We start from the raw sequence: 49,650 nt of genomic DNA on the forward strand, positions 1-49,650 counted from the left end.
ACAACCGCTATCGCAACTGGCTCAACGTGGCCGGGAAGTGGCTGTCCGACCCCTACATAAAAGTCACCCGCGTTAATCTGGGTATCCGTGACAACCAGGGCCAGCTGCGCCACCTGGATATTCCCCAGCTTGATTTGATGTACCAACAGGGATTATTCCGGGCATCAGGTCGCGCTATGCAATCCGCGACAACCCAGCAACTCGCCAGTTTCAGCCTTGTGGGAAAACAATTCTTCCGAGGGAATTTCAGTGGCCAGCTATACCTCAACGTGGATTCCGGGCGCCTGTTTGACGGGCTGATTGATGAGTACCAGTGGCGGGACCTCCGCGTTGAAGGGTTCGATCTGGGGGGCGAAGCCTGGCTAACCTTCCGCGAGGGTGTCTTGCAACAGGTGAGTGGTACCGTGAGAACACCCTATCTGCAACTGGGGGCGGGCTTTGAGTCGCTGGCTCCACTGGAAGATATCAGTGCCCGCTTCGGCTGGCGTCGCCACAGTGCGGTGATGGAGGCGCCAGAGCAGGGCGGGAGCCGGCCAGAGACAGTGGGTGAGTGGCATCTTGAGCAACTGGCCTGGACCTGGAATGGAGACCAGGTGTCGCCATTCAGCCTGAAGCTGCTGCCAGAACCACAGGGAATCACCGTTACTGCAGATGCCATGCCGCTGCGTCCGTTGAGGCGCTTGGCAGGTGCATTGCCCCTGCTGCCATCAGTGGCTATTGATGCATTGGACAATTATCGCCCCGTGGGATTTCTCGATGGCGTAACAATCCGTATTCCAGGAAGCGATAACAGCAGCTTTGAGTTCTCGGGCCGGCTTCGGGATGTGGGGGCCGCTGCACACGGAGGGGCACCTGCAGTGAGCGGAGTGCACGGCTTCATATATCTGGATCAGAATGCCGGTTACGTGCGGGCCCATGCAGGTGCTCAGCCGGTTGTACTTTCGTTTCCGGAGTTGTTCAGCAGCGAGTGGTCCTTGCCCGAGTTGTCTGCCACCGTAGCCTGGAAGCTGGATGGCTCTGTGACCCGTGTTTACGCTGACGACATACGCATGAGCTACGGCGCCAACACTCGCCTGGATGGAGCCTTCGATCTGAGGCTGGATACGCAGGGCGATGACAATCTTGGCCTTCGCGTCGGGCTCAAGAATGGTGAGGCCTCAATGCTGGCGGCGTTTGTTCCACAGAAAATTGTCGATGCCGGGCTGTACGATTGGCTGACTGCCTCAATTACAAAGGCGGACATAAGGTCCGGGACATACTTCGGGCACGGCCAGATTGGTGCCGGTGCACCTCCAGGGTCGTTTGTTTCGTCCATGTGGTACGAGTTTGATAACGCCACCGTTCGCTACGATAGCCAGTGGCCCGCGGTGACTGGCGCGCGCGGGCGTGTTGCCATCCAGAACGGTGACACACTGGTATCGCTGGAAGCGGGAACGACAGGGGGGCTGACGCTTGATCCGGGCACGGTCGCTGTCATTCCCGAAGAAGAGGGGGCGCTGGTGCGCGTGGACGTTTCCGCGCCTGTTCCCGCTGATACCATTACGTACTGGATGAAAAACAGTCCCTTTGGCGAGATGGCCGGTCCCGAGGCGGCCAAACTCGGTTATGGCGGAGACTACGAGCTTGATCTGTCGATTGACCTGCCTCTCAGGGATAATGCCTCCCCCGTGGTTGAGGCCAAGGTACGCACCGCCAATGGCTCGATAGCACATCCGGCCTCAGGCCTGCAGTGGAGCGGGATTTCCGGTGCGCTGACTTACCATTCGGTGAGTGGTTTTTCCGGAGCGCCTCTCAAAGCGAGTTTTCTGGGTGAGCCGGTCAGTGTTGCATTCAGTCAGCCACAAACGGCAAACGGACTCAGGATAGAGCAAACCGGCACGTCGTCGGTACCCGGCGTATTGCGCCAGATGGGAATGATGGAGTCTTTGGAAGAGGTAGGTGGCGACGCGAATAGCAGCCATTATGGCCTGAAGGGCGCGTTTGACTATGTTGGGCAGTTGGATGTTTTTGAGGGCGAGGCGCCGCAGGTAAGGGTAATTTCCAGCCTGGAAGGTTTGGCTATCGACTGGCTCGCGCCTTTTTCCAAAGAGGCCAAAGATCCGGCACCGTTGATTGTCGAAATAGACACCGAAGCGGAAAGAGGTTTGGGCTTTTCAGGTACCTGGGACAATCGCGCAACGTTTGATCTTTTGTGGAAAGATTCCGGGGTAGAGATGACCTTCGGGGAGCTGCATCTGGGGGATCAAACCCTGACAAACATTCAACTGGAGGCGTTTGATCTGGGCGATCGCTGGGTATTAAGCACCCAGTCGGAGCGGGCAGTAGGCCGGATTGTTATTCCGAATGATCGCAGCCTTGTAAAAGCTGATTTTGCAGAGGTGCACCTGATCCGCAATGAAAGCGCAGAGGCGGAAATACCGGAGCTGTTGACCATAGAGCAGCAGCTTGAGGCCTTCCGGGCGATGGACATGGCGAACTGGCCGGATATAGATGTTGCTATAGCTAATCTTCGCCTCAATGAAGATAGCCTCGGGCGCTGGTCTTTTCAGCTGAGGCCAGAACACCAGAAACTGAACATAACCGGCATTGAAGGTCGCCTCAAGTCGATTATTTTGCAGGGTGATATGGCCTGGAGTGTTATTGATAATCGGGAAGCCAGCCAGTTTTCAGGCTCGATAACCGGGGGCGCTCTGGCGGATCTCGAAGAGCTTTTTGATGCTGAAATTCCGCTCTCCAATAAGCAGAGCAGTATCGAGTTAAAGCTGGATTGGCCGGGCCGCCCCGATGAATTCGAGCTTTCAGGACTAAGCGGGAACATCAGCTTTCGCCTGGATGACGGTATGATTCTGGAGAGCAACAACAGTGCGCAGGTGTTCAGGCTCTTTAACCTGCTTAATGCCGATACGCTTTGGCGCAGGCTCAAGCTGGATTTTTCGGACCTGTATAAGCGCGGAGTCGCCTTTGACGCAATCTCGGGCAAGGCACGTCTTGAGAATGGCCTGCTGACAATGGATCCAGAGCTTCAGGTGGTTGGGCCTTCAGGAGCCTTCAAACTCAGCGGCAGTACAAACCTGGTGGATGAAGTGTTTGATATGCGCCTAGTCGTGGTCCTGCCCCTCACCCAGAACCTGCCACTGGCGGCGTTATTGATGGGTGCCAGTGCACCCATCGGAGGTGCACTGTTTGTGCTGGACAAGGTACTGGGCGATCCGCTTAGCAGGCTCACCAGTGCCACCTACAACGTGACCGGCACCTGGGACGAACCCATAGTCGATTTGCGCAGTGTGTTCGACACAGGTAAATAACAAACACGGTTACCTGAATCAGGCTTCGGCTTCGTCAACACACTCTCGCAGATAGCGAAACAGCTTGCGGGCCTGCCCGGTGTTTTTCTGTTTTTCCAGATCTTTACGGGCATTGCGAACCAGATTGCGCAAATGCTGTATGTCGGCGCCTGGGCAGTAATTAAAGAACTCGCCGGCAACCGAATCGCCTTCAGCAAGCATTCGGTCACGCCAGCGTTCAGCCAGATGGTGACGGCGGGTATGCTCCACGCTTCCCGAATCAAAAGCGTCAATGGCGCGCTTCACCGCCTCCGGGTCGTCTTCATGCCGGATAATCTTGCCAATGTACTGCAGGTGACGACGCTTGGCTTCGTTCTGCCTGATTCTGCGAGATTCCTCAATCGCGCTTCTCAGGGTATCGCTAATACTGAGAGTATCGAGCTGTTCGTTGCTCAACTCCATCATCCGTTTGCCCAGGTCCTGAAGTGCGTGCATCTCCCGCTTGAGCTGAGACTTGCTTGGGCCTGAGTATTGCGGAGCCTCATCTTCGTGATTGTCGATCATGATTTTATCCAGATTTATGCGTTCAAGCGTAGAAAATGGTGGCAAGGCCAAGGAATGACATAAAACCGGTCACATCCGTGACCGTTGTAAGTATAACGCTGCCTGCCAGTGCCGGGTCGATGTTACGGGATTTCAAAAACAGCGGCAGTACTGTGCCCACCAAGGCTGCAGCAACCAGGTTGATGATGAGCGCGGCCGCGATAATGGCACCTATCAGCAAATCCTGAAACCAGACGGTTGCCGCAGCGGCGACAACCGTGGCCCAAAGCACGCCGTTGAGAATACCGGAAAGAAACTCCCGGTTCAGCAGCCAGCCCACATTGGTGCCGCTGATTTGCCCAACTGCCATACCCCGGATTACGAGAGTGAGGGTCTGGCTGCCGGCAATTCCCCCCATACTGGCTACAATGGGCATGAGTACCGCCAAGGCAACCACTTTTTCGATGGTGTCTTCAAACAGGCCGATAACACCTGAGGCAATGAAAGCAGTAAGCAGGTTAACACCCAGCCAGATTGCGCGGCGCCTTGTGGTTTTCCAGACCGGGGCAAAAGTATCTTCGTCATCATCCAGGCCCGCCATACTCATCAGCGAATGGTCAGCATCTTCCCGAATAACATCCACCACATCATCGATGGTGATGCGGCCAAGCAAATGCCCTTCCTGATCCACAACCGGGGCGGAAATAAGGTCGTAACGCTCAAACAGGGTGGCTACCTTGGTGTCTGAAAGGCCGACCGGAATGGGTTCAATATCTGTGTCCATCACCTCCCGCACAGTGGCAGCCTGATTCGATACAAGCATTTTCGTGATGGGCAGCATGCCGATAAATTCATCGCGCCGGCTCACCACAATCAGGCTGTCTGTCATTGGGGGCAGTGCCCGGTGGCGGCGCAGATAACGCAATACTACATCGATGCTGATGTCAGGGCGGACGGTGATAGTGTCCGTGTTCATCAGGCCGCCGGCGGTGTCTTCCGGGTAGGAGAGAACTTCTTCAACCCGCTGCCGGTCCTGTTCGTCCATGGCGTCCAGAACTTCCTGGATCACCTTATCCGGCAACTGCTGCAAAAGGTCGGCGAGATCGTCTGACTCGTAGTCTTCTACAATATCTGCCAGTTCCTGAGCGTTCAGGCGGCTCAGGTATTCAGCACGAATATCTTCATTAAGGTACTGAAGAACATCGCCTTCCAGCTGTTTGTCAACCAGGTTCCAGAGCAGGGCGCGCTGGCGTGGTGGCGATGATTCAAGCAGGTGAGCGATATCACTAGGGCTGAGGCCGCCGTTGAGAATACGGGCAACCTGCTTTAGCGCACCGCTATCCAAGGCCTCGCTTAGTGAGCGTAAACGCTGGCGAGCCTGGCTTTTTTCCAGAATATCGGACATGAATCACCTGCAGTCAGAAAACGGCTGCATTATAACGGAGTTAGCCTTTACGCGTGAGAAAGAGTTGCAGGGAGGCGCTGGAAAAACCTGGCAGAATGCTGTGAAAGCGAGAGGTCTACTCGCCCTCACCAAAATAGTCATTAATCAATTCGGCAAGCGCTGTTATGGCTTGTTCTTCGTCCGGGCCGTCGGCCACCAGCTCCACTTCTGTGCCTTTGCTGGCGGCGAGCATCATCACCTGCATAATGTTCTTTGCATCCACCTCGCGGCCCTTGCCGCAAAGTTTAATGGAGCTATCAAACTGCGAAGCCGTGGCTACCAGCTTCGCAGTGGCCCGGGCGTGCAGGCCAAGTTTGTTAATGATAACAACGGGATGGCGAATCACGGCAGATCAGATCTCTTTCCGGGCCTGCAGGTGGGGTAGTTCAGCATGGCGTACCTGTACGTTGCTGCTTTGTTCGCCGAAGTGTTGTCCCAGCTGCTCGCAAATATACACAGACCGGTGTTGGCCACCCGTGCAGCCAATGGAAATAGTCATATAGCTACGGTTACTGTCGGCAAAAGACGGAATCCAGTTTTCCAGAAACCCGATCAAATCGTTTACCATTTTAGCGCTGGCGGGCTCACTCTCAAGAAATTCGATCACCGGCTGGTCCAGGCCGGTAAACTTGCGCAAGCTGTTGTCCCAGTAGGGGTTAGGCAGGCAGCGCACATCAAACACATAATCAGAATCCAGCGGCACGCCGTGTTTGAACCCGAAAGACTGGAACAGCAGTGCAAGCTCCTGGTCTTTTCGGCCGGCAACCCGTTGCTTCACCATATCCCGCAGTTCATACATCGACAGCCCTTTGGTGTTGATGTGCAAGTCTGCAAGCTTGGATAGCGGTTCAAGCAGGGCTTTTTCATTGCTGATGGCCTCCCTCAGGGAGGTTTTGTCATCGCTGAGAGGGTGCTTGCGCCGGGTGGCATGAAACCGCTGCAGGAGCGACTGTTCATCTGCGTCCAGATAGATCACTTCCACCTGAATCTCATCTCTGCGGAGCTTGCGATGAATCTCCTCAAAATTAGCTAACTCGCCAGAGAGATTGCGGGCATCAATGCTGACGGCCATTTTGTCGAGCCGCCCCGGTGCCGTCTGGTTTGCGGCTTCCCGGGTTAGCGGGAACAACAAGCCAATGGGCAGGTTGTCGATGCAGTAGAATCCCAGATCTTCCAGAACGTGAAGAGCCGTACTCTTGCCGGAACCTGACCGGCCACTGACGATGATCAGCTTCATAGTGATACAGCCTGTTGCCAGAGTGGATGTTAAGCGCTTGCGACGGTCATGCGTTGATAGAGCGTTTGCGCATCTTCGCATTGCCTCAGGCTGTCGCAAAAAGAGCGGTCATTGAATTTCTCGGCGAGCTGGCTCAGTAGCTCAAGATGCTCGCTGGTAGCTTCTTTGGGCACTATAAGTGCAAACAAAAGGTCCACCGGCTGGTTGTCGATGGCGTCAAAATCAACGGCTTCTTCCAGAGTAACCAGTACGCCAATAACCTGCCCAAGCCCTTCCAGGCGGCAGTGGGGGATGGCGATGCCCTGGCCGATTCCCGTACTGCCCAGCCGTTCACGGGCAATCAGATTGTTAAAAATCTGGGCCTCGTTTACAGCATGGTTGTGCTCGCGAATTTGCTCGGAAATGAACTCCAGAACCCGCTTTTTGCTCGAAGCGGGCACATTGCACAGAGTCAGCTCCGGCGTAAGGATGGTGTCTATTGTCAGGGATGTGTCGCTCATGAATCGACCGCGCTTCTGTGAAAAAAGCTGCGACACGTTGTACGCGCCGCAGCCTGATTAGATAACCTGCCTGGAAACAGTCGCTTAGCGGGCGGTGTTTCCCTGCATCCTGTCTAAAGTCTTCTCTTTATGCTTGAGGATCTGCCGATCCAGCTTGTCGACGAGGCCGTCGATTGCTGCGTACATGTCCTCGTTTTCCGCCTTTGCGTGAATCTCACCACCCACCACGTGGAGCGTCGCATCTGCAATCTGCCGAACCTTGTCCACTTCCAGTGTTACCTGGCAGTTGCTGATGTGGTCGAAATGCCGCTCAAGTCGCTCAAACTTTTCAGTTACATAGCCTTTAAGAGCGGGAGTCAGTTCTACGTGATGGCCTGAAATGTTGATTTGCATAGACGTCTCCTGTTTTCATTCTTTCCGGCTCTGGGAGCCGGCCTGAGTGCTGGTGCATGGCTGCCCCAGCGAATTTTATGTGTCTCTGTCTTCATGCGGTAGTGCAGGGTCTAAACCAGGCGCTTGCGTTCGTTCGAGGGTGGAATCTGCATTGCCTCGCGGTACTTTGCAACCGTGCGCCGTGCCACCTTGATACCCTGTTCTCCCAGCATGGTCGCAATCTTGTTATCACTCAATGGCTTTTTCGGTGTTTCTGCTGCAATCAGCTTTCTGATCATCGCACGGATAGCGGTTGATGAGCATTCTCCGCCTTCGTCGGTACTCACATGGCTGGAGAAAAAGTATTTCAGCTCAAAAACGCCCCGCGGAGTGTGCATGTATTTCTGCGTCGTCACCCGGGAAATGGTGGATTCGTGCATTTCCACAAGCTCGGCGATATCCGAGAGAATCAGGGGCTTCATAGCCTCCTCGCCGTGATCCAGAAAACCCTGTTGGTATTCAACAATTCGGGTTGCAACCTTCAGCAGTGTTTCGTTGCGGCTTTGCAGGCTTTTGATAAACCACTTTGCTTCCTGAAGCTGGTCCCGCAGATACGTATTATCGGCGCTGTTGTCGGCACGCTTTATTAGTGAAGCATAGCTTGCATTCACGCGTATGCGCGGGGCTATTTCCGGGTTCAGCTCCACGCGCCAGCGGTCATTGTGCTTTCGCACGATAACATCAGGAATTACGTAGTCTGGCTCGGTGCGGTCTATGATGTCACCCGGGCGCGGATTGAGGCTGGTGATCAGCGCAAGTACGTCGCGCAATTCATCTTCCTTCAGCCGGCTGCGGCGAAGCAGCTGGGCGTAATCACGGTTGCCTAACAGGTTTATGTAATGGGTGATGACCAGTCGTGCCTGTACTAACCAAGGGGTTTCCGGCGGCAGTTGATTCAGTTGAATCAGCAGGCAGTCTTGAAGGTCCCGGGCAAAAACCCCGGGAGGATCGAAGAATTGCAGCCGGCGCAACACGGCTTCTACTTCATCCAGTTCCAGAGGGTCTTCATCGGAATCGCTCGTCAGGCCGCTGTATATCTCCTCCACAGGGCTTGTGAGGTAGCCTTGCTCGTCTACTGCGTCCATGAGCGCGTGGGCAATAGCCTGATCCCGCTCGGTCATAGTCGTCAGGTTCAGCTGCCATTCAAGATGATCCCGCAGGGTTTCGCTGGGGGAGTTCCGGGTCTCGAAATCGTGATCGCTTTCGTCTTCGTTGCGCGCCGCAGGGGCAGGAGCGGACTGGTAAATATCGTCCCAGGCGGTATCAACGGGAAGGTCGTCAGGAATAGTATCCGGAATTTCATTTTCAGTTTGCCAGTCCGGGCCGCTCTCGCTTTCATCCCAATCGGAGCTTGCGGCCTCCTGCGGGGGCTCTGGGGCGGTGTCGTCTGCAGTGTTGTTCTGGCTTTGCTCGCCATCCACTGTGGCTGTGTCAACCTGGTCGTCGTCTTCCTGGGATTCCAGCAGAGGGTTGGACTCCAGTGCCTGCTGGATTTCCTGCTGGAGGTCGAGGGTTGATAGCTGTAGAAGCCTGATCGCCTGCTGCAGCTGGGGCGTCATGGTCAGGCTCTGACCCAGCTTTAATTGTAATGAGGCTTTCATAACCATCGCTCAGGATCCGTCACTTATACCCGTTCTGAATTTCTTGCTACGGCCAGAAAGTCTTTGTGTGTCGGCCACTTGCCGCTACTCAAGCATAACCTAGCAAGTTCTTTGCCGAGTTTACTTGCTCCGGGCCGGCAAAACAATCGAGCAGGCCTGCCGCCGCTCCATAAAACAGAGCTTACAGGCGGAATTCCTTGCCGAGATACACTTCTTTGACCTGCTCGTTGGCAAGGATGGTTTCAGAGTTTCCGGAGGCGATAATGTGGCCACCAGATACGATGTAAGCAGTGTCGCAGATATCCAGAGTATCGCGCACGTTATGGTCGGTGATCAGCACGCCTATGCCCTTGTCCCGGAGGTGGCGGATAATCTGTTTGATATCGCTCACCGAGATGGGGTCTACCCCGGCAAAGGGCTCATCCAGCAGAATGAAAGCAGGTTCCATGGCCAGGGCGCGGGCAATTTCCACCCGGCGCCGCTCACCACCAGAGAGCGCCATGCCCTGGCTGTCGCGGATATGGGTAATGTGGAACTCTTCAAGCAGTTGTTCAACCTTGCTCAGGCGTTCAGCGCGGCTGAGGTTTTTGCGGGTTTCCAGAATCGCCATAATATTGTCCCGCACCGAAAGCTTGCGGAATACCGAAGCCTCCTGGGGTAAATAGCCAATACCCTTGCGCGCCCTGCCGTGCATGGGTAGGGGAGTGATGTCCTGGCTATCAATGGTTATACGGCCATTATCTGCGTTGACCAGCCCCACAATCATGTAGAAACAGGTGGTTTTGCCGGCTCCATTGGGCCCGAGCAGGCCAACAATTTCACCGCTGCGGATTTCAAGCGACACATCGATGACGACTTTTTTCTGTTTGTAGCTTTTCGCCAGGTTACTCGCTCTGAGAACTGCCATCGGATTCCTGTTTACTGTAATCAGCTGTTATTGGGTGGAGTCGGCGCTGCTGCCGCGGGGCTGGATAACCATCTCGACCCGCCCAGGGCCGGCACCTGTATCTTCGGCACCTTCAGCGGTTACCACACGCTGTTCCGTATCGTAGTGAATAATGTCGCCGCGGAATACGTTGCCATTTTGCTCAATCACAGCTTCCCGTTCAAAGGTAAGCTGTTTGTCTGTGGCAGACCACGTGATGTTCAGGGCCTTGGCATCGGTTTCGCCTTCGCCGCTGGTCACCGGCTGCTGATACCGGGCGGGCGCGCCGCTGGCTTCGATGCGGTTAAGGCCTTCATCGCTGCGGTAGAGAACCACCCGCTCCGCAGACAGCCGGGTTTTGCCTTGAGCCAGCTCAACCGCCCCTGTGTAGGTGGCGATGCCTTTGCCATCGTCCAGGCGGGCGCTGTCGGCGCTCACGGTGATAGGCTGGTCGGAATCAAGATCAAAGGCCATCGCCTGGCTGGCAAGGCCGGCGACCAACAGAGTGGCCAGAAGCCTGCGCACAGAGTTATTTAACGGTTTCATAGCGTCCTTCCACCTGGGAGTTCAGTTCCAGAATGCGCTCGTCGATCCACGCTTTCATGCCCTTGGCCTGGGTGATGCCAAGGTTGTCGGTGATTGTTACCGGATCATCGGTATAGACCATGCCCTGCTGGTTATCCAGGGTCAGGCTTTCGGTGTTCAGCGTTGCTTCCCTGGCACCAATCGTTCGAACCACGCGAACGTTTCCGGTGAGGTTAAGCAGGTCGTCGTTTTGCCTGAGGCTGCCGTTCTCCGCATTCAGAATCCACGGGCCTTCTCCGGTGGCGCTGAAAAGCTCGGCTCTGGGCGATTCCATGGTGGCCAGGTTACCTTCTTCGAATTGTTCGATGCGAGGGCTGGTAAATACAATCTTGCGCTGGCCGGCCTCATCGTAAGATGTGTAGCTGCCATTAATCACAAACCCGTCGGGCTCTGTTTCCCCGCGAAGTTGTTTGGCATCACTGTAACTGCTGAGTGGCGGCTCATTGCTTTCCCAAAGCAGAAAAACCGCCACAGCCACGGTTATAGCCAGTCCGAGCATCCGTAGCCGGGGTTTGTTTTTCAGAACCAGTTTGGAGAGCTGGTTGTTTTTTTCGCTCTCTCCCATGCTCAGGGCTCCAGGTAGGGCGCTAGAGTGGTATTCAGGTGTCCGCCGGCCGTCAGCAGCAGGTCGCACAGCTCGCGCACAGCGCCGTTGCCCCCTGAAGCGCGGGTGCAGTAATCAGCGTATTCCTGTACCAGCCAATAGCCATTGGGCACGGTAATACCGAGCCCCGCGTAGCGAATAGCGGGCAAATCCGGTAGATCGTCGCCCATATAAGCGATGTGTTCCGGCGCAATGTTCAGTGTGCTGACCAGTTCCTGCAGTGCGATCTTTTTGTCTTCCCGGCCCTGCATCAGGTGTGGGATTTTCAGGTCGTTCATGCGTTTTTCGGTCAGTGGCGAACTGCGACCGGTAATGACGGCTACGGTGATTCCCGCAGCCATGATGTGCTTCAGCCCAAGGCCGTCCAGAATGTTGAAGCCTTTGAGCTCGTCACCCGAGGCGCTGAAGTAGATCTTGCCATCACTCATGATGCCATCAACATCCAGAGCGACGAGTTTTATAGCCGCCGCTTTGGCCAGCAGGGGCTCTGGCCAGAATTCTTGCAGTGGGCTTTTCAGGTCTGCCATCGTTGTGCCTTAAGGTTGTTCTTTAAATTACGCCAGCTCGAAGCAGGTCGTGCATATTGATGGCTCCAACCAGGGCACCGCTTTCGTCGGTCACCGGAAGCGCGCTGATTTTAAGGCCTTCCATCACGTTAAGCGCCTCGGCAGCCAATTGGTCTGGCTGAATTGTTCTGCCGTTACGAGTCATCACATCCCGAATGGGGGTGGTGTGTACATCAATGGATTTATCCAGGGTGCGGCGCAGGTCGCCATCTGTGAAAATGCCGGTCATGGTGCCAGTGGCATCAACCACCGTGGTCATACCCAGCCCCTTGCGGGAAATCTCCAGCAGGGCGCCGCTCAAGGTGGTGTTCTCTTCAACTATGGGTATGCGGCCATCTGTATGCATGATGTCCGATACCCGCAGAAGGAGCTTGCGGCCCAAACTGCCACCGGGGTGGGAGAACGCGAAATCTTCAGCGCTGAACCCCCGGGCTTCCAGCAAGGCGACAGCCAGGGCGTCGCCCATCACCAGGGTTGCGGTTGTGCTGGATGTGGGCGCCAGGCCAAGCGGGCAGGCTTCTGTTTCAACGCTCACATCCAGGTTTGCCACGGCTTCTTTTGCCAATGTGGAAGCGGGGTTGCCGGTCATGCTGATCAGCGGCGCACCCATGCGTTTGATGAGCGGCAGAATGGTGACCACTTCGCTGGTGTTGCCGCTATTGGAAATGGCAATCACCACGTCCTGACTGGTAATCATACCCATGTCGCCGTGGCTGGCCTCCCCGGGATGAACGAAGAACGAAGGGGTGCCGGTGCTGGCCAAGGTGGCAGCAATCTTGTGCCCTATGTGGCCGGATTTACCCATGCCGGTCACGACAACACGGCCCTTGCAGGCCATGATGACTTCGCAGGCGCGAATGAAGTGTTCGTCAATGCGGGTTTCCAGGGCGCTGATTGCCTCCCGCTCAATGCGGATGGCCTGAAGAGCGGGGTTCCGGAAATCGTAGGCTATTTGCTCGGTCATCGGGCGAAGATCCTGCTTTCTGGTCAACACTGGCTGTTTGTTGCTTGAAAAGACCGGCACTGTCTGTTTGAAAATGCGACGGTGCGATTAGAGTGGGGCAGTATAACATTTCCCGCAAGCTCAGCAGCGGAGTTACCGCAAGTTAAACCAAGAGGTCAGTAAAATTGATCATTGCTATCAATTCATTTTGGGAACCTTTGATTGAGCTTAAAGGCTCCTTGGCATAATGTAGCGCTCCCTGAAAGCATAAGAATTATGCGTTGAGAACGAAATGCTGCGGGGCGAAGGTTAAGAGCTAAGGGCTGAAAGGTAAGAATTATGGGTTTGCGCTCGTACATAACATTAAAGGACGTTGTGTTTTCACGTGCTGATCGCCGTATTTTTAACGGTGTGTCTGTGGAAATTCCCCGCGGGAAAATTACCGCCATCATGGGCCCCAGCGGCAGCGGGAAAACCACATTGCTGCGTCTGATTGGCGGCCAGCTTCAGCCGGACGCCGGCAGCATCATTGTGGATGGGCAACCGATTGGGGAGCTCCGCCGTAAGGAGCTTTACAAGTTCCGGGAGAGAATGGGCATGCTGTTCCAGAGCGGTGCGCTGTTTACCGATCTGAGCGTATACGAGAATGTGGCCTTCCCGATGCGCGTGCACACCAAGCTGCCGGAAGACATGATTAACGACATAGTGCTGATGAAACTGGAAGCGGTTGGCCTGCGAGGCGCCCGCAAACTTATGCCGTCTGAGCTCTCTGGTGGCATGAATCGGCGCGTTGCGCTGGCCCGCAGCATTGCGCTGGATCCGGAGCTGATCATGTATGACGAGCCTTTTGCCGGGCAGGATCCTATTGGAATGGGTGTGTTGGTGAAGCTGATTCGCGATCTCAACAGCTCCATGGGGCTCACCAGTGTACTGGTTTCCCATGACGTTAAAGAATCCCTGAGTATCTGCCATTACGCCTGCATTATTGCAGACGGAAAAGTAATAGGTGCTGGGACTCCCGCAGAGCTGGAGGATCATCCGTCCGAGCAGGTGCAGCAGTTTTTGAATGGGCATCCGGACGGGCCTGTGCCCTTCCATTACCCATCCCTGGCAGCGACCGAGGACTTTGGGCTAGCGGGAGGTGCCTCTTGATCGACAAAATTGCTTCCCTCGGGCGCAGCGGGGCTGATGCCGTCATATCCATCGGTCGTGCGGGCCGTTTTCTTGGTGGTGTGCTGTCAGGGGTTCCACGCCCGGTAACCGGTTTCCCGCTTTTAATGAAACAACTGTATTCGGTTGGTGTGCTGTCACTGGCGATTATAGTGGTTTCTGGTTTATTTATCGGTATGGTGCTGGGCCTGCAGGGCTACACCATACTCAGTGATTTTGGCTCCGAAGCCGCCATAGGGCAGATGATTGCGCTTACTCTGGTACGCGAACTCGGGCCCGTGGTAACCGCACTGCTGTTTGCCGGGCGGGCCGGTTCCGCGTTAACCGCTGAAATCGGCCTGATGAAAGCGACCGAGCAGCTCTCCAGCATGGAAATGATGGGTGTAGACCCTCTGCGCCGGGTCATAGCACCCAGGCTCTGGGCTGGTTTTATCGCCATGCCGGTTCTGGCCATCATCTTTTCCATGGTAGGTATCTGGGGCGGTATGCTGGTTGGCGTAGAGTGGCTGGGTGTTTTCGAGGGCTCATACTGGGGCAATATGCAGGCCTCGGTAGACTTCTGGGACGACGTGGTTAATGGCGTGATCAAAAGCGTCGTATTCGGCTTTGTCTGTGCCTGGATTGCGGTATACCAGGGCTACGATTGTGTACCCACCTCTGCAGGCATCAGCTCGGCAACCACGAAAACCGTGGTTTACTCCTCGCTGGCTGTTCTGGGGCTGGATTTTGTGCTGACCGCCGTAATGTTCGGCAACTTCTGATTAACGATTGACGAGATAACACCGGGAGCCGGTAATGACACAAAGAACAACGGACATCACAGTTGGCCTGTTTATGCTTGCCGGATTGGCAGCATTGCTGTTTCTGGCATTACAGGTGAGTGGGTTGTCCCCGAAATCTGCCAAAAGCACCTACACCATCTACGCGGATTTTAACGACACCGGTGGCATTACGCCCCGGGGCAGGGTTTCCATGGCCGGGGTAACCGTGGGTAGTGTCGATTCCATTACCCTGAACAAGGAAACCTTCCAGGCACGGGTTGCCATGTCGATTCATGGCGATGTGGACAATATCCCATCCGACAGTGCTGCTGTTATTCGCACATCCGGACTGCTGGGTGAGCAGTATATTGATATATCCATTGGCGGTGAGATGGACTCCCTTAAGCCGGGTGATACGTTTTACTCTACCCAGTCCGCTATGAACATCGAGCGGCTGATCAGTAATTTTGCGTCTGGCAAGTAAGCCAGCTGAAAGACAGAACAGGAGAAGCCAGATGATTGCTATAACACAGCGATTTTTGCTTGCCCTGACACTGATGGCGTTTTGTGTGGCATCAGTTCAGGCGGATCCGGAAGACGATCTGCAACAGTACGTTGATGAAAACACTCAACGGCTGGTGAGCCAGCTTAATGCTGAGCGAGGCCTCTACGAAAGTGATCCTGAAGCTTTTTACCAGAACATGGAGGATGCGCTGGAAGGTTTCGTTGATTTTCGTCGGATTGCCGCCCGGGTAATGGGCCGCTATGCACGCCAGGCCACCCCTGAGCAGAGAGACGAGTTTGTAGTCAGGTTCAAACGCAGTCTGTTTGACAGTTATGCCCAGGCACTGATGAGTGCTGACAATTTTGAAATCAAGGTCAAGGGGGCAACCATCAACCCAAGTAACGACAACCGGGCCTCCGTGGGCATGGAAGTAATTACCGCTACCGGGAACCGCCATTCAGTCACCTATTCCATGTACCGTAGGGGCGAGGGCAGTGACTGGCTGATGGAAAACGTGATCGTTGAAGGGGTCAACATAGGTCTTTCTTTCAGGGATCGCTTTACCCAGGAAATGGAAGCCAACCGTGGGCAAGTCGAGGTTGTTATTGACGGCTGGAGTGATGCGGTGAAATCCCTGAATCTGGAAGACGAAGTGAATAAATCATGAGTGCTGAGGCTCCAGGTGTTCGGCTGGAGGCAGGCACGCTGCTTGTCTCCGGTGCAATCAATGCTCACAACGTGACGCCGCTACGCGCCGAAGGCGAGAGGCTGATTGCAGCCGCGGGCGAGGGGTTGGTGGTGGACCTTGCCGGCGTGTCTACAACCCACAGTGTCATTCTCTCCATGCTTCTATGCTGGAGCCGGCTGGCGGAAAAACAGGGCATTTCCCTGTCGTTTACCGGGGCGCCTGAACGCCTCGTTTCTCTTGCCGCTTTGAGCAGCCTCGCAGATTGGTTACAATCCCGCCCCTGATTTCAATAATACCTGAGGATTTACTATGAACGCCGCCGAAGTCACCCAGTTGGTTGAAGAAGCACTGCCCGGTTGTGAGGTGCAGGTACAGATCGACGGTAACCATTACATGGTCGTGGTCATAGGTGATGTCTTTGAAGGCCTGTCGAGCATCAAGCGGCAGCAGATGATCAACAAGGCGCTATTCCAGCAAATCATGGATGGCACCATTCACGCCCTTCACCCGAAACCCTTTACACCGGCTGAATGGGCTGCGCGCCAGGGCTGAGCCTTACGCACACAACAGGATTACTATTGTGGACAAACTTCTAATCCGGGGCCGTAAACCTCTGGACGGCGAAATCCGGATATCCGGCGCCAAAAACGCTGCGCTCCCCATTCTTGCGGCCACTCTGTTGGCCGATGAGCCAGTGACCGTTGGCAATCTGCCGCACCTGCACGACGTGACCACCATGATTGAGCTGTTGGGGCGCATGGGTGTGGAACTGATGATTGATGAGAAAATGAGCGTGGAAATTCACGCCAACAGCATCAAACATTTTCACGCACCCTACGAGCTGGTTAAAACCATGCGCGCCTCCATTCTGGTGCTGGGCCCTCTCGTGGCGCATTTTGGCGAGGCGGAAGTGTCTCTGCCGGGTGGTTGCGCCATCGGTAGCCGGCCAGTAAACCTTCATATCCAAGGCCTTGAGCAAATGGGTGCGGATATCAAGGTAGAGAATGGTTACATCAAGGCGAAAACCAATGGACGCTTGAAGGGCGCGCACATCTTCATGGATGTGGTGACGGTAACCGGAACAGAAAACCTGCTGATGGCTGCAACTCTGGCCGATGGTAAAACTATCCTCGAGAATGCTGCCCGCGAGCCGGAAGTAGTGGATCTGGCTGAGTGCCTGATTGCCATGGGTGCGAAAATCACCGGGCATGGTAGCTCAACCATTGAAATTGAAGGTGTCGAGCGCCTGCACGGTTGCCATTACGACGTGTTGCCGGACCGTATTGAAACCGGAACCTATCTGGTGGCAGCGGCAGCCACCGGTGGCCGGGTAAAACTGAAAGATACCCGGGCAGATTTGCTGGACGCAGTGCTACTAAAGCTGGAAGAGGCTGGAGCCCATATAACATCCGGCCCCAACTGGATCGAGCTGGACATGAAAGGCCAGCGCCCTAAGGCGGTTAATATTCGCACCGCCCCTTATCCGGCCTTTCCCACCGATATGCAGGCACAGTTTGCCGCCATGAACGCGGTTGCAGAAGGCACGGGTACAATCATCGAGACTGTTTTCGAGAATCGCTTCATGCACCTGCAGGAACTGACCCGCATGGGTGCCGATATCACTCTGGAAGGCAACGCCGCAATTATCAAGGGTGTTAGCCACCTGACCGGCGCGCCGGTTATGGCGACGGATTTGCGTGCATCTGCCAGCCTGGTCATCGCAGGCCTGATGGCTGATGGCGATACCATTATTGATCGTATTTACCATATCGATCGCGGATACGAGTGCATTGAAGAGAAACTGCAGCTGCTTGGTGGAAGTATTCGCCGCCTGCCAGCGTGACAGACACAAACGGGAAACCGGAAAGACCCATGACAGATTCCATCACCATCGCCTTGTCGAAAGGGCGAATCCTGGAAGAAACCCTGCCATTGCTGGCGGAAGCCGGGATTGAGCTGATCGACGATATCAAGAAATCCCGTAAACTGGTGTTCCCCACCACAGATCCGAGTGTACGGGTGCTTATTATCCGCGCAACCGATGTGCCTACTTATGTACAGTACGGTGGTGCTGATTTAGGCGTGACGGGGAAGGATGTATTGATGGAGCATGGTGGGGAGGGGCTCTACGAGCCTCTGGATCTGAACATCTCCCGCTGCCGCTTGATGACGGCAGGCCCCAAAGGCGAAACACCTCCGGTTGGCCGTATTCGTGTTGCCACCAAGTTCGTCAACATGGCGCGTCGGTATTACGCGGCACAGGGGCGGCAGGCAGATATCATCAAGCTGTATGGCGCGATGGAGTTGGCTCCGATTCTTGGGTTGGCAGATGAGATTGTTGATATTGTGGATACCGGCAATACGCTGAAGGCCAATGGCCTTGAGGCCCGGGAGTTGATTGATCACATTAGCAGTCGGCTGGTGGTTAATCGTGGTTCCATGAAGATGAAGCACCAGCAGATTAATCCCATCATTGAGAAGATGGCGGCTGCTGTGGATAGGCGCCGCTAAACATTGTGCGGGAAGAGCTTTTGGCGCTGACTTTGGTGTACGAAGCGATTGGGGTCAGCTTTCCAAAACACGCTGTGAATACGTCCGTGTACGCTTGGCTCCGCCATCCCTGGCTCCGCACAGTTTTGGAAAGCTGACCCCAATCGCTTCCTCAAACTGTGGGTGTTTGAAAGCTCTTCATGAGCACTTTCTGGGGGCTGTAAGTGCTTGAGTTGATTTACCTAATAATGAATCCATAATCCAAAGCAGGATTTGAGAAATGACCGTAAGCATCAAACGATTGAACGCTTCCCAGGCAGACTTTGATAGCCAGCTGGCCACGCTTTTGGCATGGGACGACAGTGTTGATCATCAGGTGAACGAGTCGGTGCGTCATATCCTGCATGAAGTGAAAACCCGTGGTGACGAGGCTGTTCTCGAGTTTACCGAGAAGTTTGATCGGCTGAATGTTGCCAGCGTTGCTGAACTGGACATGAGCCAGGCTCGTTTGCAGCAAGCCCTGAAAGCCATTCCGGAAGATCAGCGCGTGGCGCTTGAGCAAGCGGCTGAGCGTGTTCGGGATTACCACGAGCGCCAGGATCAGAAATCCTGGCAGTATCAGGACGAAGACGGCACAGTGCTGGGCCAGAAAGTGACGCCATTGGATCGCGCTGGTCTATACGTGCCAGGCGGTAAAGCGGCCTATCCGTCGTCTGTTTTGATGAACGCTATTCCTGCCAAAGTGGCTGGTGTGGGCGAAGTTATTATGGTTGTTCCTACTCCAGATGGCGTAGTGAACGATCTGGTATTGGCCGCTGCGGCTATCGCAGGCGTGGATCGAGTGTTCACGGTGGGCGGGGCGCAAGCTGTTGGGGCGCTGGCCTATGGCACGGAAACCATCCCGGCAGTAGACAAAATCGTCGGCCCCGGCAACATCTTCGTGGCGACTGCAAAGCGCGAAGTCTTCGGCACCGTCGGCATCGACATGATCGCCGGCCCATCCGAAATACTCGTGATCTGCGACGGCAAAACCGACCCCGACTGGATCGCCATGGACCTGTTCTCCCAGGCCGAACACGACGAACAAGCGCAATCCATATTGATTAGCCCGGATGCGGCTTTCCTTGATGCCGTCGAAGCCAGCATCAACAAACTGCTCCCCACCATGGAGCGTGCCGACATCATCCGCACCTCCATGACCGACCGTGCGGCGTTGATCCAGGTTACAGACCTGAGCGAAGCCGCAAAAGTCTCCAACCGCATAGCGCCGGAACACCTTGAGTTATCGGTAGAAGACCCGGAAGCCCTGCTTGAAGAAATTCGCCACGCTGGTGCTATCTTCATGGGCCGTTACACAGCCGAAGCACTGGGAGACTACTGCGCCGGCCCGAACCACGTCCTGCCCACCAGCGGCACGGCCCGGTTCTCTTCGCCGCTGGGCGTTTACGATTTCCAGAAGCGTTCCTCTATCATCGGATTCAGCGCCAAGGGCGCGGATCGAATGGGGCGGGTTGCGTCGGTATTGGCGAGAGGTGAAGGGCTTACTGCCCATGCTCGCTCTGCTGAGTATCGGATCAAGAGAGACTAGACTTACCGCCAGTTTGTGCGCAGTCAGTTCCGATTGTTGAGCGCTGTAAGGCGTTATTGCCGAATCATTTTGAATATATCACCATAGTCTGCAGGCAGTTGGGGTGGGGTGTCTTCCGGGAATGTCGTAGGCCAAGGACGGCCGGAGACAAGCGCACAAGGATGTGCTCGTAGCGGTTCCCGGAAGACACCCCACCCCAATTGCCGTCTCCTCGGAGCAAGAGAGAATGAGTAAATTTTGGAGCCCGCTGGTCAAAAGCCTGGAGCCATATGTGCCTGGCGAACAACCAAAAATGGCTAACCTGGTAAAACTGAACACCAACGAAAACCCCTTCGGCCCGTCGCCAAAGGTAATCGAAGCCATCCAGGCCGAACTCAACGACAACCTCCGCCTCTACCCCGATCCCGAAGGCGAGAGCCTGCGCCAAACCATCGCCGCTTACCACAACGTAAAACCCGAACAAGTATTCCTCGGCAACGGCTCCGATGAAGTCCTTGCGCACCTGTTTTGCGCCCTGTTCCAACACGGCGAACCCATCCTCTTCCCGGATGTCACCTACAGCTTCTACCCAGTGTATTGCGGCCTCTACAACATCGAAGGCAAAACAGTACCCCTCACAGACAACTTCGAAATCAACCCCGAAGACTACAAACAGCCTAACGGCGGAATCATCTTCCCCAACCCCAACGCGCCCACCGGCCGTTACCTTGGACTGGAACACGTAGAGGCCATCTTGCAGGCCAACCCGGAGCGTGTGGTTGTCGTTGACGAAGCTTACATCGACTTCGGTGGTGAAACTGCCATTGCCCTTGTGGACAAGTACCCAAACCTGCTGGTCTGCCAGACACTATCCAAAGCCCGCTCGCTGGCTGGTTTACGAGTTGGGTTTGCTATTGGCCACCCGGATCTGGTTGAAGCGCTGACTCGCGTTAAAAACAGCTTCAACAGCTATCCTTTAGACAGGCTGGCCTTGGCTGGTGCGAAGGCTGCCTATGAAGACCAGGCATGGTTTGAGAAGTGCTGTGAAGGGGTTATGTCTGAGCGTGAACGCGTAACCGAAAGCCTGGAGAGCCTGGGGTTTGAAGTGCTGCCGTCGAAAGCGAACTTCGTATTTGCCCGGCACAAAGAAAAATCCGGTGAAAGCCTGGCAAAAGCACTGCGAGAGAAGGGGATTATTGTTCGTCATTTCAATAAGCCCAGAATCAGTGATTTTTTGCGAATCACCATTGGCACCCCAGAGCAAAACGACGCCCTGATCTCCGGCCTCCGGCCCTGCTCCTAGCCTGTGGTATTGTGCAAAGAGCAGGGCACGAAGGGGCTTCCGGGAACCGCTACGAGCACATCCATGTGCGCTTGTCTCCGGCCGTCCTTGGCCTACGACATTCCCGGAAGCCCCTTCGTGCCCTACTCATCGAAACTTGGTGATATAGCGAACGGGAGATAAACATGACTGCGCGTGATAGCGTTATTGCTAAGATCAACGAATGGCTAACCCCAAGTGAGTTTCAGGATTACTGCCCTAACGGCCTGCAAGTCGAAGGCAAAACTGACATATCGACCATAGTCACCGGCGTAACTGCCTCTCAGGACCTCATAGAAGCAGCCATTGTAGCCAACGCCGATATGTTGATCGTTCATCATGGCTATTTCTGGAAAGGTGAGGATCAAACAATCCGGGGCATGAAGCGCGAACGTCTAAAGCGCCTGCTGGATAACGACATCAACCTGCTCGCTTACCACCTGCCACTGGATGACCACCCGGAATACGGCAACAACCGCCAGTTGGCAGGCATCCTCGGTATCGAAAACCCAAGGCCGCTAAATGGCCTGGTCTGGGAAGGTGAGCTTAAAGAACCGCTAACCCCCGAAAAGTTCGGGCTGCAAATTGCCCGGGCACTCCACCGCGACCCCCTGAGAGTCGGCAACGGCAGGGCAGAAATCAAAAGGGTAGGTTGGTGCACCGGTGCGGCACAAGGATTCATCAACACAGCCATCGACGCCGGCCTGGACGCCTACATCAGCGGCGAAATCTCTGAGCCGACCACACACACAGCGAGAGAGTGCGGCATTCACTATTATGCAGCCGGCCACCATGCGACAGAACGATACGGCGTAAAAGCACTGGGAGAGGCGCTAGAAAAAGAGTTCGGACTCAAGCACCGTTTCATCGACTGTGATAACCCCGTCTGAACAGCCACACAAATGTTGGTGGTGTTTTAGGCTAATTCTGTGATGCAGAAATATTCAAACAGGGATCGTCAGTCAGAAGGTATCTAAAGCGACTAGCACAAAAGTTGGGTTGAGAGGGGTGGGGGACAGCTTCCCAAAACTGTGCGGAGCCATGGATGGCGGAGCCCAAGCGTCACATGGATGTGCCGCAAGGAGCGTGTTTTGGGAAGCTGTACCCCACGCCACTCACAGCACCACACTATCAGTCCTGCTAATCGTACTCCGGAAACTCAGGCCTCAGCCGGCTTATCACCCTTCTTCAAACCAAAGTCCTCAGAAAGCGTCCCGGAAGTCTTGGGCGCATAATCCCGCGGCGGCTCAACACCATCCTCGCTAACCTCCTCAAGACGCTTGCGGGAAGTCTGCTCAGCCAACTCAGCCATCCACTCCTCATCATTGCACAGCCGATTTGCCCCGCGAGCCATATGCTGATTCACATCCCGATACGCATCATTAAACCGGCGCAGCAAATGAGCCGACTCCATAAAGTGCTCGTTCACCTGAGCCTGATAGCGCGTGTATTCGTTTCGCACTTCCTCCACCTGCTGCTCCGCACGGCGCTGCCGCAGCGTGGAACCTTGCCCCGAGCGACCAATAATCGCCCCAATGACAATGCCAACAATTAATGCGGCAATCGCTGCCAGAATCAGGTTTGTCATATGCTGTATCGTCCTGTTGCCTGAAAAGTGAGCTAACCCATGCTGGTCAGTATAACGCCCGCAGCCTCATCAGCCCATGCCTGAATAGTGCGCCAATCGTCGTATTGCCCGGCAGGCCCCCAGCATGGCGAAAAAAATGTATATACGCGATAATACGCCGCCCAAAATCCACGATTACACCCCGGGAATTCCTGATGACAGCCTCTATGCCTACTGCAGCAACCACGAACCTGACACCCTGGCAGCGTTACCAAAAGGATCTTGAGCGCCCGGAGTTTCATAAGGACCCCGCCCAGGCCGATGCCGTTCAGCGCCTCCAGACACTCTACGATAAACTGGTGGAAGCGGAAAGCGAACGCGGCAAAGCGGTTACCAAATTGCGGCGCAAGTTGAAAAAAGGACGGGAAGAGCCCGTTAAAGGCCTTTATTTCTGGGGCGGTGTTGGCCGTGGCAAAACCTACCTGATGGACACGTTTTTTGAGTCCCTGCCGTTCAACCGCAAGATGCGCGTGCATTTCCATCGCTTTATGCAGAGGGTTCATCAGGAACTGAGAGGCCTGAAGGGTGAAAAAAACCCCTTGGATCTGGTGGCCAAAAAGTTTGCCGATGAAGCCCGCGTGATCTGTTTCGATGAGTTTTTCGTTTCTGATATCGGCGATGCCATGATCCTTGCCACCCTCATGGGCGGATTATTCAAGCGCGGCGTTACCTTGGTGTGTACATCCAATATAGTGCCTGATGGCCTTTACAAAGACGGCTTGCAGCGAGCCCGTTTTCTGCCCGCTATTGCGTTAGTAAACAAATATACCGATGTAGTGAATGTGGATGGCGGCATCGATTATCGCCTGCGCACTCTGGAGCAGGCCGAGCTTTATTACTCGCCACTGGGCGACGAAGCAGATGCCAGCTTGCGTAAAAGCTTTGATGCCCTGGCGGTTGAAGCCGGCAAACACAGCCAATCCATGGAAATCAACGGGCGCAAGATCCCCGCGCAGGCCCATGCCGACGATGTGGTCTGGTTTGACTTTAAAGACGTGTGCGACGGCCCGCGCAGCCAGAATGACTACATCGAAATGGCACGCCAGTTCCACGCCATTATCGTCAGCAATGTACCTGTACTTGGTGGGGATAAAGACGATCAGTCCCGGCGTTTTGTCAACATGATTGATGAGTTCTACGACCGTAACGTAAAGGTCATTATTTCTGCCGCTGCGCCAATCACCGAACTCTATTCTGGCGGGCGCCTGAGTTTTGAGTTTGAGCGCACTGAGTCGCGCCTTCTGGAAATGCAGTCCCAGGAATATCTGGAAGCGCCGCATAAGCCTTAAAACCGCAAAAACCCATCAAAAGCAAAGTGGTTGCATCCAGAATTCTTGTCTATAGTGAAAACGTGCGAGTAAACCCGACGCCGAGCGGGGTGGTAAGCAGGTAGTGAGAGCAAAATCATACTTTTGACTGATCAAAGCACTGGACAGCGTTAGCTATAGTGCTTACATCACGAGCACTGTGCATGAAGCCTCCAATACATCGTGAATACCAATAATCAGAGCAGCGACTCAGAACAACAATGGAGTAGCCTTCCAATGACAAGAAAAACACACCAATGGCAGCGTTGGACCAAGATACCGCTCGCCGTGGCAGTGGCAGCCGGCATGTCTGGCCAAGCGTCTGCGTACTCATTCTATCTCGGCGATGTAGAGGCGCAGTTTAACACCACGCTGTCTGCAGGCGCCGGCTGGCGTACCCAGAATCAGGATAAACGCCTGATTTCCCAGGGTAACCTCGGGCCGGAGTATGCGCCTGTTTCAGCGGGCGGAGATCCTAATTTTGCAAACATCGGCTCGTCTACGAACAACTACGACGACGGCAACCTTAACTTTGATAAGGGCGACACCTACTCCAAGATCGTGAAAGGCAACAGTGAACTGTTCCTTGATTACGCGGTGGATAGTCAATACCTGACTCGCGTAGGTGGTTTGTTGCGTGGCCTTTACTGGTACGACTTCGAGCTGAAAGATGAGTCGCGCGCGGTAGATGATGTTGGACAGCGTCGCGAACTGAACAGAAAAGCGAAAGATAACGCTTCCGGCGGTGAGATTCTGGATGCCTACGTGTTCACAGATTGGTATCTGGGTGATGTTCCCCTGAGTGTTCGCTACGGTAAGCAAGTAGTCAGCTGGGGTGAGAGCACCTTCATTCAGGGCGGTATCAACGTTATCAACCCGGTTGACGTTCCTGCCTTCCGTGCACCTGGCTCCGAGCTGAAAGACGCCTTGCTGCCAGTTGAAATGTTTTACCTGTCGGCCGGTGTCACAGAAAACCTGACGGTCGAAACCTTTATCCAGACGGACTGGGAACCGGTTCGCCCGGATGACTGCGGCACATTCTTCTCAACCAGTGATTTTGCTGCCGATGGATGTGGACCGATTCTGCTGGCTGGCGCCTTGCCCGACTCTCAGGCCTACGCCCAAGGCTTTGTTGCTCCCCGTCTGGGTGATCAGGAAGCCGACTCAAAAGATCAGTTCGGTGTAGCGCTGCGCTGGTATGTTCCAGCTCTGAACGACTCAGAAATCGGGCTCTACTACATCAAATACAATAGCCGCCTGCCTTACGTTAACGGCTTGGTGAACAACCCGGCATCTCCGAAGCCGGGCCAGCAGAATGATCCTTCATTGCCATACTCGCAGTTCCCCAGTTACTACATGGCGTATCCGGAGAACATTAATCTCTATGGCATCAGTATCAACACGACCACCCCGGGTGGTTGGTCGCTGGGTGCAGAATACAGCTTCCGTGAGAACGTGCCCTTGCAGTGGAATGCGTTTGAGCTGATTTTTGGTGGTATCCAGCAGCGGGGACCGAATGGAGAGGTTCTGAGTAAGTTGGAAGCGCAGCGTATTGAGGAAGCCGGTGGTCCGGGGGCAAACCTTGCAGGCAAGCCGTCTGAAGGCTTCGACCGGTTTAAGGTTTCCCAGGCTCAGTTCACTTTGATCAAATTCTTTGATCAGATTATGGGTGCAAGCCGTGTGTCGCTCATTACCGAGTTTGGTGCGACCTACGTGCACGACTTGCCAGATTATGATGAGGCGCGTTACGGGCGCTCTGGCACCTTCGGTATCGGTGAGATTCCCTTGGCGAGCCTCGGTGGCGCTGATTTCTGTGCCTTGGGTGGAAATGCCAACATCAACTACTGCAACAACGAAGGCTTTACGACATCCTTCTCCTGGGGCTATCGCTCACGTCTGGTCTGGGATTACCCGAACGTCTTTGCTGGTATCAACCTTTCTCCGCAGTTGGCGTGGAGCCATGACGTGAAAGGCTATAGCCCGCAGCCTGGCGGTGCCTTCAACGAAGGCAGCAAAGCTATCGGATTGTCGCTGCAGGGCGTTTATCAAAACAGAATCACCGGCAATATCGGTTACACAAACTTTTTCGGTGGCAAGCCGTATAACGAGATGACTGACCGGGATTTCGTGAGTGCCAGCGTTTCCTACTCATTCTGAACCGTCAAGAATTCGTTTAACGAGGTAATTTAAATGAAACTAAGCAAGAAATTACTGACCACAGGCATACTGGCGGCGAGTCTCGTTGCTGGCCAGGCTTGGGGCGCAGTTTCTGCCGAAGAAGCAGCCAAGCTGGGTGATTCACTGACACCCATGGGCGCTGAAAAAGCAGGTAATGGCGATACTATTCCTGCGTGGAATGGCGGCCTTACAACGCCGCCGGCCGGCTATAAAGGTGACGGTATTTATGTAAACCCGTTCCCCAACGAGAAGCCCAAGTTTACTATTGATCAGAGCAACGTGGCAGAATATGCCGACAAACTGTCTCCCGGGCAGGTTGCGATGATCAGGCAGTACCCGGATTATGTCCTCCCGGTGTATGAAACCCATCGTACAGCGGCTTATCCGCAAACCATTATGGATGAGACGGTCGAGAACGCGACCAAGGCCGAAATGATCAAGGATGGTAACGGGCTGACGAATTACCAGAACGCAACGCCATTCCCGATTCCTCAGAACGGCCTGGAGGTTATCTGGAACCACCTGACCCGCTACCGTGGCGGTGCGGTTCAGCGTAACGTTGGGCAAGCAACGCCTACAGCCAATGGGGCCTACTCCATTGTAAAGTTCCAGGACGAATTTTCATGGCGTACGCATCTATCAGACTACGCTCCAGATAAAGACCCCAACGTGTTGTTCTACTTCAAGCAGGCTATCACTGGCCCAGCCCGTCTCGCCGGTAACGTATTGCTGGTTCATGAGACCTTGGACCAGGTGGCCGAACCACGTCGTGCCTGGGTATACAACGCAGGGCAGCGTCGTGTTCGCCGTGCGCCACAGGTTGCTTACGACGGGCCAGGTACAGCGGCCGACGGCATGCGCACATCAGATAACTTCGATATGTTCAACGGCGCCCCGGACCGCTACAACTGGGAGCTGGTTGGCAAAAAGGAAATGTACATTCCGTACAACTCCTACAAGCTGGTTGATCGCAACCTGACCTATGATCAGATCGTCAAGCCAGGGCATATCAATCAGAATCTGACCCGATACGAACTCCACCGTGTATGGCACGTGCGCGCAACCCTGAAGGAAGGCGAGCGCCATATCTATGCTCAGCGTGACATGTTCATTGATGAGGACTCCTGGCAGGCTACCGTAGTTGATCACTACGACGGCCGTGGTGAGCTGTGGCGTGTGGCAGAGGCGCACTCCATGCAGTTCTATGATAAAGACATTCCCTGGTATGCCGTTGAAACCCTGTACGACCTGCTATCTGGCCGTTACCTGGTTCTCGGCCTGACCAACGAGGAAGTCAATCCGTATCAGTTTGGCGTTCAGCGCCAGTCCAGAGATTACACCCCTGCGGCCCTTCGCCGTGCAGGTACGCGTTGAGGGTAAACTGGATCTCCCAGAAACGGCGGGCCTTGGCCCGCCGTTTTTGTTACTGCGTTCAAAAAACTGCCGCCAGATAAATACCTTTAACGTCAAAACTTTGCAGATGCCCCCTCAATTGGTTTAACCTCCCAATATCATTAAAGAAGTATCCGGGGCAGTGTTTGAAATCATTCAGCGATGGCCATGCAGCCAATGACGAGTTTCAGTCTGCGAACAGCGGATTGCAACGAGGTGAACTTGTAAGGGATTTGCTCAGGCAGAGACTGCAGGCGCCCGTGGTGCCTGCGACTGCTTTGGGGCGTCCCCATCTGGCAGGTTTGGTCTCCGACGCATTAACACCTCGCGGCGTACTGTTTGTTAACGCCCCTTGCGGCTATGGAAAATCCCAGGCAGTCGCAATGGGTGTCCAGGCTGCAGGCTTCCTTGGGGATTGTGTGCGATGGCTAACACTTAACTGCCAGGATAACGCTCCAACCCGCTTCCTCGGTTTGTTGTCGGTAGCGTTGGATATTCCCGAATCCTTCGAAAGGAGCCTTCAGGGCAGCACTACCTTTCCTGACGCCTTGGCCATAATGCTTCTGGCTCTGAAAAAAATACCGGCACAACAGCGCCTGGTTCTGGTGCTGGATGGCCTGCACCAGATTACAAATCCTGCTGTTATTGCCCTGCTTCAGCAGCTGGTGGCAGACATACCCGCCCATTTTTCCGTTGTTATGGTATCCCGGCAGGCGTTGCCCTATGAAACCCATGCCCTGGAACTGGAAAACCGGTTCACCCATATAGGTGCTGAAAAGCTCGAGTTCAGCCGCAGTGAAACCTTTGAGTTTTTCCGGGGTCTGTTGAACGATCAACAGCTCACCAGTGTGGCCATTGATCATCTATACGATTTAACGGAAGGCTGGCCAACCCCACTTGCGCTGTACCGAAGAGATATCTTGCAAAGTTCTGAGCGGCATGTGGTTTCAGAATCCCCCGGCGTGGAGCGATTCCTGAAAGAGTCTGTGCTGGGCAGCCTGGCACAAGAACAGGTTCAGTCCTTAAGGGCTATCTCGGAAGTTGGGCTCTGCTCAGATGAAGTACTGTTGGCACTGGAGCCGTTCATCCCTGGTGGATTGCTGCTCCCATCCGAAGCCTTTGAGCGCGGCTTGCCAATAAAGATCATGCCCGGCTGGGGGCGTTGGTACAGGCTTAACCCATTATTGGCGGAATGGCTGAAAGCGCCTGTGATGGCGGGATACGCCGACAGAATGTTGGCTGCCAGCCGCTGGTTCAGCTACCGCAACCAGATCCCCGAAGCTTTGAAATACTCATTGCTGGCCGGAGACACAGAAGAGGTTATCCGTATCGCCTCTGAAGGATCCGAAGCGCTCCTTCTCGGGCAGGATACCGCCTCACTGTTGCATTTACGCAAAAGTCTTCCGGCAACGCTGCTGGAGCGTAGCCCTAGATTGAGAATCGTCTACAGCTGGGTTCATGCTATTGGCGGCCAGTTCAAACAGGCCAAAGCCCTGCTTGAAGGCATGGACGGGGAAATCTATCAGGAGCACGGCGCCCGCATCAGTGCCCTTAAGGCATTTATTCTGCGGGGAGAAGGGCAGGTTTTCCCGGCTCTGGAAATGGCTGAGCGCGCTCTTTCAGGAGGGGATTTGTCACCCCAGGGGCAGCTCGTAACGCAAATGGTGCGTGCCAGCGCGCTGTGTGCCTCCGGGTGTTTCCCGGAAGCACGGGAAGCCAACCGGGCTGCATCCCGGCTTGCAAGAGAAGCCGGCGACCCGGGCTCTGAAGCGCTTGCCGTGTACGCCCATGCCCGCATTGAACTGGGCAAGGGTGCACTCAAGCATGCAGAGCAGTTACTGCGAACCGGGCTGGATACCGCCATACAGGAGCAGGCCCGGCCCGCCCGTATGGGCGAAACCAGGCTTCAGTTGAACCTGGTGCTTGTTCTGTGGCACCAGGGGCGTGACGCGGAAGCTGACCGCTTGCTGGTAACCTGTGCCCGCCAGGCCGAAAAAGCCCGCGATCTCGGATTGCTCCTTGGAATGGCCATTCGAGTAATGATGTGCCGCTCACAAGAGCGCCTGGAAGACGCTTTTGTATGGATAGGAAGGGCTGAGCGAACCATGCACACCTGGCAGGTAGATGAGTCTCTTTATGTGCCGGTGCTGGAGGCCCTCAAAGCGAGCTGCTGGCTGGCCCAGAATCAGTTGGATAGCGTTGCGCAAGCACTCGCCAGACTGCAGCCATATAGAGATGCGGGTTGCGTGCCGGAGCTTTTCCCCATGATGCCGGGTTTGCTCGATTGCCTGCATGTGCGCCTGGATCTCGCCCGGGGCGAGACGGTAAGGGCCCGGGAAACGCTTGCCAATACGCGCAAACGTTACGACGACGCGATCTCCTGGGGTACAGCACTCCATATGCGTTTGCTGGATGCCATACTGACCCGGGAAGATAAAGGCTTGGCGGTCGCACAGAAAATACTCGTGGCAGTAGTATCCGAAGCGGAAAAAGAGCACTTCATAAGCCCGTTTGCCGAGTTGAAACTGGAGTTGGGCGAGCTGATGGGTAAGGTGTATGGGCAACTACCACCAACACCGTTCCGCGACGCCTTGGGCCAGTTGTTTGGCATAACCGGAGCGGTGCTGCCGGCGTCACTCGCTGAACCTATCAGTGAGCGTGAGCAGGTTGTGCTGGAGTTGATTGCCAAAGGCCTGTCGAATCAGGAGATTGCAGACAAGCTGCACATCTCGCTGCACACGGTTAAAACCCACGCACGCCGGATAAACGCAAAGCTGGAAGTGCGCTCCCGCACCCAGGCAACTGTGCGGGCCCGGGAGCTGGGGTTGCTGTAAAGGAGTTGCAGTAACAAGCTTTCAGTTGCAGGGCTCAGGAGCGCTGCAAAGCTTCGCTTTTCAAATCTTCGATCAGGGCGTCTTTTTCAGCCCATAGCCCGCTCACCCAACGCTGGAATTCCACCCGGGTTTCACGGTTGTTTTCGTAGTCCATCCCCAGAAACTGCGATGGAATTTCCCGCACCCTGATATCAATAATAATTTTTTCGATACGCCCTGAAAAATAATCCCAAATGCCTATGCGTTGCTGGCTGGAACCTGGGTAAACGATGGTCACATCCAGCATGGTGTGCAACATTTCGCCCATGGCGCCCAGAACAAAGGCAGTGCCCCCGGCCCGGGGTTTTAGCAGGTGTTTATAGGGGGAGCTCTGGCGCTGGTGCTTGGCAGGCGTGAAGCGGGTGCCTTCCATAAAATTGAAAATGGTTACCGGTGTATACCGGAACTTTTCACACGCCGCCTCGGTGGCCGCAATATCTTTGCCTTTAAGCTCGGGGTTCTTGGCAATCTGCTCTTTTGTGTGGCGGTGCATAAACGGAAAATCCAGCGCCCACCAGGCTACGCCCAGCAGCGGAACCCAAATAAGCTCTTTTTTCAGGAAGAACTTGAGTAGTGGAATCCGGCTATTGAGCACATATTGTATCGCAGGAATATCGGTCCAGCTCTGATGGTTGCAGGTAACAAAATACCAGTGCTGCTGGCTGAGATGCTGAGCGCCCCGCACATCCCATTCAATACGATGCAGAATATCCATCACCAGGTTGTTGAACCCTATCCAAACCCGCGCAATGGTATTCAGCACCACTGTGCAACCCTTGCGAACAACGGGTATCGGGAGCACCAGCTTGAGCAGGGCAAACAATATCAGAAACGGGAAGAGTATAAGAGTATTCAACAGCACGAGTAGCGCTGCCAGAGTTCCCTTTATCGGCGCAGGCAAAAAATGAAGCATTCGAAAACGTCCCTTTTTGTCAGAAGGATTGTCGGCGCTCAGCCCTCGGCTGATGACTCTCTGCTGTAGCCGGGAAGCAGAACCTGCTCAGCGTTCACCGATGCCAGGTTCTTCAAGCGTGATGGGCTGCTATCGCTCAGAATCTTCCGGAATGCAGAGTCGTAAAACTCGAGGTTGTTATAGCGGATCATCGAGCGTATTTCATTAACATATTCCTCTCCACGCTCTGAATAGCTGATCAGCCCGCGGGCAAGGGAAAGCCCGGACAGTGGGTTGCCCGCTTCGCGGTCATCAAGGCGGGTGTCACGCAAACCCTTGTAGCTGCCATGTCGGTTCAGATTCTGGATATAAGCCCGAACAGAATGATAGGGCGACGGGAAGGCCGCCACTTCATGGCTGGCACCCTCGGCACGGCCCAGAGGAACCAGGCCGCAGCCTTTGGAAAAGCACCACTGGCCGAACAGATTATTACCGCGGCGAGCAAAGCGTGAGGTGCCCCAGGCGGATTCGTTGGCTGCCTGCGCCAGAATCAGGGAGGGCGGGATAACATCCAGCCGCTTTCTTAGCAGCGCAAACTGCTCAGGGGTGCCGGGGTCTTCCTCCACGCGCAATCGCTTGGCTTGCGCCGCGAGCCAGGCGTGCTCTTTTTTCGACAAGCTGTCTTTATGGGTGAGACTGTCGAGATAGTCCCGTTCGATGAGAATTCGGGAGTTGGCAAGCACAATGCGAGGGTATACAAACGAGAAAAAAGCCGCTTTCTTTTCAGTGGTGTCCCGGTAGCCGGTGAAGTCCGGTAAATCTGCGCGGGCCCATGAGGGTAGAGGTGGTAGCGAGCTCAGGGCGGGTTCTGAGCCAGTATTGTTGTCGCCGTCGGCACTATCCACACTGTTGGCGTTTTCTTTATCGGGGGGTGGAGCGTAAAGACCACCCGCGATGGCAAAAGCCATCATAGGAATAGCCAGCATAAGCGAGCGCGTTACAGGAAACATAAAACCTCTCGTCACAGCCTGTTTTGGGGCCCGGTAGCTCGTGCACACCGGGCGGATAGGTTCAGGATTATAACAGGTTGTACGGGCAGGGTTACCGGAGGGTTCAGGGCAGTTTGGTTGCCATCAGCAAACCACGGCGCTCTTCACCGTTGATGGTGTCCTCGTATAGCAGGAAAAACTGGCTTTGATCCGCTGTCACAAAGCCCTCAAGTGAGAGGGTTCCTGCGCTGAAGCTAACCTTGCCCTTGCCAAGATCAGAGGAGTATGTGAGAGGCGTAACAAGAAGATCCTCTTCCGGCACAGGCTGGGGGTCTTGCGGGCCGGGCACCCAGGGAGCAACCAGTTGTGCAGCCTTTGGCGTAGAGACCGTTTCATCATTCACAGAATGCAAAACCTCGAAGGTTGCACTGCTAAGGCTTGCTCCAGTCTCATTAAAAAGAACCAGGGTGCCGTTATCCAGATGAATCAGCCTGTTGAACCCATCTATCATGCCAAGCGCAAAGCCTTGAACCCTGTAGCGACCGGAGGTAGGAGCACCCGAAGCTTGTTCAGCAGCAACGAGCAGACCATCGCCAATAACGCCCGCGGTAGTGGCGGCATTCATCAGATTAAAAGCCATAAAAGATCCGTCTGGCACGCTGGCGCCAATGCCAAGGTCCGGCTGGTCGAGCCCTGCCGGATTGTTCACATCAAGATTAAGCCTGCCAATGTTTTTATCGCCGCTACTTAGCCGCGCTATGCGAGAACTGAGTGTCCAGCTGTCCGAGTGATTGACGGCAGCGCCCGCCAGGACTGCACCAGAGCTGTCTCGAGTCAGAGTGGTATAGGCTTGGGTTTGAGTGATGGTGCTACTACCGGAACCCGCACCGATCTGCCACCAGCCAGAGCCGGATTCAATTTGCATAGGTGGGGTAGAAGAAGATGGGCCAGAGGAAAGCGGAGCAGAATCTGAGAACCTCAGAGCCAGGTAGATGGTGTTGTACTCATTGCCATTCAAAGCGCTTGCATCAAAGCCACTTTGCTGCATCAGGTTGAGTTCCAAAGCAGACACGTAGTGGGCTTCCAATTCGTCTTTCCGTGCAAGCCGGCCTTGCTCTGACTTCAGTTCAATGGCTTTGCCTGCGCTGAAATAGCCTCCAAGGGTACGATCCAGGCCAGTATTGGCGTCCCCCGGCCCGCTGACAAACGCATCCAGATAGTAAGGGTTGCGTGTCCAGCCAATGATCCTGGAACTGTCCCTGTCGGTGATGCTTTGATAAAGCGCCCGCAGGGCCAGCAAGCGGGTGTCACTATCCAGTGTCGCTGCGCCGGGGGAAGCTTCATGGGTATTCAACGTCCAGAAATCCGCGCCCCGATGGAAAAACTCATTGGTGTTTTTATGGATCAGCGTCTTTCGGTCGTACGGAATCTGTGCCGCAAGGGAGGTTGTCTTGATACCCAAAAATTCAAGGCTCGACAGGGTTGATCCGGGGTAGAGATAGGTTGTTTGGCTGGTTGGTTTTTCACGCCCCATACGGATGCCCCACTGGCCAGATCCCGCCAGACTGCTCTCAAGAAACGTTTGGCCCAGCTCCAGGCCCATAAACACCGAATTGTATTCAGCGGAATTTGCAGAAATGTTGCTCGTGGATTGGTCATCCAGCAAAGGATATCCTGCCGCTGAGGCAATATAGCTTGCCAGGTCTGCCCGCTGGGCGAGTAACTCCAAGGCGCCGGCAATACTGGTCTCGGTCGGAATGTTGATTTCGAAATCGTGTACCTGGTCGGCCAAGGCAGGCCATACCAGCTTGTTAAGGCACAGAGTCTCGCGGGTCTCATCTGCACAGTCTACAAGGCGCTGAAATTCACCTGGGCTGTACTTGGGGAGCGTATTACGCAGCAAGTACTCGGAGAAGGGATTGATTTTGATGTCCCGGTCAGCATCCGTCGCCAACGAGCGCAGGGTGGTGTTGCCGTACTGAGCTTCGATGATAACGTCTGGCGATAAAGGCTGCCCGTTCTCAAAGGAGATAACCGTATAGCCCTCGTCATCCTGCCGGAGAGCATAAGATACGGTGCCAACCTCCTGCAGCGTGTTGTTTATTTTATAGGCGCGCACTGAGTCTGGCTGAACGATGCGCAGGTTGCGCCGTGTTAGCTCACCATCCGGCGCCAGGCTGCCGGGCAACTCCATGGTGATGCGAATTTCATCAGAGGCAAGCCCAACCGTGTTGTCAGAATCGCCGGTGCTGGTTTGGCTAAAATCATTTGCAGGGTTTTTTACACTGGCAAACGAGTTGGGCTTTTTTCGGGTATCGTCAATCGCAGAGTCACCGCCGCAGGCAGTTGTGAGCGCAACGGAAACAAAGAGAAGAAACCCCGGTATAAATCGCATATCAGACTGCCCGTGTTAAAGCGGTATGGGAGAGCTTGGCGACATCGAGAACGCCGGTTTCCAGTCTAACAGTGCAACGGTTGGGAAAGCGTGAGGAAGGGCACGAAACAGGCGCCCGGAGGAGGGCGCCTGTAGAAGACTACAGAGCAGCTTTAGAAAAAGATCTTCATACCGACCAGAACACCTTCATCCAGGTTGATGTCGCCCTTGTACGGCGAATCCAGCTCGGTATTCAAGTAACGGTAACCGGCAAACAACTCCGCATTACGGATAACGCGATAGTTGGCGCGCAGCTCCAGGCTGGTCATTTCTTCTGAATCACCAAACGAGAGGATTCGTGGGGCATAATGCAGGCCGCCGGTGAACGACAGGCCCGGAACATCCGGAATGTTCACAGTCGCGAAGCCGCCAAGGCCCACAGCGCCGCCATCAAGGCGATCGTCATCCCAGCCGATTGCACGCAAACCGATACCGGCCGTTGTGGGCAGGTTGCCCAGTGCGGTGCGGCCCTGAGCGTGAAAGTCCAGATTACCAATATGGCGGCTGCCTTCATGGTAGGTGTAACCAGCACCCAGCTGAATATCGTTGTTGTTTCCGAAGAAGTTTACCTGCCCCTTTACGGAATCGTTCGTCAGGCTCAGATCCACATCGCTTGCCAGCGCAGGAGCAGCAGCGAGAGACAGAGCCAACACGGAAGCATGGGATAGTTTCATTCTGTTACCTTCTTGATTGCAGTGCGAGTATTGGGTGCAAATGGTAACGGGCTACCCTCTATACCACAACTTACAAGCGTGTAAGCAGGAGGATAGAGCCAAGCCCGCCAAAAATCAGTGGCGTGTTGTGTCGCCGCCCTGGTCAAGATCATCAGGAGAGGCGGTTTCTGCTGGAACACGGTATTCCTCGTTCGCCCAGGCACCAAAATCAATCAATTTGCAGCGTTCTGAGCAGAAGGGCCTCCAAGGGTTCGCCTCTGTCCATTCCACGGATTTTTTGCAGGTAGGGCAATCTACGTTCATGTGAACCTTTCAAATCGTTAATTGAGTGTACGGTTGCCGCGAAGCCCCGTGGGCATATTGTTCCAGTACTGCCCGCAACATTTCAATATTGACAGGCTTGGCAACAAAAGAATCCATGCCCGCACGGCGGCAACGCTCTTCATCCTCTTCCATGGCGCTGGCCGTGAGCGCGACTACAGGCACAGAATTACGTTTCTGGGAGGCTTCCCAGGCACGAAGGCGCCGGGTCGCTTCAAAGCCATCCACTTTTGGCATGATGCAGTCCATAAAAATGAGATCAAAGGGATGCAGTTGCCAAAGGCTGGATGCCGCTTCACCATCATTGGCCGTCATCACATCGCACCCCAGTTTCTCCAGAAGCCGGCGGGTCAGCGTGCGGTTTACCGGGTTGTCTTCTACCAACAGAACCTTCATGCGGTGGGACCAAGGCTCACGGCGTTTCTCGTTACTATCACTGGCCTGCAGGGAAAACCGGGTAAGAAAACGCCGCTCATCCTTCGCTGAATCTTCAAACATCTGGTTCAGAATGGGCGTGAGACAGGATTCCCTCAGGGACTTACTGAGAAATGCATCCGCCCCGGCCTGGCGAAAATGCTCGGCATCGCCCCGTTGAGGGTTCGAAGAAAGAATAAGAAGACGCATATCAGACCAAAGCGGGTTGCCTCGTATCTGCCGGCATAACAAGTCGCTATCCATGTCTGGCAAAAAACCATCCAGAATAATGGCATCAAAGGGTTCCTGCCCATCGAACGCCTGGCGCAACGACGTGAGGGCTTCCCCGGCGGACTTTACCGCCTCTATATGAACCTCATGGCGCGACAGCATCTCCAACGTAATCTTGCGGGACAACTCATAGGAATCCGCCACCAGAACCCGCTTTCCCTTAACCATGCGCGCATCCGGCCGCACCCTCGATGTGCTCTCGGGCGCGGCGGGGAGAGTGAGTTCAATCCAGAAGGTGGAGCCTTCGCCAGGCCGGCTTTCAACATCCAGCGACCCATTCATCAGAGTGACAAGCTGCCGGGAAATCGTCAGCCCCAGCCCTGCACCGGGCAGCTGGCGCTGAAACCTCTCGCCCAGCTGAACATAGGGCTCATACACCAGTGGAACATCTTCCGGGTTGATACCAATGCCCGTGTCTTCCACAGCCAGGCGCAGGCGAACCTTCTCATCCCGCCGTCCCAACACCTCAATACTGATCAGCACATGCCCGGAATCCGTAAACTTGATGGCGTTGGACACCAGGTTGAGCAGCACCTGGCGAATGCGTACCGGGTCGCCACACAGCGCCCAAGGCAAGTCTTCATCAATTCGCAGCTCCAGCGCCAGCCCCTTCTCCCGGGCACGCCCGCCAAGCATGTGCACCAGATCGTTCAGGGTTTCCCGCAGGTCGAAAGGAACGATCTCAAGCATCAGCTTCTCGGCTTCCATGCTAGAAATATCAAGAAGATCGTTGATGATCGACGAAAGCCCCTCCGACGCATTCAGAAGCGTGTGCACGTATTCCCGCTGTTCCTGGTCCAGCGGTGTATCAGCCAGCAGGTTTGCGTAGCCAAGCACCGACTGCAGCGGTGTGCGTAACTCATGGCTCACATTGGCCAGAAACTGGTTCTTCGCACGATTGGCACGAATCGCCTCATCCCGCTCCCCCTGAGACTGAATCGTGGTTTGCCGGAGCGAGCGGGTATCTTCCAGAATCTGCAGGCGCATCTTGTTAAGCGCGTGCTCAAGCTCAGAAAGCTCATCCGGGGTTCGGGGCGGTTTGCGCTTGAGTTGTAGAGGGTCCACCAGCGCATCCAGATTAAGCCGCGCAGCGTAATCCGCCATAGACTCCAGATGCCGCGAAAGCGTAAGGCGAACAATCACCAACAGCCCCAAAGTACCCAGCATCACCACAATCGACTGGAACAGCAGATTAATCAGCGCACCGTTACGCAGCTCTGAGTAAACCTGTTCAATGGAAGAAGTAATGGTCAGCGTGCCCAAATTTTCCGGGCCCCGGTAAGTAGAACGGTTGAACACCAGCGGAAACGTTTGCGAGATAACCCGGCCTTCAGGATTGCTGCCTGTAGAGAATTGCTCGCCGGTAGAGGTAACAACCTCGGCGTAATGAATCGCCTCCACGGCCCGCATATCATCAAGGCTGTTGGCCACCTCGCTGAAATTCATGATCCAGATATTATTACTTATGCTCCCGGAAACCAGGCCAGCAGCACGCTTCTGGGTTTCCTGCAAATCCGATTTTCGCCGCTCAAACTCACCAACCATCTGGGCGCCGGTAGCCACCAGAGAGACAAGAAAACTGAACAGCAGCACGTACACAAGCAACCGCATTGCAAGCGGCCGAATACCCAGGCGCGTGAAAAACCGTTTTGAAGGCAAAGCACAAATTCCCTGTGTCGACTACACAAACATTCGCGACAGTTTAACAGACAGTCAGCACTTCGACACGCTTGCGTGAATCTACATTCACAAACCGGAAACGAACATTCAAATCATAAAGATGGGCGCCATAAACCCGCTCCTCATCACGGCCCCGCCGAAAAGAAGGCCGGGGGTCATAACTCACCACATCCGCAATCAAAAGCTTCAAATCCGGATACTCCTCCGGCGACAAACCCGCCAGCTGCTGCTCCGCTTCCGCAAGAAACACAACCTCCAGCCGCTCAGTAGGCGGAGCCTCCGCCCAACCGAGCGCTGCACTGGGTATCGAGTCTGCAAACGGCAGATACGGCTTCACATCCAGAATCGGCGTGCCATCAATCAAATCGTGATCGCTAACCTGCAGAACCAACTGCCCCTCCTTACGCAACAGCCCCTCATTCCGAACCACCGAAAGCCCCAAACTGTTCGGCCGAAAAGGAGACCGACTGGCAAATACCCCCATCTTCTGATTACCACCCAACCGCGGAGGCCGAACCACCGGCCGCCACTCCGCCCGCACCGCCTCGTGAAACTGAAAAATCAGCCACAAATGACTGGCAGTTTCCAACCCACGGAAAGCATCTTCGCGGTTATAAGGCGACTGAATAACCAGATCCGCTCTGGCATACCGAGTCAGCCCCGGCTGACGCGGAACCCCGAACTTGTCCTTAAAACAAGAGCGAGTAATCGCAATGGGGGTGAGCGCTAAAGCATGTTCAGCAGGTATAGAATCGTGTCGTGGCATAAAAAGGCTACACAATGTGTTTAGAGGGCCGGAACTAAAGTTAGAAGCAGGCCAGCAGGCAGGGGCTTCCGGGAATGTCTCCGGCCAAGGAGGGCCGGAGCCAAGCGCACATGGATGTGCTCGTAGCGGTTCCCGGAAGCCCCTGCCTGCTGGCCTGCCTGGCACAAAGCCAGAGGCGTAATCATTTTGGCTTTAGGTTTTAGAAGTCCGGATTAATACTGCCAGAAAAAAACATCTCCACACGAAAAAGCACCGACCCCTGATCCTTAAAGCTCTTCTCCCGAGGAAACGTCAACGCAGGAATCAACTCAGCAAACAACCAATCACTATGCAGCCGATACCGCCAAGTCAAATCCGCAAACGCCGACGTAGTACGCCAACTCGGCTGACTCTCACCAAGAACCCCCACCCGAGGCGAAATCGAAGAGCGATTATTTAACCTCTTCCACGTACTGAAAATCTGTGACGCCACAAACTTCCGATCCTTATGAACCCAGGAAAGCTCAGAAGACGACCCAAAACGCCAACCATTCCCGATATTCCGGCCCGCATTCACCCAAGAACGGGCACCCCAGCCTTCCTGATGAAAATAATACAACCGCTGCTGCACCCGCAGCCCCCAATCCTCATCCAGCTTCCAGAACCTCTCCGCCGTCGCCCGCCAAAACGCATCTGGCGGAAGGTGCAATCGCGCGCCCAGATCATTTGACAGGTTTACCGCTTCACCAACCTGCGACAAATACCGAAGAGCCCCCGTGCTCGTGTCCGATGAGCGGTTTGGTTCCGTGAGCTGCCGATCACGCTGGCGCTCCTCCAAAGGAATCAGCTCATCACTCTCACTTTCGATCACCAGGCGCAGCTTACGCTTGGTGGTTGGAATATCCAGACGAAACTTGATCTCCGGCTCAAACTGGGCCAAGTCACCGTATTCAGATTCCGTAGCAAAACCAATGCGCAAATAACTGTCATTAAAAGGCAAGTCATGGCCTTCGCCGGAAAGCGTGCGGTCTGCCCATTTCCCGAACGCCTGAACATTCAGCCCCTGCAAACGCTCCTGGCGCATAATAAAGTTACTGAAATCCAGCCAGTACGAATCAACCGGCTCCGCCCAATACTCCTCCGGGCTAAACGTGTAAAACGACAAGGGCAGCTTATCCGGCAGCAAACTCTCAGCGACAGAGTGCTCTTGCAAGTCAAACACCGGCTCCACGCCGTAGCTGTTTGCACCGGCCAACAGCAGGGGAAGGCTCAGCAGCCAGGCCCCCTTAGCCAAAGTCCACCATGAACGACTTATGAAGTGCGCGAACCTCGGCCGCAACAGTAGCTAAAGGCTGGTTGTTATCAATAACAGCATCCGCCCGGGCGAGCCGCTGCTCCCGGGGCATTTGCGCGGCAATGATGCGCTCAACCTGCTCACGGGAATTAGAATCCCGCCCCATGGTGCGCTCTACTTGAACCTCCACCGGCACATCCACCACCAGCACCCGCTGTACCAGCTGGTTCTGGTCAGTTTCCAGAAGCAGGGGAGACACCAGCAGAACATAGGGCAGGGCATAATCTTGCGGGTGCAGCTGGCGAATCAGCTCCTCACGAATAATCGGGTGCAGCAAGCCTTCAAGCCAGGTGCGTTGTTCCGGTTGCTCGAACACAATCTGCCGCAACTTGGCCCGGTCCAGCGAGCCGTCATCCATAAGAATGCTTGCGCCGAAGTGATCAGCGATCGCCGCCAGCGCGGGTGTTCCCGGTTCTACCACCTCCCGGGCCACATCATCCGCATCCACCCAATGTACTCCCAGGCTTCCAAACTGCCGCGCAACCGTGGACTTACCGGAACCGATACCGCCCGTTAAGCCTAAAATAACCATGTCATCAGTCAAACTGTTCAAACTCCCAGCAACCCGAACCAGAAAGCCTGAATTTCAACACCAAACCACAAACACAGCAACCCTGCCGCCGCAAGATAAGGCCCAAAAGGAATCGGCACCTCCCGCCCGTGCTTTTTGAACACCATCAAACCAATACCAATGACCGCCCCCACCGCGGACGACAACAGAATAATCGCCGGCAGCAACTGCCAGCCCAGCCAGGCACCCAGGGCCGCAAGCAACTTGAAATCCCCGTGCCCCATACCTTCCTTGCCGGTTGCCAGCTTGAACAACCAGTACACAGACCACAGCGCAAGATAGCCCACCACCGCGCCCCAGAACGCACTGGTGAAATCCCCAAGAAACCCGAAATAGCTCAGTATCAGCCCAAGCCACATCAGGGGCAGGGTAATGCTGTCTGGCAGCAGCTGCGTATCAAGGTCAATCACCGTAAGCGCAATCAACGCCCACACCAGAAGCAAAGCCCACAGGGCAGTTTCAGAAGGGCCAAGAATCACCACCGTTAGCACTGAAAACAGCGCCGTAACCGCCTCAATCAACGGATAACGAACCGAAATGTGCGTTTTACAGCCACTGCACTTGCCCCCAAGAAGCAAGTAACTGATAAACGGAATATTCTCCCAGGCCCGAATCTTGTGGCCACAGGTAGGGCAAGTAGAAGCAGGCCGTGACAGCGTTACCGCCTCCTCCTGCTTGCGCTCACCCTCCGGAACCTCCAAAAACGCCTCACACTGACAACGCCACTCCTGGTGCATCATTTTTGGCAGGCGAAGGATTACCACATTTAGAAAACTGCCGATGCAGAGGGAAACGAGTGTAACGGAGAGGTATAGAAGCCAAGGGGTTGAGAGAAAAATATCGAGTGTTGGCATTCAAAAGCTCGTGTTATTTGTATTTGAAAAAAATCCCCCCTCTCCCCCAGCCCCTCTCCCGCGAGGGGAGAGGGGAGGTGACGACGCCGGCCTCAGACTTGGGCATTGAGCCCCTCTCCCCTCGCGGGAGAGGGGTTGGGGAGAGGGGGCGGGGGCAGCCTTTAACCCACAACCTGCCCCATCTGAAATATCGGCAGGTACATAGCAATAATCAACCCCCCCACCAACACACCCAACACAGCCATAATCATCGGCTCCATCAGCGCAGTCAGGTTATCCACCATGTCATCCACCACAGCCTCATAGTGCACGGCCACCTTCTCCAGCATCTCATCCAGATTACCGGATTCCTCACCAATCGCCGTCAACTGCACAGCCATCACCGGAAACACATCCTGCTGCCGCATGGAAGCCTGCAACTGAGTACCGCTGGAAACATCGTTCTTGATGCGATCAATGGCATCTCGGTAAACCGCGTTACCCGTAGCACCGGCCACTGAGTCCAGTGCATCCACAAGCGGCACACCCGCAGCAAACGTGGTAGACAAAACCCGGCCAAACTTGGCGACTGCCGATTTATCAAGTATCTCGCCAACAACGGGCAGTTTGAGCACATATTTATCGACAACATCGGAGAATTTTTGGGAGCGAGTCTTAGCTTCCTTGAACAGGAAAATGCTACCCACAATGCCCAGCAGAACTATAAACCACCAGGACTGCATCCATTCAGACAGTCTAACCACCATCTGCGTAAACACCGGAAGCTCAGCCCCAAATCCCTGGAACAGGCTTTCAAACTGCGGAACAACTTTTACCAAAAGAATGGCGGTAACAATAATCGCCACAACTACTACCGCAACCGGGTAGGTCATGGCCTTTTTAACTTTCTTCTTCAAAAGTTCTGTTTTTTCCAGATAAAGAGCAATCCGGTCCAGCATCGCCTCCAGCGCACCGGCCTTTTCACCAGAATCCACCAGGTTGCAATACAGATTATCAAAGTGCTTGGGGTGCTTGCGGAGAGACGCGGCAAAACTCGTACCGGAAGAAATATCGTTCCGGATAGAGATCACCAATTCCTGCAAGCCTTTGTTTTCAAGGCCATCAGCCACTATGTCAAAACTCTGAACCAGGGGCACGCCTGCCTTCATCATGGTCGCCAACTGACGGGTGAGCATGGCGATGTCAAAGGGCGTAATTTTCTTGCTACCACCAAACAAAGGCTTTGGCTTTTTCTTTACTTTGTCCGGAATAATGCCCTGTTTGCGGAGTTGGGCTTTAACCAAAGCCATGCTGGAACCGGTCAGTTCACCCTTGGATTTGTTGCCCTTTCGGTCTTTGCCTTCCCAAACATAGGATTCCAGTTTTTGCGATTTCTCTGCCATGCTTAATCCTTCGTCACGCGGTTGGCTTCCTCAAGACTGGTTACGCCCTCAATCACTTTCAGAAGTGCGGACTGGCGTAAATTTCGGAAGCCCTCGGCCTCAGCCTGCTTTGCAATTTTAATGGAGCTGGCCTCTTCCATAATCATGCTCGCCAGCTGCTCAGTCACCTTAACCACCTCGTAAATACCGACGCGGCCTTTGTATCCACCATTGCATTTATCACAGCCCTTGGGGTGGTACAACGAGAAGCCTGTATCAATTTGTTCCTCTGTGAACCCCTCGGTCAAAAGCAGGTCTTTAGGCACCTCGCCGGGCTGTTTGCAGGCACCGCACAGCCGCCGGCCAAGCCGCTGGGCAATAATCAAACTTACAGACGTTGCTATGTTAAAAGCGGGTACGCCCATGTTCATCATTCGCGTGAGGGTTTCTGCCGCGCTGTTGGTGTGCAGGGTAGACAAAACCAGGTGCCCGGTTTGGGCCGCCTTGATGGCAATGTTCGCGGTTTCAAGATCTCGAATCTCACCCACCATGATTACATCGGGGTCCTGTCGCAGAAACGCGCGCAGCGCCTCAGCAAAGCCCAGCCCAACCCGGTTGTTCACGTTTACCTGGTTAATGCCTTCCAGGTTAATCTCTGCCGGGTCCTCTGCGGTAGATATGTTGATGTCCGGCGTGTTGAGAATGTTCAGGCCCGTGTAAAGAGAAACCGTTTTACCAGAGCCCGTGGGTCCTGTAACCAGAATCATCCCTTGTGGCTGCTCCAGAGCATCCATAAACAGCTGCTTCTGGTCCTCTTCATAGCCCAGCACATCAATACCCAGCTTGGCTTGGCTGGGGTCCAGAATCCGCAATACAATTTTTTCGCCCCAAAGCGTAGGCAGGGTATTCACCCGAAAATCAATCGCCTTGGTTTTGGACAGCTTCATCTTTATGCGGCCATCCTGGGGAACCCGGCGCTCGGAAATATCCAGTTGCGCCATAATCTTTACACGAGCCGATATCTTGGGTGCCAGCTTAATAGAAGGGCGTGAAATTTCTTTCAGTATTCCGTCTGTTCGATAGCGAACACGATAGGTTTTCTCATAAGGCTCGAAGTGGATGTCTGATGCGCCCCCGCGGATTGCATCCAGCAGCATTTTATTCACGTATTTGACGATTGGGGCATCATCAACATCGCTGGCAGTAACTGCGCCGTCATCTTCCTGCTCACCGCCCTCGGTTTCCACATCTTCAAGGTCGGCATCATCCAGGTCACCCATGGAAGTATCCTGGGAGTCCAGGTACCTATCGATCGCCTCCCGAAGCTTGGCATCATCCACCAATATCGCGTCTGTGCTCAGGCCCGTGTTGAATTTTATCTCATCCAGTGCCTGGATATTGGTCGGGTCGGATACCGCAATAAACAGGCGGTTCCCTCGCTTATAAAGAGGCAGAGCGTTGTGTTTGCGCACCAGCCGCTCATCAACCACGCCTTCCGGCATCATCTCTGGCAAGAAGGACGACAGATCCAGAACCGATACCCCGAACTCCATGGCCGCCGAAAATGCCAGTTTGGCACTATCCGCCAGTTTGTTTTGGGTGAGGTAGGTGATTAAGGGAATACGGTTCTGGGAGGCCTCTACAAAGGCATCCTTGGCGGTTGCTTCATCAAGAAGCCCGTCATCCACAAAGCGCCGGGCCAGGCCGGTGAGGGTGATGTTGCTTTTATTGGTAGCCATAAGCTGAGTAACGAGTGCTGCCTAAGTAATTGAATAAAGGTGTTGCGAGATAGCACAGAGTTTAGATGGCTGGTTTGGGTTTGGAAAGGCGTGTGGTGATTAATCAGCAGGGTGGTTGCGGGTGGGTGACAAAATTTGTCATTGAGTGACGGGGCGCGGCTAGGGGCTTGGGTGTGGGTATGTGTCGCGTGTGGTGTCGGGTTACGGTTTGAGGTTTGATTAGTAAGGGTTTTGCTCTGAGTTTTTGTTTTTGGCACGGTAAGTGCTTGTCCATGTGCAGGCTCACCGAAACCGGTTGCGGGGCAAGGCTCCACCGGCCCCGGGCCAATTTGAGTTGATTAACGACAATCACAGAGGTCGAATTATGAAGAACATGCAAATCAACCACGCCCAGAAGGGTTTTACGCTTATCGAACTGATGATCGTTGTGGCGATTATTGGTATTTTGGCGGCGATTGCTATTCCGCAGTATCAGACTTATATCGCTAAGTCTCAGGTGAGCCGGGTAATGGGGGAAGTTGGCTCGCTGCGGACTGCTGCTGAAATGTGTCTGATGGAAGGAGAGGATGCGGATGCGTGCGATTGGGGTTGGAGTGGTAGTGACCTCCTGGGTGCGGCGGCAACTCTCGATATGGGCCCGGTCATTACGTTCACTGGGACTGAGGTTACAATGTTGGCTACATTCAGTGGAAATGCCTCTGCAGCTCTTACCGGAACTGGTGCGAATCAGTTGGTTTGGACGCGCACCTCTGCTGGTAGTTGGGCATGTACAACAAATGTTCCTGAGCAGTATCGTCCATCAGGTTGTAGCGACGATCTCTCAACGTAATGTTGTTTGTTCGCTAATCTTTTTCAGAAAAACCCCTTCTTGTTAAGGGGTTTTTTGTTTTGGACGCGCGTGGTGCGCGCAGAACGCAATCTTATTAGTATCTAAAACTATTTTATTTAATAGGCTATGGATGACTTTTGTTTCTAGGTTAAATTTTAGTGCTTTGATCTATTGCTTAATTGTTTTCTTGTTGTCCCTGACGCTCTCGGTTGTCTGCCTGTTTTCGGATTTTTTTAATGTAGAGAGTCGCTATGACTTTCAAAGATATGTTTTAGTTTTTGTGATTTCTTTTCTTCCTTCTATAATCCTCTTTGTCGAATCTCTTAGAGGATCTTGTGTAAATAATTACGCATCAATAATTTGGCTTTTCCCGACTTTTTTTGTTTTATTGTATAGTTATATTAATGTAGATAGGTATGCTATATTCCCGTTAGAAGGGTTGATGTTTGCCTTGTGTTTAATGTTTGTTGCTTTAGTGGGTGTTTGGGCTAAAAAGTCTCAGTTTTTTTTCGGTATTGTTTTTGCCGTTATATATAGTTTGGTTGTTGTTTCTTTTTTTTATTCTTTATTGACAATTTTGGAATATTTATTGATTATTCTTGATGGCCTTTATCCTGAGGATATGCTGCCATTTGGTTTTGGAAACATAAGGCAGTGGAGCCATCTAGCAACGTGGTTGATTCCATTGTTGCCAGTTTCTATTATGGTGGGCCCGCTTCACACTTTTAGGGTTTGGAGAGCAATAGTAATAATAACGGCGTCCGTTTGGTGGTGGTTGATTATATTAAGTTCGGCACATGGAAGTTTTGCCGCTCAGGCATTGAGTTTTTTTTTGATTCTTCTGCTATATAGGTATAAGGCTATAAGGTGGGCGCAGATTTCTCTGGTGTTTTTCTTTCTGGGGGCGTGTCTCTGGTTTGTTTTATCTTACGTTTTTCCGAGCATGGTGTTTGGCGATGTATCTGAAATTCAGATAAGAGTAGTAGACGGGCTGCCAGCGAGGTTAATCTTATGGGGTGAGGCATTCTCTATGAGTTTGACCAACTTCCCGTTTGGAATGGGTGGGCAGTCATGGTTAACTCATGAGCCAATCACAGAAGCTTTTGTGAATGGTGAAGTTAAAAATTTTGGAGCGCCTCATAGTATGTATTTGTTATGGGCGTCGGAATATGGGTGGGTTTTTGTATTGACGTTGCTTTTTCCTGTGTTTTTTGTTTTTAGGGGTATTAAATCATGCTATGAGATTTACTATGATCAAGAAAGCCCCTTGGTTTACGTTATTGTGGGAGTTGTTGCGTCAACATTCTCAGGTCTTTTTCACTCTGGTGTTTCATCTGTTTTGTTAGCACCAGCAGGTATGTTATTTGGGTTGCTTGTGTTGTCAATGGTATGGGCTTTAGCAGTAAGCTTTGATGTTGGTATTCCAAGCTACAAATTTAGATCGTTTTGGGTTTTGATGTCTGGAGTGGCATTTTCATTGGGATTGTTTTTCTTGTCAGGAGTGATCGAATATAAAGTAGAAAGTGACAGGGATCGAGAGTGCGTTGAGAAATCAGGAATGACTGGGTATATGCCTCGCTTCTGGCATCACGGGTATTTCCCGAATCGCACCGGTTGCCAGTATGGTATGGAGGTGCCTAACGCCATGGGCAAGCGGCAGCAGATGGATGCCTATTAATGCTAAGCAGATCCCGAGTTAAAGATCTCGCTGTTATCTTATGCTTGATGTTAGTTGTCGCAGGTGTATCTCACTTCGTCATCACTAATCCTCTGGGGCCTTCCCGCTTGCTTTATTATGTGCAGGCACCGTTTATTCAGTGGACCACTCGATGCTCGGCAGGGGCGCCAAGGTGGATGGAGCGAGTGCAGCATTATGGAACCCACAGGATGGCGGCCCCGGCGAGCCAATTGGCCTACATTGCTCCTACCGGGGAGCTCAGTCATTGTGAGACAGGTTGGAGTGACGGGTTTTTTGGAGAAGAAGTGTTGCACGCGTCGACACGTTTTCGTTATGCCAGTATCACGAAAACAGTTACCGCCATTGCAATAATTGATCTGATTAACCGGGGGAAATTGTCGCTCGACGATAGCATTACTGATGTCTTGAGTTTTGGAGTGGAGTTGAGGGACCCTCGGGTGGCAGAAATCACAGTTGGCCATTTGCTTGCGCACCGGGGCGGTTGGGATCGAGTGCGGTCTCAGGATGTTATGTTCATGATTAACCATAAGCCCTGGTGCCCAGAGAGTCCCCGAAAATTGACCGAAACTAGCCTTATGTATGCTCCTGGTGAGAAGGAGGCATACTCGAATCTTGGCTACTGCCTCTTGGGCCTGGTGGCAGAGAAGGTCACAGGAAAGCCCTTCAGGTGGTATGTGTCTGATTTACTTGCTTTTAAAACTACAACTCTCCGTTTTATCGATGGGCCTTACCTAGCTGATGAAGTAAGTTACGATACCCGACATGAGAACTTTTACACTCGTGAGTATTACAAAAACTACGACTTTAAAGCACTTTCTTCATCTGCAGGTTTGTCAGGTAACGCCATAGATTTAGCTAATCTGATCAAAGCATCTTTGGCGCGAGGCCCATTAACGATTCTTGATGGTGATATGGTTCATGGTTGTAACCCGGCAAGGATCCAAGAGTGTTATGGCTTTGGTGTTCATCGTTATCAACCATCCCCGGATCATATGCCGCTGTATATGCATGGTGGTAAGCTGCCGGGGGTAGCGTCATTGATAGGCATTACTCCCGATAGAGGGGTGCTGGTTTGGTTAGGTGCAGGCACCCCTAGGCGGGGTAGTGGTGCGCTGGCGAAGTTTTATGAATATGTTCGGAATGAATTAGATAAATAATCAATCGTAGGCAGATGCAGCTTGGCCTGAGTGCCAGTGCAGCCTAGCGTGGCTTCTAGCAGGTTGGGGGGGGGCTTTCCTTTTTTAACATGCTTTTGCTTACACTGGCTTGTAATGACGCCTCGCTGATTGCGAATAGGCATCAAAGTTGCTTGTTAAAGGTTTTAGAAAACTAGTTAGAGACTGGCAACGATATGGCGAAGAGCGGCGGTTTCACCCTTATTGAATTAATGATTGTTGTCGCAATTATTGGAATTCTTGCAGCAGCGGCCATCCCCAGCTATCAGGTCTACATCGCAAAAACTCAGATAAACCGAGCTGTTAGCGAGTTATCAGCATACAAGGCGCCTTTCGAAAAGCGTGCGGGCTCCAGCGGGAGTGTGATGAATGAGGACATCGGTTACACTCCTTCCAATCTCACCACTGGTAGTCAAGGTGTTGATATAGGAGTGCTTAACGCTGACGGTTCTGGTCAGCTGCAAGTGACCATGGGCGGCAAAGCGCACCCAAATTTGGCCGGCTTAATCCTAAGCTTTGAGCGCAGCCCCGCAGGAGTTTGGGAGAGACTCGGATCCTGGACAGGCACAGCTTAGCCTGACCTGATTTCGGAAAGCCCGGAGGATTCGTCCCCGGGCTTTTTGTGTTTCTGATGCGTCTATTCGGCATTATGTTCAGGCTAGGCCTGCGTCCGAATGGTGGCCGTTTTGTTTTCATGCTTTTTGTATGTACAATAAGTGATATGAAAATCGAATTTGATCCAGGGAAGGACGCCATAAACACTAGGAAGCACGGTGTTTCTTTGGCTGATGCAGTGTTACTTGAATGGGAATGTATGTGGCTCATCGAAGACGTTCGAAATTGTTACGGTGAACGCCGAATGATCGGGTACGCACCAATTGGTTCAAGGGTCTATTGCCTCGTCTTTGCAGATAGAGGCTCGATCCGCCGAGTAATAAGCCTGCGTAAGGCTAACCGACGAGAGGCCCTATGTGTCAGCTTAGTTGTCGCCTGAATATTTCAGAGGACAACCATGCCGCATTATTCGCCGGAACGTAAAGAAGCCATTCTCCAGAAGATGGCTCCACCTCACAACCTGACGGTTG

General features: G+C 53.9%; 46 protein-coding genes (1 of these 46 cut by a window edge). 21 read left to right on the forward strand and 25 right to left on the reverse strand.

Annotated features, from left to right (window positions below):
• Nucleotides 1–3,305, forward strand: the 3' portion of a protein-coding gene (locus CDH47_RS04785; RefSeq protein WP_100638654.1) for a YhdP family phospholipid transporter. The gene continues 493 nt to the left of window position 1, outside the view; the window shows 3,305 of its 3,798 coding nt (coding positions 494–3,798); its start codon lies off the left edge, out of view; its stop codon occupies nt 3,303–3,305.
• Between the two features lie 18 nt (nt 3,306–3,323).
• Here the strand turns inward: CDH47_RS04785 and yjgA are convergent, their stop codons facing one another.
• From yjgA to CDH47_RS04845, 12 genes are all read right to left on the reverse strand, one after another.
• On the reverse strand, nt 3,324–3,848 hold the full coding sequence (yjgA, locus tag CDH47_RS04790) for a ribosome biogenesis factor YjgA (protein ID WP_100638655.1): 525 nt from the start codon (nt 3,846–3,848) through the stop codon (nt 3,324–3,326).
• 22 nt (nt 3,849–3,870) lie between these two features.
• A complete protein-coding gene (gene mgtE / locus CDH47_RS04795) occupies nt 3,871–5,232 on the reverse strand; it encodes a magnesium transporter (protein ID WP_100638656.1) in 1,362 nt (453 codons plus the stop codon).
• 115 nt (nt 5,233–5,347) lie between these two features.
• On the reverse strand, nt 5,348–5,617 hold the full coding sequence (locus CDH47_RS04800) for an HPr family phosphocarrier protein (RefSeq protein WP_100638657.1): 270 nt from the start codon (nt 5,615–5,617) through the stop codon (nt 5,348–5,350).
• Between the two features lie 6 nt (nt 5,618–5,623).
• Nucleotides 5,624–6,508, reverse strand: a complete 885-nt coding sequence (rapZ, locus tag CDH47_RS04805; protein ID WP_100638658.1) for an RNase adapter RapZ — start codon at nt 6,506–6,508, stop codon at nt 5,624–5,626.
• A 29-nt stretch (nt 6,509–6,537) separates the two neighbouring features.
• Nucleotides 6,538–7,008 carry a PTS IIA-like nitrogen regulatory protein PtsN gene (gene ptsN, locus CDH47_RS04810; protein WP_100638659.1) on the reverse strand — a complete coding sequence of 157 codons (471 nt, stop codon included), beginning with the start codon at nt 7,006–7,008 and terminating at the stop codon, nt 6,538–6,540.
• Between the two features lie 84 nt (nt 7,009–7,092).
• Nucleotides 7,093–7,401, reverse strand: coding sequence for a ribosome hibernation promoting factor (gene hpf, locus CDH47_RS04815; RefSeq protein ID WP_100638660.1), 309 nt, complete (start codon nt 7,399–7,401; stop codon nt 7,093–7,095).
• Nucleotides 7,402–7,511: 110 nt separating this feature from the next.
• Entirely contained in the window at nt 7,512–9,041 is a 1,530-nt protein-coding gene (locus CDH47_RS04820) for an RNA polymerase factor sigma-54 (RefSeq protein WP_100638778.1), read from the reverse strand.
• Nucleotides 9,042–9,222: 181 nt separating this feature from the next.
• A complete protein-coding gene (lptB, locus tag CDH47_RS04825) occupies nt 9,223–9,948 on the reverse strand; it encodes an LPS export ABC transporter ATP-binding protein (protein ID WP_100638661.1) in 726 nt (241 codons plus the stop codon).
• A gap of 27 nt (nt 9,949–9,975) precedes the next feature.
• Entirely contained in the window at nt 9,976–10,512 is a 537-nt protein-coding gene (gene lptA / locus CDH47_RS04830) for a lipopolysaccharide transport periplasmic protein LptA (protein WP_100638662.1), read from the reverse strand.
• Nucleotides 10,496–11,116: an LPS export ABC transporter periplasmic protein LptC gene (lptC, locus tag CDH47_RS04835; RefSeq protein ID WP_100638663.1), complete on the reverse strand. Its 621-nt coding sequence runs from the start codon at nt 11,114–11,116 to the stop codon at nt 10,496–10,498. Before lptC ends, lptA begins: the two co-directional genes overlap by 17 nt.
• A gap of 2 nt (nt 11,117–11,118) precedes the next feature.
• Nucleotides 11,119–11,682, reverse strand: coding sequence for a KdsC family phosphatase (locus CDH47_RS04840; protein ID WP_100638664.1), 564 nt, complete (start codon nt 11,680–11,682; stop codon nt 11,119–11,121).
• Between the two features lie 22 nt (nt 11,683–11,704).
• Nucleotides 11,705–12,685 carry a KpsF/GutQ family sugar-phosphate isomerase gene (locus tag CDH47_RS04845; protein ID WP_100638665.1) on the reverse strand — a complete coding sequence of 327 codons (981 nt, stop codon included), beginning with the start codon at nt 12,683–12,685 and terminating at the stop codon, nt 11,705–11,707.
• 318 nt (nt 12,686–13,003) lie between these two features.
• Here CDH47_RS04845 and CDH47_RS04850 point away from each other — a divergent pair, with 318 nt between their 5' ends.
• The 11 genes from CDH47_RS04850 to CDH47_RS04900 all read left to right on the forward strand — a co-directional run bounded on the left by CDH47_RS04850 (nt 13,004) and on the right by CDH47_RS04900 (nt 22,056).
• Nucleotides 13,004–13,816: an ABC transporter ATP-binding protein gene (locus tag CDH47_RS04850; RefSeq protein WP_100638666.1), complete on the forward strand. Its 813-nt coding sequence runs from the start codon at nt 13,004–13,006 to the stop codon at nt 13,814–13,816.
• Nucleotides 13,813–14,595 carry a lipid asymmetry maintenance ABC transporter permease subunit MlaE gene (gene mlaE, locus CDH47_RS04855; RefSeq protein WP_100638667.1) on the forward strand — a complete coding sequence of 261 codons (783 nt, stop codon included), beginning with the start codon at nt 13,813–13,815 and terminating at the stop codon, nt 14,593–14,595. Before CDH47_RS04850 ends, mlaE begins: the two co-directional genes overlap by 4 nt.
• Nucleotides 14,596–14,629: 34 nt before the next feature.
• Complete coding sequence (mlaD, locus tag CDH47_RS04860; protein ID WP_100638668.1) at nt 14,630–15,079, forward strand: outer membrane lipid asymmetry maintenance protein MlaD; 450 nt, start codon at nt 14,630–14,632, stop codon at nt 15,077–15,079.
• Between the two features lie 73 nt (nt 15,080–15,152).
• Complete coding sequence (locus CDH47_RS04865) at nt 15,153–15,767, forward strand: MlaC/ttg2D family ABC transporter substrate-binding protein (protein WP_239985580.1); 615 nt, start codon at nt 15,153–15,155, stop codon at nt 15,765–15,767.
• Complete coding sequence (locus CDH47_RS04870) at nt 15,764–16,072, forward strand: STAS domain-containing protein (RefSeq protein ID WP_100638670.1); 309 nt, start codon at nt 15,764–15,766, stop codon at nt 16,070–16,072. The genes CDH47_RS04865 and CDH47_RS04870 overlap by 4 nt, the downstream gene beginning before the upstream one ends.
• Nucleotides 16,073–16,097: 25 nt before the next feature.
• Nucleotides 16,098–16,340, forward strand: coding sequence for a BolA family protein (locus tag CDH47_RS04875; RefSeq protein ID WP_100638671.1), 243 nt, complete (start codon nt 16,098–16,100; stop codon nt 16,338–16,340).
• A 28-nt stretch (nt 16,341–16,368) separates the two neighbouring features.
• Nucleotides 16,369–17,631, forward strand: coding sequence for a UDP-N-acetylglucosamine 1-carboxyvinyltransferase (murA, locus tag CDH47_RS04880; RefSeq protein WP_100638672.1), 1,263 nt, complete (start codon nt 16,369–16,371; stop codon nt 17,629–17,631).
• Between the two features lie 29 nt (nt 17,632–17,660).
• The gene (gene hisG / locus CDH47_RS04885; protein WP_100638673.1) at nt 17,661–18,299 is read left to right on the forward strand and encodes an ATP phosphoribosyltransferase; all 639 of its coding nucleotides are present in this window, start codon (nt 17,661–17,663) and stop codon (nt 18,297–18,299) included.
• Between the two features lie 259 nt (nt 18,300–18,558).
• Nucleotides 18,559–19,866, forward strand: a complete 1,308-nt coding sequence (hisD, locus tag CDH47_RS04890; RefSeq protein WP_100638674.1) for a histidinol dehydrogenase — start codon at nt 18,559–18,561, stop codon at nt 19,864–19,866.
• 226 nt (nt 19,867–20,092) lie between these two features.
• Entirely contained in the window at nt 20,093–21,148 is a 1,056-nt protein-coding gene (hisC, locus tag CDH47_RS04895) for a histidinol-phosphate transaminase (protein ID WP_100638675.1), read from the forward strand.
• Nucleotides 21,149–21,312: 164 nt separating this feature from the next.
• Nucleotides 21,313–22,056 carry a Nif3-like dinuclear metal center hexameric protein gene (locus CDH47_RS04900; protein WP_100638676.1) on the forward strand — a complete coding sequence of 248 codons (744 nt, stop codon included), beginning with the start codon at nt 21,313–21,315 and terminating at the stop codon, nt 22,054–22,056.
• 269 nt (nt 22,057–22,325) lie between these two features.
• Here CDH47_RS04900 and CDH47_RS04905 read toward each other — a convergent pair whose 3' ends face one another.
• A complete protein-coding gene (locus CDH47_RS04905; RefSeq protein WP_100638677.1) occupies nt 22,326–22,754 on the reverse strand; it encodes a Z-ring associated ZapG family protein in 429 nt (142 codons plus the stop codon).
• A gap of 230 nt (nt 22,755–22,984) precedes the next feature.
• On the opposite strand from CDH47_RS04905, the gene zapE reads away from it, so the two are divergent.
• The 4 genes from zapE (at nt 22,985) to CDH47_RS04925 (ending at nt 30,504) form a co-directional block, all read left to right on the forward strand.
• Nucleotides 22,985–24,082 carry a cell division protein ZapE gene (zapE, locus tag CDH47_RS04910; protein WP_193601577.1) on the forward strand — a complete coding sequence of 366 codons (1,098 nt, stop codon included), beginning with the start codon at nt 22,985–22,987 and terminating at the stop codon, nt 24,080–24,082.
• A gap of 255 nt (nt 24,083–24,337) precedes the next feature.
• A complete protein-coding gene (locus CDH47_RS04915) occupies nt 24,338–26,257 on the forward strand; it encodes a DUF1302 domain-containing protein (RefSeq protein ID WP_100638679.1) in 1,920 nt (639 codons plus the stop codon).
• A 33-nt stretch (nt 26,258–26,290) separates the two neighbouring features.
• Nucleotides 26,291–27,652, forward strand: a complete 1,362-nt coding sequence (locus tag CDH47_RS04920; protein ID WP_100638680.1) for a DUF1329 domain-containing protein — start codon at nt 26,291–26,293, stop codon at nt 27,650–27,652.
• Between the two features lie 164 nt (nt 27,653–27,816).
• Nucleotides 27,817–30,504, forward strand: a complete 2,688-nt coding sequence (locus tag CDH47_RS04925; RefSeq protein WP_100638681.1) for a LuxR C-terminal-related transcriptional regulator — start codon at nt 27,817–27,819, stop codon at nt 30,502–30,504.
• Between the two features lie 34 nt (nt 30,505–30,538).
• Here CDH47_RS04925 and CDH47_RS04930 read toward each other — a convergent pair whose 3' ends face one another.
• From CDH47_RS04930 to pilB, 12 genes are all read right to left on the reverse strand, one after another.
• Nucleotides 30,539–31,456 (reverse strand): acyltransferase, encoded by a 918-nt coding sequence (locus CDH47_RS04930; RefSeq protein WP_100638682.1) that lies wholly within the window; start codon nt 31,454–31,456, stop codon nt 30,539–30,541.
• Nucleotides 31,457–31,494: 38 nt separating this feature from the next.
• Complete coding sequence (locus tag CDH47_RS04935; RefSeq protein WP_100638683.1) at nt 31,495–32,445, reverse strand: glucosaminidase domain-containing protein; 951 nt, start codon at nt 32,443–32,445, stop codon at nt 31,495–31,497.
• A gap of 103 nt (nt 32,446–32,548) precedes the next feature.
• Nucleotides 32,549–34,819 carry a hypothetical protein gene (locus CDH47_RS04940; RefSeq protein WP_100638684.1) on the reverse strand — a complete coding sequence of 757 codons (2,271 nt, stop codon included), beginning with the start codon at nt 34,817–34,819 and terminating at the stop codon, nt 32,549–32,551.
• Nucleotides 34,820–34,971: 152 nt separating this feature from the next.
• Nucleotides 34,972–35,532 carry a YfaZ family outer membrane protein gene (locus CDH47_RS04945; protein WP_100638685.1) on the reverse strand — a complete coding sequence of 187 codons (561 nt, stop codon included), beginning with the start codon at nt 35,530–35,532 and terminating at the stop codon, nt 34,972–34,974.
• 114 nt (nt 35,533–35,646) lie between these two features.
• Nucleotides 35,647–35,835 (reverse strand): DNA gyrase inhibitor YacG, encoded by a 189-nt coding sequence (gene yacG, locus CDH47_RS04950; protein WP_100638686.1) that lies wholly within the window; start codon nt 35,833–35,835, stop codon nt 35,647–35,649.
• A gap of 9 nt (nt 35,836–35,844) precedes the next feature.
• Nucleotides 35,845–38,217, reverse strand: coding sequence for a hybrid sensor histidine kinase/response regulator (locus tag CDH47_RS04955; protein ID WP_100638687.1), 2,373 nt, complete (start codon nt 38,215–38,217; stop codon nt 35,845–35,847).
• Nucleotides 38,218–38,260: 43 nt separating this feature from the next.
• On the reverse strand, nt 38,261–39,004 hold the full coding sequence (gene tsaA / locus CDH47_RS04960) for a tRNA (N6-threonylcarbamoyladenosine(37)-N6)-methyltransferase TrmO (RefSeq protein ID WP_100638688.1): 744 nt from the start codon (nt 39,002–39,004) through the stop codon (nt 38,261–38,263).
• 199 nt (nt 39,005–39,203) lie between these two features.
• Nucleotides 39,204–40,277, reverse strand: a complete 1,074-nt coding sequence (locus CDH47_RS04965) for a hypothetical protein (protein WP_239985567.1) — start codon at nt 40,275–40,277, stop codon at nt 39,204–39,206.
• Nucleotides 40,270–40,869 carry a dephospho-CoA kinase gene (coaE, locus tag CDH47_RS04970; protein WP_100638780.1) on the reverse strand — a complete coding sequence of 200 codons (600 nt, stop codon included), beginning with the start codon at nt 40,867–40,869 and terminating at the stop codon, nt 40,270–40,272. The genes CDH47_RS04965 and coaE overlap by 8 nt, the downstream gene beginning before the upstream one ends.
• A gap of 17 nt (nt 40,870–40,886) precedes the next feature.
• Nucleotides 40,887–41,762: a prepilin peptidase gene (locus CDH47_RS04975; RefSeq protein ID WP_100638689.1), complete on the reverse strand. Its 876-nt coding sequence runs from the start codon at nt 41,760–41,762 to the stop codon at nt 40,887–40,889.
• A 161-nt stretch (nt 41,763–41,923) separates the two neighbouring features.
• Complete coding sequence (locus CDH47_RS04980; RefSeq protein ID WP_100638690.1) at nt 41,924–43,144, reverse strand: type II secretion system F family protein; 1,221 nt, start codon at nt 43,142–43,144, stop codon at nt 41,924–41,926.
• Between the two features lie 2 nt (nt 43,145–43,146).
• A complete protein-coding gene (pilB, locus tag CDH47_RS04985) occupies nt 43,147–44,862 on the reverse strand; it encodes a type IV-A pilus assembly ATPase PilB (protein ID WP_100638691.1) in 1,716 nt (571 codons plus the stop codon).
• A 364-nt stretch (nt 44,863–45,226) separates the two neighbouring features.
• Here pilB and CDH47_RS04990 point away from each other — a divergent pair, with 364 nt between their 5' ends.
• From CDH47_RS04990 to CDH47_RS17830, 5 genes are all read left to right on the forward strand, one after another.
• A complete protein-coding gene (locus CDH47_RS04990) occupies nt 45,227–45,691 on the forward strand; it encodes a pilin (RefSeq protein WP_100638692.1) in 465 nt (154 codons plus the stop codon).
• Nucleotides 45,692–45,821: 130 nt separating this feature from the next.
• On the forward strand, nt 45,822–47,369 hold the full coding sequence (locus CDH47_RS04995; protein ID WP_153045463.1) for an O-antigen ligase family protein: 1,548 nt from the start codon (nt 45,822–45,824) through the stop codon (nt 47,367–47,369).
• 209 nt (nt 47,370–47,578) lie between these two features.
• Complete coding sequence (locus tag CDH47_RS05000) at nt 47,579–48,547, forward strand: serine hydrolase domain-containing protein (RefSeq protein ID WP_161494476.1); 969 nt, start codon at nt 47,579–47,581, stop codon at nt 48,545–48,547.
• A 194-nt stretch (nt 48,548–48,741) separates the two neighbouring features.
• Nucleotides 48,742–49,140 carry a pilin gene (locus CDH47_RS05005; RefSeq protein ID WP_100638695.1) on the forward strand — a complete coding sequence of 133 codons (399 nt, stop codon included), beginning with the start codon at nt 48,742–48,744 and terminating at the stop codon, nt 49,138–49,140.
• Between the two features lie 146 nt (nt 49,141–49,286).
• The gene (locus tag CDH47_RS17830; RefSeq protein ID WP_100638781.1) at nt 49,287–49,559 is read left to right on the forward strand and encodes a BrnT family toxin; all 273 of its coding nucleotides are present in this window, start codon (nt 49,287–49,289) and stop codon (nt 49,557–49,559) included.
• Nucleotides 49,560–49,650: the final 91 nt, after the last annotated feature.

The organism is Marinobacter salexigens (assembly GCF_002806945.1).
Lineage (GTDB): Bacteria > Pseudomonadota > Gammaproteobacteria > Pseudomonadales > Oleiphilaceae > Marinobacter > Marinobacter salexigens.

Bases quoted from the DNA above. Each gene is read 5' to 3' on its own strand.
- yjgA (WP_100638655.1), bottom strand. From the start codon at position 3,848: ATGATCGACAATCACGAAGATGAGGCTCCGCAATACTCAGGCCCAAGC.
- mgtE (WP_100638656.1), bottom strand. From the start codon at position 5,232: ATGTCCGATATTCTGGAAAAAAGCCAGGCTCGCCAGCGTTTACGCTCA.
- rapZ (WP_100638658.1), bottom strand. From the start codon at position 6,508: ATGAAGCTGATCATCGTCAGTGGCCGGTCAGGTTCCGGCAAGAGTACG.
- ptsN (WP_100638659.1), bottom strand. From the start codon at position 7,008: ATGAGCGACACATCCCTGACAATAGACACCATCCTTACGCCGGAGCTG.
- hpf (WP_100638660.1), bottom strand. From the start codon at position 7,401: ATGCAAATCAACATTTCAGGCCATCACGTAGAACTGACTCCCGCTCTT.
- CDH47_RS04820 (WP_100638778.1), bottom strand. From the start codon at position 9,041: ATGAAAGCCTCATTACAATTAAAGCTGGGTCAGAGCCTGACCATGACG.
- lptB (WP_100638661.1), bottom strand. From the start codon at position 9,948: ATGGCAGTTCTCAGAGCGAGTAACCTGGCGAAAAGCTACAAACAGAAA.
- lptA (WP_100638662.1), bottom strand. From the start codon at position 10,512: ATGAAACCGTTAAATAACTCTGTGCGCAGGCTTCTGGCCACTCTGTTG.
- lptC (WP_100638663.1), bottom strand. From the start codon at position 11,116: ATGGGAGAGAGCGAAAAAAACAACCAGCTCTCCAAACTGGTTCTGAAA.
- CDH47_RS04840 (WP_100638664.1), bottom strand. From the start codon at position 11,682: ATGGCAGACCTGAAAAGCCCACTGCAAGAATTCTGGCCAGAGCCCCTG.
- CDH47_RS04845 (WP_100638665.1), bottom strand. From the start codon at position 12,685: ATGACCGAGCAAATAGCCTACGATTTCCGGAACCCCGCTCTTCAGGCC.
- CDH47_RS04850 (WP_100638666.1), top strand. From the start codon at position 13,004: ATGGGTTTGCGCTCGTACATAACATTAAAGGACGTTGTGTTTTCACGT.
- mlaD (WP_100638668.1), top strand. From the start codon at position 14,630: ATGACACAAAGAACAACGGACATCACAGTTGGCCTGTTTATGCTTGCC.
- CDH47_RS04865 (WP_239985580.1), top strand. From the start codon at position 15,153: ATGGCGTTTTGTGTGGCATCAGTTCAGGCGGATCCGGAAGACGATCTG.
- CDH47_RS04870 (WP_100638670.1), top strand. From the start codon at position 15,764: ATGAGTGCTGAGGCTCCAGGTGTTCGGCTGGAGGCAGGCACGCTGCTT.
- CDH47_RS04875 (WP_100638671.1), top strand. From the start codon at position 16,098: ATGAACGCCGCCGAAGTCACCCAGTTGGTTGAAGAAGCACTGCCCGGT.
- hisG (WP_100638673.1), top strand. From the start codon at position 17,661: ATGACAGATTCCATCACCATCGCCTTGTCGAAAGGGCGAATCCTGGAA.
- hisD (WP_100638674.1), top strand. From the start codon at position 18,559: ATGACCGTAAGCATCAAACGATTGAACGCTTCCCAGGCAGACTTTGAT.
- hisC (WP_100638675.1), top strand. From the start codon at position 20,093: ATGAGTAAATTTTGGAGCCCGCTGGTCAAAAGCCTGGAGCCATATGTG.
- CDH47_RS04900 (WP_100638676.1), top strand. From the start codon at position 21,313: ATGACTGCGCGTGATAGCGTTATTGCTAAGATCAACGAATGGCTAACC.
- CDH47_RS04905 (WP_100638677.1), bottom strand. From the start codon at position 22,754: ATGACAAACCTGATTCTGGCAGCGATTGCCGCATTAATTGTTGGCATT.
- CDH47_RS04915 (WP_100638679.1), top strand. From the start codon at position 24,338: ATGACAAGAAAAACACACCAATGGCAGCGTTGGACCAAGATACCGCTC.
- CDH47_RS04920 (WP_100638680.1), top strand. From the start codon at position 26,291: ATGAAACTAAGCAAGAAATTACTGACCACAGGCATACTGGCGGCGAGT.
- CDH47_RS04930 (WP_100638682.1), bottom strand. From the start codon at position 31,456: ATGCTTCATTTTTTGCCTGCGCCGATAAAGGGAACTCTGGCAGCGCTA.
- CDH47_RS04935 (WP_100638683.1), bottom strand. From the start codon at position 32,445: ATGTTTCCTGTAACGCGCTCGCTTATGCTGGCTATTCCTATGATGGCT.
- CDH47_RS04940 (WP_100638684.1), bottom strand. From the start codon at position 34,819: ATGCGATTTATACCGGGGTTTCTTCTCTTTGTTTCCGTTGCGCTCACA.
- CDH47_RS04945 (WP_100638685.1), bottom strand. From the start codon at position 35,532: ATGAAACTATCCCATGCTTCCGTGTTGGCTCTGTCTCTCGCTGCTGCT.
- yacG (WP_100638686.1), bottom strand. From the start codon at position 35,835: ATGAACGTAGATTGCCCTACCTGCAAAAAATCCGTGGAATGGACAGAG.
- tsaA (WP_100638688.1), bottom strand. From the start codon at position 39,004: ATGCCACGACACGATTCTATACCTGCTGAACATGCTTTAGCGCTCACC.
- coaE (WP_100638780.1), bottom strand. From the start codon at position 40,869: ATGGTTATTTTAGGCTTAACGGGCGGTATCGGTTCCGGTAAGTCCACG.
- CDH47_RS04975 (WP_100638689.1), bottom strand. From the start codon at position 41,762: ATGCCAACACTCGATATTTTTCTCTCAACCCCTTGGCTTCTATACCTC.
- CDH47_RS04980 (WP_100638690.1), bottom strand. From the start codon at position 43,144: ATGGCAGAGAAATCGCAAAAACTGGAATCCTATGTTTGGGAAGGCAAA.
- pilB (WP_100638691.1), bottom strand. From the start codon at position 44,862: ATGGCTACCAATAAAAGCAACATCACCCTCACCGGCCTGGCCCGGCGC.
- CDH47_RS04990 (WP_100638692.1), top strand. From the start codon at position 45,227: ATGAAGAACATGCAAATCAACCACGCCCAGAAGGGTTTTACGCTTATC.
- CDH47_RS04995 (WP_153045463.1), top strand. From the start codon at position 45,822: ATGACTTTTGTTTCTAGGTTAAATTTTAGTGCTTTGATCTATTGCTTA.
- CDH47_RS05000 (WP_161494476.1), top strand. From the start codon at position 47,579: ATGGCGGCCCCGGCGAGCCAATTGGCCTACATTGCTCCTACCGGGGAG.
- CDH47_RS05005 (WP_100638695.1), top strand. From the start codon at position 48,742: ATGGCGAAGAGCGGCGGTTTCACCCTTATTGAATTAATGATTGTTGTC.
- CDH47_RS17830 (WP_100638781.1), top strand. From the start codon at position 49,287: ATGAAAATCGAATTTGATCCAGGGAAGGACGCCATAAACACTAGGAAG.